The following is a 45,383-nucleotide window of genomic DNA, read 5'->3' on the forward strand; positions in this document are numbered from 1 at the left end:
GGCGAAGGTGACATTGGTACACAACCATTCGAGAGCTTCTTAGAAATGGTTAAACAACAAAAATTAGAAAAAGTTCTATCTTAATTTTAAAAATCCTCTATTTTTATAATAGAGGATTTTTTTATTTGACCGATATAATTAACGACGATTGTTTTCCAGTAGAACTGATTGTCTTTATTTTCTGGGAAATATGACGAAATTTGCCAAAAACACACTTCATAAATTTTTTTTTATATAGGATTAATCTCGAAAATATAGAACTTATATGAAGGATGTCTTTTCAGTTATTTAGTCTTAATAAAATACATAGTTATGATAAGAGGTGATGCAGTTGGATAATCAGAATCAAGATCTTCAAAAAAAGGTAGAAAAGCTTGAAGAAGAAGTCAGAGAAATGAAGAAACAAATTGAATTTCTCTTAATCAAGAAAGAAACTTCGAACGAGATTAAACAAAAAACTCAAACAAAAGAAAATAATCCTAAACCCCAAAAAACAGTTAGTAGACAGGTTAAAGTAACAGTTGAAAATGAAAAGGTTGACTATGAAGCACTTATTTTCGAAAAGTGGTTACCTAGATTTTTTATATTTATTTTTATTCTTGGCGTAATGTGGGGATTTAAAGCGGCATCAGATTATGGGGTATTAAATAAGTATGCAAAAGTAGGAATTGGATTTGTTATAGCCATTGCTTTATTCTGGTACGGTAATCGTCAAATGAAAGCTATACGATCAACGCTTGGCCAATCCTTAATTGGTGGCGTGTTACCCGTATTATTTTTAACTACGTTTGCTATGCATCATTTATATCACATGGTTGGATCAACGATTGCATTTTCGCTTTTAATTATTTGGGTATGTTTTGGTTTTTATTCTATGAATAGATACAAATCAGAAGTAATTGGATTAATAAGTATAATAGGAGCCGTTTTTGTACCATACCTAGTTAAAAGTAATTCGCCAAACTATTTATTTTTCTCTATCTATGAAACAGTAATTTACTTATGCTTTATGTTTTATGCAGCATTTAAGAAATATAAATTCATCTACCTTTCGTCTGCAATATTATTGCATTTATCTTATTTAATTGTTGCCTTAGTTAATTTTAATACGAATGGAATTAAATATTTCGCACTAAGTATTATCGTTCAACATATTAGTTTGCTAGCTATATTGATCAAATCTAAGCTTGCTATTAAAAAGCAAGTACTAATTCTTCACACTAGTTTTATTTTAACAATTGGTTGGATCTTCAGTGCATTTGAAGATCAGTTTAGAACAATGATTTTAATCTTTTTATGTGTAGGATATTTATTACTGACCTTTTATTATAAAAAGAAATCGGATTTTTTCTTTGGATTTTCGTCTAATTTTATATTAGCCATTTCATTCCTGTTTTTGGACAGTGTTTCAGAAAACTTACTTTGTACTGTATTAATAATTCAAGCAGTATCAACTTATTTATTTTATTTAAGATATCGAGATCTACTGAAATTAATTATAGCTACTCTTACATTTATTCCTGTAGGGATATCCATTTTATCAGTTGGAATAGATTCTTTTTGGTCTTTTGAAACGATGAATTGGCTTATGTTAACTGTAGCTTTAATTACGATAGCAATTTTGGCTTATAAAAATGAAGATGAAAAACAATTTATCTTATTAAGCAGTTCTTTATTAATTACGGTTATATTGATTGCTTTTATAACACAAATTGTTCAAATAATTGCGGTAGATCAGTCTGATAATATGATTCGATTATTAATTAATATAAGTTGGATCTTGCTCTCAATTTTAGCTATGATATTTGGTAACATTAAGAAGTTTAAAGTCTGGACATATACTGGGGTAGGTTTATTATTATTGACGCTAGGAAAACTTGTATTAATAGATTTACCAAATATTACATTGATGGTTAGAGCCGGTTTATTTATACTGCTTGGCTTGATTGGATTAGTAATTTCTAGAATATTTTTTAAGGGAAGCAGTAGTCAAAAAAACTATAAAATTTAGTATACAGGAGTCAGTTAATGCTAATCACTGAAACTAAAAACTTACTATTAATGACTTTTACAGCAGAAGCGATGGTTTCTGTTTTAAGTGGAAATAAAGAGTTAGAATTTGAAAATCAAATTTATAGATTCGCTCAAGGATGGCCAATTCTCGTATATAAAAATCTTTTCCCTTATAAGATTTCTCGTTTTCAAACGCATCCTACTGAGGAAAAATATGAAGGGATTATTATTCATAAAAAAGATCGAGTAATTATTGGGGACATGGGATTTAAAGGTGGTCCTGATGAAGCTGGGAGTATGGAAATAGGTTATAGTATTGCACCTTGTTATCAAGGTAAAGGATATGCAACTGAAATGGGTAGTGCTTTTTGTGAGTGGGGATTAAAGCAAAATCATGTTACAAGAATATCTGCTATTTGTTCCATTTATAATCATGCCTCTATTAGAGTTTTAGAGAAAATTGGCATGATAAAAGTAAAAGAAGAAATTGAAAAATATTATTGGATGTTAGATAAAAAAATAAATTTGTGATTTTCATTGATTAGAACGATTAATTTTCTAGAAGAAGGTGGGCTTATTCTTACAACAAGAAATGCATCTATCATCTTTATGGTCATAACTAAACGTGAATTTGGTCGATTCTTTTTGTACGATCTTATGATAAGTAGTTTAGTATATGGCACTCTAAAAAAATACTACTCAAGTGACCTAATCGCAATTTTTGGCAGCTTTACAATACCGACAGTTTTAAAAAGAGTGGCTGTATTATTAGAACAGAAATAAAAAAAGATGCTCCTATTTGAGCATCTTTTCATGCAACCTTGTATATTATTTACCAAATTTTCGTAAAAGNNCCGCTTATCCCATAGGAGTCGATCATCCTTCCGTTCCAATCAACTTATTCATCAAAATATGGTTGCACTAAAAATCTAATTAAATATCCTTTTCTTAGAGTAATATAGCAGATTATTAATAAGTTTGTAGGTCAATTAAGATCGAACTTCAACTTTTAAACAAATCAGATCAATTTATTTTTCTAAAAATTAGCTCATAATTATTTTCAACTTCCAAAATAAGCAATTACTAGAATTTGTTGAGATTATAAAACTGTCCAAACTTAAAATCATTAAAAGTTCATCAGAAACTGAATTATCTCATCAATAATGTTCACTAAATATATGTTTTCGCTATTGACCGTTTTATATAACTACACACAAAAAGGATGCTCTTAATTGAGCACCCTTTTTAAATGTTAGCCTTGTTGTACAGGGCTTTTAGGTTCAGTATCTAAATTCATTGCTGGTCCGAAGAATTCGAAATGAATTTGTGTATCCTTAATTCCTAATTCTTTTAAGCTTGTAATAATGGCCTTTAAAAATGGTACTGGTCCACATACGTAATAATCTGCATTGTCTGATTTAACATTGTTATTTAACCATTCTGCATCAATATAACCTTGCTTTTTAAAGTTATTATTTTTAAGATCTTCCTCAGATGGATTTTCATAAACAAATGATAAATTGTAATTTGTTAATTGCTCTTTTAATTGGTTAAGTTCATTTTCAAATGCTTGTAATTTACCATTTCTTGAAGCGCTTATGAAGTTGACTTGACGGTTTGGTTGATTACTTGCAATTGACTTAGCCATACTAATTAATGGAGTAATTCCAACACCACCACTTAAGAAAACAACATCTGAATTAATTTCAGTATTTAAAGTAAATTCACCTGCTGGAGCAGTAATTTCCAGTGTATCACCAACATTTACTTGATTGTGTAGGTAGTTTGAGAATTTACCAAGTGGTTGGTTTTCTTCAGCTTCTCTTTTTACTGAAATTCTAAAGTAATTTTTACCTGGTGCATCAGATAAACTATATTGTCTGTTTGATAAATATTCTTCACCAGGAATTTGTGAACGAACAGTAATATATTGACCAGATAAGAAAGTAGGAACTGAAGAACCATCTTTAGGAACTAAGTAGAATGAAGTAATTACATCGCTTTCTTTCACTTTTTCGATGACTTTAAACTCTTTAAATTCAGACCATCCGCCTTCTTGAGAAGATGCTTCCTCATACATTTCTTTTTCGATATCGATAAATACTTGTGCAATAATTCCATATGCTTCCGCCCAAGCACCTAGTATTTCATCAGTTGCAGCATCACCAAGGACTTCTTTTATTGCCCCTAGTAAATGTTGCCCTACGATTGGATAGTGCTCAGCTTTAACTTGAAGACTGCGGTGCTTTTGCGCAATTTGTTTTACAACAGGAATAATTGTTGCTAGTTTATCAATGTTCTGTGCAGCAGCTAAAACAGTATTTGCAAGTGCAGTTTGTTGTCTACCTTGTTGTTGATTTGTATGATTAAATACATTTAATAGTTCAGGATGATTAGTAAATAAATTTTTATAGAATACTTTAGTTATATCTGTACCCTTTACTTCTAAAACTGGAACTGTTGACTTAATAATATCAATTGTTTTTTGAGATAGCATGAAAAATCCCCCTAATCACGTTTTAAAGTAGTATTGTAAATACATCTTTATCTTAGACCTAGAATATATTTAAAACAATATGTAAAATACATCTTTTGTGAATTTTTTCGCAAAAATACATAAAAGTTTAAAAAAAGTTCACAATTATGCTATGATTAATCTTAAATAAAACAGTGAGGACAAGTTATGCGTTTAACAACTTATTCGGATTACTCTCTTCGTGTACTAATATTTCTAAGCTCTGAGCCAGGTGAAAAATTAGTTAATATTAAGGACATCGCTGAAGCTTATGATATTTCTAAAAACCACTTAATGAAAATAATTTATAATTTAGGAAAGATGGGCTATATCGAAACGATCCGTGGTAGAAACGGTGGAATCCGTTTAGCTAAATTACCATCAGAAATAAATATCGGTGAAATTATTCGTAAAACCGAAGAAGACTTTAATATTGTAGAATGTTTTGAGCACGGCAATACTTGTGTTATTACACCTGTTTGTTCTTTAAAACATATATTTAATAATGCATTAGAACAATTTTTAAAAGTTTTAGATCAATATACATTAGATGATATTGTAAAGAACAATGCGATGCTTAAAGATTATTTTTCAAGTAATACAAAAGAATAGTTTTTTTGAAATAGAAGAGCTCCCCCAATTTAAAAACAAAAAAACCAACAAAGTACAAATAACTTGATTTTCAGACTGATTGCAAGCGCTTGTCTTTCGAGGCGCGAAGCCTGGTGAGGAGCGGAGTTACCCTAGACGGTAATGAGCACCGCAGATAGGCGAAGCAACGAAGAAAGCGAGCGTTTGTCAACAGTCTGAAACCAACAAAGTAAGCCTTTGTTGGTTTTTTTCATTTAATGTGGTCTATTGACCTTTATAGTTTAATATATTTTACGTTTTCCATCGGTTCTTGGAATAAGGATGAAGCTATTTTACTAAAAATGGTTGGATCCCCAGTTGTAAAAAATTCATGTGAAGTGATTTCAGAGTTAGATAAAATATTTTGTTGATCCAGAATTGCACTTACTTCTAAAGCTGTTTCATCACCAGAGCTGATCAGTTGGATTGATGGTCCCATCACTTTTTGGATGATTGGACTTAATAATGGGTAATGCGTGCAACCTAGTATTAGTGTATCAATATTTGAATCAATAAGCGGTGCAAGAGTGTGTTTAACAATCTCAAATATTTCAGGTTTATTGTAGTCCCCATTTTCAACAATTCCAGCAAACTCTGGGCATGCCAAACCTTCAATTATAACTTTGTCATTAATTCGTTTTAGTGCAGAATGATATGCTTTACTATTAATAGTAGCATTCGTTCCTATGACACCGATTTGGTCATTTTGTGTTAATTTTATTGCTGCTCTAGCACCTGGACGGACAACTCCAATGACTGGGATTTGAAGTTTTTCTCGCATTTCATTTAAGACTACTGAAGTTGCTGTATTACAGGCGATGACTAACATTTTAATATCTTTCTCCAATAGAAAATTAGTCATTTCCCAAGTGAATTCTCTAATCTCCGTATATGGTCGTGATCCGTATGGACATCTTGCTGTGTCGCCTAAATATAAAATGTCCTCTTTAGGTAATTGTCTTATAATTTGTTTGGCAACTGTTAAGCCCCCAACACCTGAGTCAATGACTCCGATTGGTTTATTCAAAAAATCCCCTCGTTTTACTTAATAATTTGTTGATGTAGTATATTCTTTATTCATTTAAGATTTTACTATAAGAAATGATATTTTTGTTTATCATTCTCTTTTTAAAAATGTTAAAATTTCATAGATTTATTGCGCTTATTAACAGAGTATTAAAACATTTAAACACAAGTTAAAAATAATTCGTAAATTCAATCATTATCTGTTATATTAATGAGGAAAGTTTATATATGAGAAAAATGTGGAGGAGCCAGTGTTGCTGGCTGAGATAGCATCCTTAAGGTGTTGACTCTTAGAACCTGATCTGGGTGATGCCAGCGTAGGGAACAGTATCTCTTTTTAGATATGTTTTTTACAGCGCATTTACGTCCGGGTTAGTATCCGGACGTTTTCTTTTTGTATAAACAAAAAACAAAAAGGAGATATAGATAATGAAAAAACTAGTAGTATTTTTAGTAGCTATTTGTTTAATGTTAACCGGGTGTGGTCAAAACAAAACTGCTACTACTAAAAAGACAAAGAAATTAAAAAAGGTGACAGTCGTACTAGACTGGACGCCAAATACAAATCATACTGGGCTATTTGTTGCTAAGGAAAAAGGTTATTTTAAGGAACAAGGACTTGATGTAGATATAATCAGCCCAGGAGAAACAGGTGCAGACCAATTGGTGGCATCAGGTAAAGCAGATTTTGGAGTTTCTTATCAAGAGTCAATTACACAAGCAAGAGTTCAAAATGTACCGATTGTATCAATTGCAGCAATTATTCAACATAATACTTCTGGGTTTGCTTCACCAGTGAAAAAAGAAATTAAGTCTCCAAAAGATTTCGTTGGAAAAACATATGGTGGATGGGGTTCACCGGTTGAAAATGCTATTTTAAAATCACTTATGTCAGAAGAAAATGCTAATGTTAATAAGTTAAATATCGTTAATATGGGTGATGCTGATTTCTTTACAGCGGTAAAAAGAGATATCGATTTTGCGTGGATTTATCAAGGATGGACAGGGATTGAAGCAGAGCTACGTGGAGAAAAATTAAACATGATTTATTTAACTGATTATAGTAAAAAGCTAGATTACTATACTCCAGTTTTAGCTACAAACGAAAAAATGATTAGTAAAAACCCTAAAATAGTAAAAGCATTTGTGGCTGCAGCATCAAAAGGATATAATTTTGCGATTGATAACCCAAAAGAAGCTGCATCGATTTTAATAAAGGATAATCCAGATTTAGATAAAAAATTAGTGGAAAAAAGCCAAGAATGGTTAGCATCTAAATATAAAGATGATGCAGACCGTTGGGGTGAGCAAAAGTTATCAGTTTGGAAAAACTATGCTGATTTCTTAGCTGAAAATAAATTATTAGAAGGAAACTTTAAGCCAAAAGAAGCATTTACGAATGATTTCTTACCAGCGAAATAAGGAGGAGAAAAAATGCAATCTACTTTAATGAGTGTCCAAATTATACCGAAAACAAATAATATTGAGGATGTTATTCCAGCAGTTGATGAAGCAATTAAAATTATTGATGAATCAGGTGTGAAATATCAAGTTCAACCATTGGAAACAACTATGGAAGGCGACTTGAATCAATTATTAATGGTTGTTCAAAAAATGAATGAAAGAATGATTGAAATAGGTTGCCACAATGTTATAACTCAAATGAAAATACTATATCAACCACAAGGTATTACGATGGATGTGTTAACGGAGAAGTACCGTTAATGAAATCTAAAAATATTAAAGGATGGCAACCAATCGTTGTCATCCTGCTTTTTTTATTCTGTTGGCAGCTAAGTATTAAAATTTGGAAAATCGAATCTTGGTTATTGCCAGGACCGATCGCAATCTTTAAAGAAGGAATGAAATCATCTGATTCACTACTTCCTCATATTTCTTCTACAATTCAATTAACGATTATTGGATTGTTAATTGGTAGTTTATTAGGATTTTTAATCGCATTTCTATTGCATTTAATTCCAGGTGTTAGGGAAGCTTTTTACCCATTATTAATTCTTTCGCAAAATGTACCAATTATCGTATTGGCACCGCTTTTAATTATTTGGTTTGGATTTGGTGTATTACCTAAATTAATTATTATTTCTCTTGTTTGTTTTTTCCCAGTTACAGTTTCAGCGTTAGATGGTTTCCGACAAACACCAAGTGAACTAATAAATTATATGAAAATGGCGGGAGCATCCAAATCACAAATTTTTTGGAAAGTTGAATTGCCTTTTTCTCTACCTTCCATTTTTTCAGGCTTAAAGATTTCTGCAACTTATAGTGTTATGGGGGCAGTTATATCTGAATGGCTCGGAGCGAAATCTGGAATTGGGGTGTATATGACTTTAGCTTCATCTTCATTTAGAACAGATCGAGTATTTGTTTCAATTTTTATCATTATGTTTTTAAGTATGCTTTTCTTCTTCCTAATAGTCGTAATTGAACGTTTTACTGTTAAATGGAAAGTTAAAGGGGAGAAACGAAAATGACATTACAAGTGGAACAATTATCAAAGAGTTATAGTGGTCATCAAGTGTTAGATAATATATCCCTTTATGTAAACGAGGGGGAATTTGTATCAATTTTAGGTCCATCTGGAAGTGGGAAAAGTACGTTGTTTCATCTTATAGGTGGTTTACTAAAACCTGATTCTGGAGAAGTAAAGTTAAATGGGTCGATAATAAATGGAGAACTTGGTCATGTTAGTTTTATGCCTCAGGATCATTCATTACTACCTTGGAGAACAGTATTAAAAAATATTGTTTTGTCACAAGAATTAAAACATAAACCTGATGAAAAATTGGCAAGAGACTGGCTTAAAAGAACTGGTTTAGAAAACTATGAGAATGCTTACCCTCATGAATTATCTGGTGGTATGAAACAAAGAGTTTCATTTTTAAGGTCTCTACTAGCACCACAGTCGTTCATGTGTATGGATGAGCCTTTTTCAGCTTTAGATGAGTTCACTAGACTTGAAATGCAACAATGGCTCTTATCAATTTGGGAGGAGCAACGACGATCAATTTTATTAGTAACGCATAATATTGATGAAGCGTTGTTAATGTCTGATCGAATATATATATTTTCTAACAAACCCGCAAAAATCAAAGAAGAAATCATTGTGCCATTTCCAAGACCACGTAAAAAAGAATTATTATTGAGTGATGAATTTACGGAATATAAAAGAAAAATCTATTTGGCTTTAGAGAAGGAGTAATACGATGAAAATGATAGATGCTCATATTCATTTAGATTCTTATGATATTAGTCAAAGAGAAGAAATATTAGCTAATTTAGAAAGACACGAAATCGAGGCGCTCATTTCGGTATCGATGGATTTAAAATCTAGTAAGAAAAATTTAGAGTTGAAAAATCAAAATAATAGTGTATATCCAGCATTCGGATTTCATCCTGAACAACAAATCCCATCTGATGAAGAGGTTGATCAATTAATTGAATGGATTAAGATCCATCAGGATGAAATGGTCGCAATCGGGGAAGTTGGTTTACCATATTATAAGAATTTAGAAGAACAGATTGATTACGTACCTTATATTCAATTACTAGAAAAATTTATCTCACTTGCAAAAGAGTTAAATAAACCGATTATATTACATGCAGTGTATGAGGACGCCGAAACCGTCTGTAATCTATTAGAAAAATATTTTATTAAAAAAGCCCATTTTCATTGGTTTAAAGGGGACGAACTTACAATTAAACGGATGATGCAAAATGAGTATTTTATCTCAATTACACCAGATGTATTATATGAAAATGAGATTCAAGACTTAGTAAAAAAGTATCCTTTAGAATTAATGATGATAGAAACAGATGGTCCTTGGCCATTTGAAGGGCTTTTTGAGAATGAGTGGACACAACCAAAATTTATGCATCAATCGGTTGCAAAGATAGCTGAGTTAAAAGAGATAGATCTATCAAATGCATATAAAACTTTATATGAAAATACTAAGAAATTTTATAGTATATAAAATAAGAAAATCGTTATCCAACAGGAAACGATTTTTTTATTAATTAGTTTAGTTTTAGATAGGTAAAAAGAGCTGAAATAAAATCCCCCCATAGCAGAGCATCTATCCTAATTTACGGATAGCCTTTTTTATCTACTATAAGTAGTATATAAAGTTAAACTTTCAATTTAGATAATCAGATTCTTTACAAGCAAGAAAATAGTGAAATGTAAAACTTAAGTTTCAATGTAAATACCAAAACCGGCATTTCGATTAGAATGCCGGCAGTATGTTGGTTTGTAGAAGTGTTTCTACAAAATAACTACAGTTCAAGCTCTCCCATACGAAGAAGCTCAATAACTGCTTGTGATCGCCCCTTAACCCCAAGCTTCTGCATTGCATTTGAAATATGATTTCTCACAGTTTTTTCACTTATAAAAAGTTCTTCAGCAATTTCTCTTGTAGTCTTATCTTGAACAAGAAGCTCGAATACTTCTTTTTCACGCTTTGTGAGTGTGTGCTTTGTTTGATAGTCTCTATCTTTCAACTGTGCTAACCCTCCTTGCTTGACCGAGCTGTTCTTCGGATGGGTATTCATTTAGTCTTTTTATCATATGAACGATAAGTCTTTTAGGTGAATATTTCCAGTAAATTTAGAGCTAGATTTAAATAATTTATTTTTTTCTATTTAGCTTGTTCTAAAAAATGTACAGGCTCGTATAATTAGTAAAAAAGCGTGGGGGGAGTATGGTGATGAAAAAAAGATTGTTAGTAACAGCGGCAGCGGTATGTGGAATTGCAACAATGAGTGGATGTAGTTTACTTCCAACGAAATCTTCAACTGACATTGATCCACCTAAAACTGTAGTATATAAAAGTGATCAACCTTCAAAAGAAGTAGCAAAGAAAGAGGAAACTGTAAAAAGAGAATTATATTTAATTGATCGTAACGGGTATGTTGTACCGCAAACATTCCAATTACCTAAGTCTACTAGCTTGGCTAAACAAGCGTTAGAGTACTTAGTAAAAGATGGTCCTGTTACAGATGAATTACCGAATGGTTTCCAAGCAGTTTTACCTCCGAATACTGAAGTTTTAGGTGTTCAAACTCAAAAGGATGGTACGATTATTGCTGATTTTTCACCAGAATTTAAGCAATACCGTGCTGAAGATGAATTAAAAGTGTTTCAAGCTGTTACTTGGACGTTAACTCAATTTGATAATGTGACAAAGGTGAAAATTCGAGTAAACGGAAAAGAGCTTGCATCGATGCCAGTAAATAAAGCTCAGATTGGTGATGGGTTAACAAGAGATGATGGAATTAACTTTGATAAAGGTGATATTGTAGATATTATGAACTCCAGACCAGTTACGTTATATTATGTTTCTCAAGGGGAAATGGGAGACACTTATTATGTACCTGTAACGACTAGGATTTCAAATGTTGAAACAGATTCATATTCAGCAATCGTAAATGAACTTGTAAAAGGTCCATCTGAATATTCGAATTTAGTTTCCGATTTTGGAACTGATACGAAACTAGTTAGTCAACCTGTTTTCAAAGGCGGTAAACTAGTACTTAATTTTAACGATGGTATCTATGGAAATATTGCAAAAAATATGATCAATAATGATGTACTACAGCCACTTGTACTTTCTTTAACTGAGCAAAAAGGAGTTAAATCTATTGAAATTCAAATCAATGGTAAATTAACTGCGCTAGACCAACAAGGCAAGCCTTTAAGCCAACCTGTTTCTAGACCTAAGGATGTAAATACGAAAAAATTGTAAGCCAGTGGTTACGGAAAGATAATAATTACCTTTAAAAAAATGTTTTAAATTTAAACCTTGTACAAAAATTGTGATGATTTTTGTACAAGGTTTTTAATTTTAACTATAAATTACACTGAATAAGTAGAAATGAAATCACTTTTTTGTCTATACTAGTATTTGGAAGATTTTGTAGGAGGAACTATTATGACAAGAACAGATGGAAGATTAAATAATGAACTTAGACCGATAGAGATTATTACTCACTATACAAAGCATGCAGAAGGTTCTGTGCTGATCAGTATTGGTGATACGAAGGTAATTTGTAATGCAACAGTTGAGGACCGTGTACCGCCATTTTTGAGAAATAGTGGAAAAGGTTGGATTTCAGCTGAATATTCAATGTTACCTAGGGCTACTCAAGAGCGTACAATACGTGAATCATCTAAAGGTAAAGTTACTGGTCGAACAATGGAAATTCAACGTTTAATAGGAAGAGCGTTAAGAGCAGTAGTTGATTTAGAAGCACTTGGTGAAAAGACAATTTGGATCGATTGTGATGTAATTCAAGCAGATGGAGGAACACGAACTACTTCAATTACTGGTGCATTTGTTGCAATGATGCTTGCTTTTGATAAATTAATTAAAATGGATAAATTGAAATCGTATCCTGTAAAAGATTATTTAGCAGCAACTTCGGTTGGTATTTTAGATGACCTTGGACCAGTACTAGATTTATATTATGTAGAAGATTCGGCTGCAAGTGTTGATATGAATATTATTATGACTGGAAAAGGACAGTTTGTTGAACTTCAAGGAACTGGTGAAGAAGCAACATTTTCAAGAGAAGAATTAAATGAGTTACTATCTTTAGGTGAATTAGGAATTAAATCTCTAATTGAAAAACAAAAAGAAGTGTTATTACAAGAAGGTATTAAATTTCAATAATCATTTCGAGGTGAGACTTTAAGGATGGAAACAATCATTATTGCGACAAATAATCAAGGCAAAGTGAAGGATTTTGAAGCACTTTTTAACCCGATGGGATTTCAAATTAAGTCTTTAAAAGACTTTCCTGAAATTCAAGAAGTTGAAGAAACAGGAACAACATTTGAAGAAAATGCGATTTTAAAAGCTGAATATTTAGCGAGTGAGTTAAATGCGCCAGTCATTGCAGATGACTCTGGTTTAATAGTGGATGCACTTGAAGGTAGACCAGGCGTTTATTCTGCTCGATATGCTGGAGTACATAAAAGTGACGAAGATAATTTACAAAAAGTATTAAGTGAACTAGAAGGCGTTTTTCCTGGAAAAAGAACTGCGCGATTTTATTGTGCTTTAGCTTTAGCGGTTCCAGGAAAAGAAACAATTACTGTTTATGGTACAGTTGAAGGGTATATTGCCAATGAAAAAAGAGGAACAAATGGTTTTGGCTACGATCCAATATTCTTTTTGCCAGAATTAGATAAAACGATGGCTGAAATAACGACAGATGAAAAAGGTGGCTTAAGTCATCGCGCTAATGCAATTAAATCATTAATGAGTGTAATAAATAAAGAAGATAAAGACTTTTTATTAAGAGGATCAAATTAATGAAAGTACTAATTGTAAGTGATAGCCATGGATTGACAAAACCATTGCAAGAAATCGCCGACCGATATCGTGACAGTGTAGATTTAATGATACACTGTGGAGATTCAGAATTAGAAGTGAATGCTAAGGAACTAGAGGATTATAATGTTGTAAGAGGAAATTGTGATTTCAGAGGAGAATTCCCTGAAGAATTTATTCACCGTGGGAATGAATATACAATGTATGCAACACATGGTCATTTACATGGAATAAAACAGTCATTACAAAAGCTGTATTATCGTTGTAAAGAAGTTGGAGCAACAATTGCTTGTTTCGGTCACTCTCATGTATTAGGAGCCGAAGTAATTGATGGTGTGCTTTTTATTAACCCTGGCAGCATTTTATTACCGAGAATGCGAAAAGAAAAGACTTATGCTATTCTTGAAACAATTGATAAGAAAGCTAATGTTACTTTTTATAATACAAATGGAACAGTGCTTACTACTACTTCATTTAAATTATAATGAATTAATGGGGGTTAGTAGCTTATACGCTACTAACTCTTATCTAAAACAAAAAAATTCGGAGTACTAAAAGCCGGAAAACCTTAATAAACTAAGGTAATTATACAACTTTAAAATTTTCTTCTTTATTTTGGAAAAAAATTTTTAAAAAAGTGTTGACTTTAATTTCCATAACGACTATACTAAATTATGTCGACAGGGTGATGTCACAAAGAAACGAAAAAGAAATAACAAATATGCGGGTGTAGTTTAATGGTAAAATAGAAGCCTTCCAAGCTTCGGTCGTGGGTTCGATTCCCATCACCCGCTCCATATGTCCTGGTAGCTCAGCAGGATAGAGCAACGGCCTTCTAAGCCGTCGGTCGGGGGTTCGAATCCCTCTCAGGACGTCCAAAAGACACTTGTTTTACGAAATGTAAAATAAGTGTTTTTTTTGTCTACATACCAAATGAATCGCTATATATCAACCTTCTAGGACGCCAAATGAAACGGTCAGTGCATCGGTCAAAACCGAAAATGACTCAAAATTAGGCGTAAGCTAGGAGGTTATTTTTGTTATGACTAAAAAGAAAAGTATTTTATCGATTTCAGAGGATTTAAGAGGTTTATTCTCGGAAAATCCTACCCCATGTACAACGGTCGATTTAGACCGAATGACTATCAAACAGGCTCTCACAACGATTACTCGCCAAATGGAGATCAGCGGAAACCGACCAAGGACGATAAGCGACTATTCTATTCATGCTGATCATTTTGCGAAAACTACTGGTTTAACTTATTTAGACGAACTGACTGCCGAATCAATTTATGAATGGTTGTCACGCATGGATGTAAGCAACCAAACGAAGCTAACCCGTTTAAAGTGTTTAAAGGCGTTTTTGTCACGCTGTTTTAGTAATGGCTGGTTAGAAAAGCAGTTTTGGAAACCGATCACAATTCGAGTCGATAGTAATGTGAAGGAGGGGGCTACAGAGCGTGAAATTCGAACGTTGCTGTCGTTGTTAGACTTAGGTGACTTTGTACAATTAAGGGACGCTACAGCCGCTCTACTAATGTTTAAAACGGGGATACGAATAAATACAATCGTTCACTTGGAGAATAAGCATATAGACTTCACAGATAAATTACTTCGACTTGACGGTGCCATCATGAAAAATCACGATCAGTTACTGTTGCCATTTGATGATACGCTGCACCGTTTGCTAAGCGTGCTAGTGCGTCAGAATGAAGCTATTAGACATGCGTATGGAGTTCAAAATAAGTACGTGTTTATTACGAAGCAAGGCGGAGTCATTTCGAATAGTCCGACGCATAACAACATACAAAAACGTTTACACAAGTATTCTAAAGAATATGGATTACGTAATATTAATCCTCATGCATTAAGACGTGGATTCGCAAAATCTCTTCTGAATAAAGGTGCTAATATTGCTGAAATCTCCAAAGCGCTAGGTCATAGTAACCTTGCTGTTACAACCCAATACTTACACCTTGATAAAGAAGAAGTGGCAGAGAACTTAAGGAAATATTTATAATAATCATTACGTCACTTTATGAGTGGCGTTTTTATTTTGCTAATGGAAGATTGTAATTTCTACTATTGAGTTATTGTGCGCAAGCAAAATCTAGATTTCTACCTTTTCAATGTTACAACCTTTGAATAACGCTTTTTCTATTCCTATAACGTCATTTTGTATCCATTATTTGAATATGTTTAATAAAAAAGAACCCTTTATTTTACAGTATCAAGATATAGGAGGCGTAATAAATGGAAAATAACAATAAAATAAATGTAGAAAAGTGGTCTCCGATTTTATTTAGTGTATTTTTTTATCTTCTTCCATTTTATCAGTTAGCAGATAGAAAAATAGGAACTTGGTCGTTAATATTGTTTGGTGGAGCGGCAGTAATATTTGCAATCATAGATATGCTACATTTCTTAACTACAATAGATAATAGCAGACGAATAAATAAAAGCATTGAGGATTATGTAAAGTTTTTTGATGAATATGTTGAGGAAAAGAAATGGGATGAGAAAAAAGGAATGGTATATAACACAAAAATAATCATGAGTAAAGAAGTGGCCGATCATATGGCTAACGACCAATTAGCAGCCCCCGTGGACTTTAATAAACTTTACAGTAAACAAAAAGATATCGTAAAAGATAACGATAAACGGTTGAAAAAGATAGATCAAATCAATCTGGTTTTACTTGTTATCGCTCTTTTGTTGGTGTTTATAGCGAGCCTAATTAATAATGATATTGAAATACATGATGTAAATACTGCTGATGTATTTGCGGTTTTAAGTTTGTGGTTAACTATGCTATTATACCTTATTAAATCTATAAAAATTTTAAAATTATAATTATAAGAACTGTCATCAACCAGTGATTCTCTATGTCTATAATCTTCAAACAGAGTTTGTTCAAACCAGTTTTTGGATAATACAATTCATATGGGTGACCCAAATTCCTTTTTTATTTGTACTGAACGTACATTCTTGTGTTGGGCATTTAAGTCACTTCTATTATTAATAATTTGGTACTATATAGGGTATTACAAATTTATATTTATTATAGGGAGGACTTTCATTGAATTACGCAATTATCACTGAAAATGATGAATCCAAATGGGATGATGAAACTGGAGTACTATATCATTTTCCTGCAAGATATAAAAACATTCTAACAGAAGGTACCAGTGTTATTTATTATAAGGGGCAAATGAAAGATAAGAAGTATTTAAATAAGCGTTTATCCGCGAAACCACATTACTTTGGGATTGCTAAAATAGGTGAAGTATATCCAGATTCAAAAAATAAAAATGAATACTTTGCAAAAATTGAAGAATATATACCATTTGTACAACCTCTAGATTTTAAGGATAAAAATAATGAGTATATTGAGATAGTAACTAAAAGTAATTATTGGAGAGATGGAGTAAGAAAAATAACAGTTGATACATATAAAAAAATAATTAAATTGGCTAATTTCGAAATTGATTATAAAAACGAAAACAACCTTGAGGCAGTACTTAGTGATGAATCTTTACCAAATTTAGATGATGTAAGCCCAGTTCCCTCCAATAGTTTATTCACAGGTAAAACTAATAAACATAGTAAAGAAAACAATGGATCTAATAATAACAGAAAACAAACAAAAGGTGATGGATTTTCAAGAAATGCTAAGAAAATAGGGGATCGAGCAGAACAAGTTGTTTTAAAGTTTCTGAAAAATCATAATTATAAAAACATTAGGTGGGTTGCTAATGAAGGAGAAAAGCCTGGCTATGATATTTCCTGCGTAGATCACACGGGATTAGAAATATATATTGAAGTAAAAGGCACTTCAACTAGTAAATTTAACGATTTTATAATAACAAATAATGAATTGTCAACGGCAGAAAAATTGGGAGATAGTTTTTATATTTATTTCGTAACTAATTGTTTAAGTAAAACACCAAAAGTTCAGTCTTTTCAGAACCCATATAAGAAAATAGCTTCAAGTAAATGGGAATTAACACCTTTATCATATAAAGTTTTTACTTCTTAAAATCTAATAAAAATAACATTTAGTAGTTAATAGTTTGACGCAGCCATTTATAGGTTGCGTTTTTTTATTTAGAAAATTTTTTTGTAGCGATACGGAAGTACCCTAGGGGTCGGATTTCTATAGTGTAAGGGTAAGTAACTAGAAGGGAGGTTCTAGCCATGGCAACAGGAACAACAATTAGGGTTGTACGAGCCTATCAGGGGATTTCGCAAGGTGAACTTGCAGAACTGATGGTAGTAAGCATCAGCCTAATATCAGCAGTTGAAAAGGGAACAAAACGTATTACTCCTGAGTTTGTAAAGCGATTTAAACGAGCAGTAGGAATTATTGATTCAACTCTAATAGACATCCAATATTTGCAAAGTATATTAACGGAATTGTGAACAGCAGCATTAATTTTTTTTAGATTCATAGTAGAAAAATTCCACTTAAATTTTAGGAGGGAATAAGAGATGAACAAACTTGATAGTTTACAAAAACGAATTAACGATTTACAAGTCGCTCTGAAGATAACCAAAAATGATGAAAAGGTAATCGATACTGCATTTGAAAATTGGATAATCAATAGGATAAACAAAAAATTAATAGAAAAAGGATGGTTAGAAAATGAAAAATAATTTTAGGCACAATGAAGATGGGACTACAAACATCTATATCGAAAGCCTCGACCGAATACTCGAGATGCGGATTAACACTGAAGATTTTCAGTTTCTAGAAAGCAAAGGCTATAACATTTGTGCAACTTGGAATAAGGCTAGTCGTACTTGGTATGCTGTCCGTCGTGGAAAGAAAGTTCATCGTTTGCTTAAAGGTGATCCAGAGGGGATGCATGTTCATCATATAGACAGGAACGGATTAAACAACACTCGAGAAAATTTGGAGGTTCTATCACCAAGCGAGCATTTACGAAAAAAGCTTCCTAAAGAACCGATTATCGGAGATCCAAGCAAAGGTATTCAAGTCCGTATTCTTAGCAAGGCAGAGGCGAGCAAGAAACAAGTAGACAGACGTTTTTGGTTTCGCTTGGAAGTTAATGGATTACATTACGGAACGTTTGAAAATGACATCAATTTAAATTTACATGCCAATATTGCCGATATGGTAGTAAATCGTAGGTTTTCCAATGAACAGATTTATGCTCCGTTTTTACGGGTTGGACACAATGAAGAGCATGTTGCAGCAGTTATCAAAGAGGTACGCAGATTCTTCAGTACGCCTGATCCGTCTAAAGTTAAAAAGGTACAAAGTAACCAAAAAATTTAATAATGGATGTCGTTACAAAGTTATCACAGTTGCGGTTATCTGTTCATGCAGAACCGCTTTTTTTAGTTAATAAATATTAGAATAGTAGGTTAATAAATGGAAAACAACAATAGACAACTAGTCGATACTTCAACGGGAGAAATATATGATATGGATGAATATTATTTACGAGCCAAATCATCCGATGAAACATATAAACAATTTATTACTCAAGACAATCGACATTTCTCGTTTGCAGATATGGACACTATAAAATACAATATTTCCAATGTCTCCACTGTTCATTGTGGTTACCTTATGATTCTTCAATGTTACATGGAATATGGTTCAGGTAAAATAAAACTTAATAGAAACGAAATGCCAAAAGCAGTTGGTACATCCAAAACGACCTTTAATAGGTTTTGGAAAGTAATGATTAACTACGGAATTATCATCGAGAAACATGGGGTATTTTACGTAAATCCTTATTTTCATTTTCGTCAACAACCGCAGAATAATAGAGTCATCAAATTATTTACTACAACGATAAAGCAATTAACACATGAGTTATCTGCATCCGAATTAGGGTTTCTGTATAAGCTATTGCCTTTTGTACATTACGATACGAATATGATATGTGCTGATCCGTTTACCGAGCCTGAGAATATTCAGTTCCTGAATAAAACCCAAATAGCGTTATTGGTCGGAATGGATGAAAAGAAAACGTCCAAGCAATTAGATAAGTTGCGTAAAAAAGGCGTTGTTGCTGAAACAATACGCCAAGATGATAAAAGAGATCGTATTTTCACTTTAAATCCATATGTATTCTATCGAAAGAAAGGTAGACCTGACGATACTTTACGTGGATTGTTCGCTTCAACACATTATGGTAAATGAGTAATAGGTGTCTTTTTTGACATTAAAATAGCGAAATAGGTGTCTTTTTTGACACACTTAAAAAGTGCCGTTAGCCCTTGATACGTATAGGTTCGAGGCACTTTGATGACGAAATTACTTCTTTATCTTTGACATTACGTAGATATGATTCTAGCAAACAGTATTGTAGTAATTGTTATTAACGTAATTAACGAAATACCTTCGCCTTATGGCTCGGTGCTGTACCCCAAGCTTATCAGCTTGTAGTACAACTATTAAAAACAATCTTATGGTATGTTCTAGAAGACTACCTAAGCAGGATTCAACTGAGCGTTAGCGAAGTTTGCTAGTCTTATCGTATCAAACATATAAAGCTATTTATACTTAAAACAACAGGTTTAAAGGAATATTTCAGACTATTGTCGAAGTTAATAAAAAATTTAAATGATATATTAGAAAAGGAGAAGTGTATATGAATGGGAAGGCAAAATACCACCATTTAATCCCAAGAACGTATTTGCAAAGTTGGTGTTTTTCTAACGATAGTCTTCACGCCTATTCGAAAAGTGATTTAACAAAAAAAAAGCAATTAAACATAAATAATCATTTTGGTATACAGAACTATCATACTATTAAGGTTGGTATGCCAATTTGTACAGATGAAGACCTAAAAAAAATATTTCAATCGCTAAATGGATATAAAGTTGAATATGAGGGCAAGTTGCTTCAGTCCTTAAAAGAATATAATCAGTACTTCTATGACTTTGATGAATGGAAGATTTACTATGCTAAGACTGAATCAATCGTACCCAAAAAGAAAAAAAATACAATTAAAAGTGAAATAAATCAATGTAGGATAGTTGATATTGAAGAAGCTTGGAGTAGACAGTATGAAAATGGATGGAACTCACTAAAACAGATAATTGAACAAAAGCTTTTAACTACTAATGCCCTAGAAATAGATGCATTTAATAAAGAAGAATTAATGAAATTTATAGTCTCTCTAGATTGGCGAAGCGAAAAAGGAAATGAGGAACTTGAGAAAATTCTTGAGTTTATTAATAAACTTCTACCATTAAAAGAAATCGATCTGTCTAAAGATGATAGAAGTATTGCATTTGAAACAAATGCTTATGAATGGAGTAAACGGAATTATTTACTAAAAGAATTTAATGAGTTTTTGCAAGGAAAAGGGATAATTAACGACCAAGTAAACTCATATATTAGAGACTGTACTTTAGAGTTTTTTATCGCTAATGGAAATGTAGGATTTTTGACTAGTGATAATCCAAGCTTTATCTATCATTTTAATGATGGTTTAAGTCATGTAATGCCATTAACTCCAAAGATTCTTGTACGTGTTTTAAAAGGTTCAACAGATAAATATTTTATTAAGCTTTTAAACGACGAATTGGTTCAATGGTTCAACGGCATAATAATAGAAAATTCAAACGAATTAGCCCTGAGTAATAAGCCATCAATACAATATGGTGTAGAAGTTTTACAAAAGAGTAAATAACCGTTTGAAATATTTTTACAATATAAAAGAGCCGTCATAAAAAGGCGGCTTTAATATTTGTTTCATTAAATGGTAGATTAGTAAAAGATATAGAAACGTTTAATAAGGTGGCGGAAACTGTCACTTTTCGGAAAACTTCAGGGGTATTATTTAACGTAATATTTCGATAAAAAGTTGAAAACTTTGACTTTCATAAGGGGAATTTTGCCTTTCTACACTAAAGAGTATGACATTGATTAGACGAAAATAAACGCCCACGTTTCATTAATACGTAGGCGATATTTATGTGTTTATTATGAAGATTTAAATGCATTGACTAAAAGAACAATATTTGTAGCTGCCAGGTTAATAGCATATTCGACAAAATAAGGTTCAATTGTAACAAGGGCTGATCCTTGACCATGGCCAGCTTTTTTATTTCGAACCGTTGGTAAGCCAGATTCCAATGTAGTCCTTAACCCAGTAAAATGATTACGTAAGTATTCGGGAATCAAGTTATTTTCTAATAGAATTGATATTAATTTAGATGATGTATCTTTGTCTTTTTGATAGGCGTACCCTTTTTTATCACAGATAGTTTTCATAGTACTTTCAAAAGCTTTTAACGCTTCTACTAAAGCCTCTTTATGGTTCCCCTTTCTATAGTGTTCATGTGCCTTTAAAAATTCATCTGCTGCACCTTGGAAGTCTTCTTCGTACAATAATTTTATAGCAGGTTTAACTGCTTCTTTATGAATGAATTGTCTATCAATACGAACAAGTTCTCCTTTAATAAATTCATATCCCACATTATTATCTTTAAACCTATAGTTTAACTCCTCAATTGCTTCATCAGGACTTTGTTTTATAATAAAGATCGCTCGAGAAGTAAAATAATCAGTGCGTAAGGCTTCACTATCTATAACAAAAAAAGCTAGTTCAATAAAATCAATAGCCTCCTCATCACTACATATCATCAAAAAATCTAGACAATGGTCTACATCTTTATGGTACATATTATCTGTTAGGCTAAATAATCCTAACTCTTTTGCCATTGTACTATGTATATAATTCCAGGCAGAGTTATTGTTGATTCCAATAGTGTCACTAAGTATGTGCGCTGCTTGAACCCGTAATTTTTCCGGGATTTCAGTATAAATATATACATCCTGAATTTTTCCTTCAACTTTTTTCATTCTTTTTGAATAAGTCTCAAAAATAGCCATTTTCGCCGCTCCATTTTTAATAGTTTTATTTTAAGTATACAGAATTTTATAATGTTTTTACAGTTGTCCCAAAAAGTATACAATTACGTACACACCGTTTATTGTTTTGTTCGTAAAGGTATTAGTAATTATTTAAGAATATTCGTTTAGTCCATATACTTTCTTGAATACCGTAAAAAGACTCAATACAAAAAAAGCCTAACCAAACGGTAAGGCGTTGTTATTGTTATTTGGGAATATATGTGGAAACCTTTATATTAGTTGGAACAAAGGGGATAGAAAATCCTTCCTTCACATTATTGGGTTGCTTTTAACTTGTTTTTCGCACGAATTAGCGTACTCTTCGATATGCCAGTCATCGCTTCAACTTCTTTGTAAGAATTCGTCTCTAGTAACAGTAAAGCGTGTTTTATCTGCTTTCTTTCGAATTTAGGAGGTCGACCTTCACGGAAGTCTTCACGCTGCTTAGCAATTGCTTTGCCTTCTTGTGTACGTTCTACAATCATATCACGTTCAAACTCTGCAAAACCGCTCATAATCGTTAGAATAAGTCTCCCTGTTGGTGTATCTTCCACTAGTCCCATATTAAGGACATGTACCTTCACGCCTTTCTCGAATAGTGCTTTTACTGTATTGATTGCATCAACTGTTGAACGTGCGAAGCGGTCTAATTTTGTAACAACCAGCATGTCGCCTGTTTTCAGCTTCGAAAGAACTTCCTTAAATTTGGGGCGATCTGCTTTCGTGCCTGTGAACTTTTCAGAATAAATAACTTCGCAACCTTCGTTTTTTAGCGCTTGGAGTTGTGCCTCCAGGTCTTGATGTATAGTACTTACCCTTGCATAGCCATATTTCATCGTTTTCCCACCTTGATTTTTGAATATAAGTTATGACACCTTTAGATACCTTGATAATACTGCCACTAGAAATCGGTGTCAATACTTTAAAGTTATGAAACTAATTAGTTGGTTTTAGCGATTAGTTATAGAACAAAGCGGTTTACAAATAGTTATAAATACTTCTATATACTTCTATATATCTTAAACACTAAAGATTCAATCGGAATTGATAATTTAACATAATATGAAAAATGGCCTATTTATGGGAGTATATTACTTTAGTATTTCTAACTTTTAACATAAAATGTTAGAGATTGGTTTTTTTTATATTAAAAGGGGGAGAAAGTATATGGGTTTAAAAAAAAATGAGTTTATAGAAAAGTTGAAGGAATTAGGATTAGTAGCATTAGTAAATTTGCCTGCTGTTTCGACTGGTGATCCTTTTTTTGGGATTATTGCTCCATTAGCGACTACTGTTATAAACAAAAATTTCTCAAAAAACATGAATGATGAAGAAATATCGAAACTCAAATTTGCTACAACCTATATCCTAGAGGAAATCGCCTATAGGCTTGAAAAAAATGATGAAATTAGAAGCGATGGCTTTTTTGAGGGAACTGACGTAAATCGGTCTTCGGCAGAGCAGATATTTCAGGGGACTTTAAATAAATGTAAGAACGAGTTTATCGATAAAAAGGTCAGAATTATTTCTAATATTTTTGTAAATGCTGTTTTTAATGATGAAGCCTCTTTAGTTGAATTGGAGAACATTCTGAATGTAGTTGAAAAATTAACCTATCAACAGATTTGCCTACTTTCAATTTTTGCAAGAAAAGAAGAATTCACTGAGTATGAAATGAGAAAAGGTGACATTAGTGATGGAAGTTGGCGTACAGCTGGCGCAGGTTTCCCCGAATCACCAATTATTCTACAACAAATTTCTGATTTAATTGGAATGGGCGCTCTTGCGATGATGGATGTTGAAGTCCCTGCGTTTTCTTCAATAAAATTATGGAACGAAATTATTCCTGATATGATAAAAGTTACTCCAAATGGCTATAAATATATTAAAATGTTAAATCTTTATACAATCGAGAAATCAGAATTAGAGGAGGTAATTAAGTACCTTATTTAATCAAAAGTCTTGAAAAATAGAGGGTTTAGCGAAAGGGATTCTATAAGTTGCTAAGAGGACCATATGCGAGCCGGTAACGGTTCGCTTTTTTGCTTGAATTCAGTTTGGATGCCACCCATAAGCAAGAGCGAACTCACCCTGTAAATGTAACTCGCCTGTTGGTACGCAAACATTGATGCGGTAACAACAAACCCATGCCACCCCTTTGCAAGAGCGAACCACCCCTTTATATAGCCATTCGCCTACTGTTGCGTACACATGAACGTCAAATCTCGAAACCTTGACGAGTTGGAAAGGTAAGATTTCCCCGTGTCCATAAAAACAGTCGGCACAAATAGCCAAGTAATACACTTTTTAACTAACTTTACAATCCTCTTTTTAAATGTTGAATATATTAGTATCCAGTTTAACCATGAGTTTATCGTGCAAAAAGCCTAATAGATTGATACAATATTTTACAGAAAATAATATTGCGAGTTAACGGGAGATGCAAACATGAAAGGGTATATTGGAGTTACTACTAGAGAATGGATTACATATTTAACTGATAAAAAAGATATTAAAGAAGTTAATTTTTGGCGTAAAAATACCGATAATTTTAATGTACTAACAAATGGAGAACCGTTCTTTTTCCTAGTGAAAAATGAAAAAGGTGTTAAAGGAGAAAGATCGGTATTAGGTATGGCAACCTTTGAAAGATTTGAAAAATTAACGGTAAACGAAGCATGGGATAAATACAATAATGCTAATGGTGTTGAAGATCGAGAAAGTTTCGTGACAAGAATGGATGCTATGTTTAATACTGATAAATATACGGGTGAAATAGGGTGTATAATTTTATCGAACTTTCAGGCGTTTAATAACCCAGTGTATTTAAGTGGTATTGGCGTGGAATTTAAAAATAGCGTTGTATCCGGTAAGGGTATAAAGGAAAACGAAGCCAATTTAATTTCAGAATACGGCTTTAGTACCGTAGATGATGTTATTCGTAAATTTCACGAAATTGATCGAATTGGTTTTACTGAAGATGACCATGGATTCCCCGAAGGGAAGGTTAAGTTAAAACAACATTTAGTAAGGGAACGTAACCCTGAAGTTATTAAACTAGCAAAGGAACTGTTTCTACAACAGCACGGCAAGTTATTTTGTGAAGTTTGCGGGTTTGATTTTAAAGAGAATTACGGTGATATCGGCGAAGGATATATAGAAGGACACCATACCAAACCTATTTCCGAAATGGGAGAAACTGAGCAAACCATGGTTGAAGATATAGCCCTTGTATGTTCAAATTGCCACCGTATGCTGCACCGAAGGAGACCTTGGTTATCTATAAATCAACTAAAAGGATTATATTTAAATAAGTGAAAAACGAAAGGCGAGCCGATAGATTGTTCGCTTTTTGACGTTTCATAGTACGGGGAGCCACCCCTTTGTAAGAGAGACCCACACATGGTATAGAGATACGCCTGGTGTAATCCACATATGGAAATAAAAACTCTTAATCCTTTCATATCACCCCGTATATAAATTTCTAATCAACACAAACAGCCCAAATCTTTTTTTGAAATTTTTTAGAAATCTTAGAGATTTTTATAAGAGGATATTTTTAGAAGTTAAAAGTAATTGGTTGAACTGACGGATGCAGATTAGTTATATAATAAATTTTGGTAACTGGAGTTCTCCATCTTTTCTAATGATGTTTACAGTTCCACACAACTTCTCCATGTTCGCCTTAATTGAATAGTATAATAGAATTATTCAAAAAAATGATGTAAACAAAATGACTACGGATGTGACTGATAATGGAACGGCAACCACAAGAAGGCAAAGTGTATAGAGAAATTAAGTTAGCTGACTCAGTACAGATTAATCGAAAAAGTGTTCAAAAGGGTTTGGATGGACTTTTAGATTCACTAGAAAAATCAAACGGGTATAAGGTTGTTGGAATTTATGAAGCTAACATGAAAAAATTAGAAATGGAATGTGATAAAGGTCATTCATTTAGTATGATTCCAAGTAATTTTAAACGTGGTTATAGATGTCCTGTATGTGCGGGTAACTGCCCAAAACAATCTATAGAAAATTTCCATAAACTTGCTAATCTAGAAGGTTATAAAATAGTAGGTAAATATGAAACTGCTAGAAAAAAGATAGAAATGGAATGTGATAAAGGTCATTCATTTAGTATGACACCAGATAATTATAAACGTGGTCATAGATGTCCGGCGTGTACAGGTCATTGTCCAGTACAAGCAAAAGAGGATTACTTTAAACTAGCTAAATTAGAGGGTTTTAAAGTTGTAGGTGATTATGAAGCTGCTTTAAAGCCGATAAAAATGGAATGTGATAAAGGTCATTCAATTAGTATTACCCCAAATAATTTTAAAAAAGGTAATAGATGTTGGCATTGTAATGGTACTTCACCAGAACAAGGCAGAGAAAATTTTTATGCTTTACTTGAATTAGCAAAATATAAAGCAATTGGTGAATATATTAAAGCATCAAAAAAGGTGAAAATTCAATGTGATAAAGGTCATTCATTTAGTATGACTCCTAATCACTTTAAACATGGTGAAAGGTGTCCAGTTTGTTCCGAATCAAATGGTGAAAAAATTGTTCGTGAATGGTTAGAATCAAAAAGTATCATTTATAAGACGCAATATATTTTTCCAATGGATACTAAGAAGTATGATTTCCTTTTACCTTTTGAAAATATCATAATAGAGGTAAATGGTAAGCAACATTATGAAGAAGTTGATTTTTCTGGAAAAGGTAAAGGCAGAACCCTTGCCCAAGAACAAGCCAATGATAAAGTAAAGCAGAAATTCGCTGAAAACTTAGGATACAAATACATTGTAGTAGACTATAGAGAGAGCAAGCCACAACTGGCATTAGAACGATTCATCCATGCATTCAATAAATTAAAAGCAGAAAAAACGGTTGACATTGATGGATGACCTTTTTTATACTTTTAAACTGGTAAGATCTGCTACAGCTACTTTACTGGCCTTTTAGTTTTATTATCGTTTGGTTCAACTATAAATTGTGCTTTTTACTTTTTTGATGTAGGGGGGGCCACTCACGTACAAGATTGACCCCACCTCTATTAAAGTCTAACGCCTTTTGATGGATAAACATTTACGTGAAACCTAGGGAATTCACAAAAGGAAATTAACAACATGCCTTCAAACTTTTTTAGATTGTTTTTTTATTAGACATTCTTTTTATATATTATTCCTGTGTATTGGCTACATTTTTTACCGTGTTTAATATCATAAGTATGAGAGAGAGAAATATCAAAACGTTTGGCAATAGCTGCTCCCGTCCACCCCTCTTTGAATAATCTTACGATTTCAAGCGCATCTTCTTCAGAGGTCTGCTTTCCTCGTCTTCTTCCATTGACTGTTCGATTAGGTGGTATAACCTTTTCCCTACCTGTTATTTCTTTCCATGTTTCTCCATTCAATAAGGCATGGATAGTTGTATTTCCTACATTTAAATGTTTAGCAATTTGGCGTTGAGTGTAACCCTTTTTGTACATTTGAACTGCAAGATTAGCATTTTCCTTCGATAAACCAATTTGTATTTCTCTTACAACTTTTACTCCACCTGTTATATGTTTCCATGTTCCACCAGCAAGTAAAGCATGAAGAGTACTAATTCCAATTTTGTATTTTTTGGCTAAAACAGACCGCTTCTCACCTTTTTTGTACTTTTTCACAATAGATTTAACTATTTCGTCAGTTAATTTGGCTGAAGAAGTATTCTCTCCAACTGGAAAAATAGTTTTCTTGTTAACTTTACCTCCAGTTATATGCTTCCAACTTTCTCCATTACGTATATCCCAAATAGTATCTCTTATTACATTGAATTGTTTTGCAATTTCAGGCATAGGCACACCCATTTCAAGTAGCATAACAATATCTTTTACATCTTCATCTGTTAGTTTTGCATGGGAATTGTCTGTGCCACGATTAAAATTAAATTCCTTTCCAATACGTTTGCCACCAGTTAAATATGACCAATTTACACCTCTACGAATTGAGTGTATTGTTCCAATATGCACTCCGTAAATTATTGCTAGTTCTGATGGACTATGCTCGTCATTTTCTATGTATTCACGAATGTCTAATACATCCTGTTCAGTTAGCACATTTGATACTTGCTCCCCCTTACGAATGACATCTTCATTCATTTTGAATGCTTGACCACCGTCAGTATGATTGTACCCATATTGCTTTTGGTTACATTGATATAACTTTATATATTCTTTTTCTTTTTGATTCAAAATATCATCAATATTACTAAGCGTTGGATCATAATGTTCAAGTACTATAAAAGTAAAATTTTCCTCGCCATATTTATTCCAAGCATTTTGTAAAGCGTTATTTTCGTGTACTCCATCCTTTAAAAACCTTTTATGTTTAGATATTCTGTCTTTCAAATTTCTAGATTGCCCTATATAAACTCGATTGTTTATTCTACATCTTATTTCATATATTCCTGCTTCTTTCTTGGTCAATTTTTTCAACACCTTACTACTAATTTTTTATTTAACCAACTTATTTTGCTTCTTACATATTATTCAGCGAGAACCTCTCTTGAAATTTCCTAGCGTAATCGGAAATAAGATAGTAACCCTGACTTTCAAATATGTCCCTTACAGTCTCAATTGATAAGCGATTTTCTTTAGATAACCTTTGATATGAACATGTTGGACATATTTTTTCATTTTTAAAAAAAATACAAGTTGGTGATGTTTGTCTATCGATCTTCCCTTATTAACATAAGGTGATAAAATGGACAGACCTATTCATAAAATAAGTTCTTTATTGTAAAATTAAATAGGAAATAAATTACATAGGTCTTGAAAATAAAATAATTGAACGAATGGATGGGTGAGAATGGCTACAAAAAACTTTTCGGATATCTCTACATGGACAGTTGAAGATTTAATGGATTCTATTGAGGAAAATCCACAGAAAAAGGAAAAAGTTATTATACCTAAGTATCAGAGGAATTTGGTATGGTCAGATAAGCAAAAAAAAAGTTTTATCGACTCCATAAAGTCAGGCTTTCCATTTGGTTCTCTTTTGCTCTTTAAAGAAGGAAGTGAAGGAGGAATTACGAATTATTCATTAATTGATGGTCTTCAACGAACTACAACAATAAAGAAATACATTGAGGAGCCTACCAAGTTTTTTGAGAATGAGAATATAGATGAAGAACTAATAAACAATGTTTTAAATATTTTAAAACTTGATATAAACCGTAGAGAAGAACTTCTTAGAGTTATAACTGATTGGGTTAGGCAACTTAAAGGGTTTAAGGAATCACATGGTTATTCATCATTTAACCTGGGGAACGAAATATGTTCCAAGTTTAATTTACCGACTCATAGGGACGATTTTAACAGGCTTATTAATGTTTTAGTCCCTTTTAAAGAGAGAATTGAAGCGGAAGCAGATATATCATTAGCGAAAATACCTGTAATAATATACTCTGGACAAGAATCAAATCTACCTTCTATTTTCGAAAGAATTAATTCTAGAGGGACCCAGCTTAATAAGTATCAGATATACGCAGCTACTTGGTCAAGATCAAAAATAAAAATAAACAATACTGAAATAATAGACCATATTAAAGCTAAGTACGATGCCTTAATTGAGGAGGGGTTACAGGTAGATAATTATGACCCAAATTCGAAAGAGTTTTATAAAAGTGATTTTACTGTATTTGAATATATTTTCGGTTTAGGTAAGCACTTGTCGAAACATTATCCATATTTATTTGGTCTGAGTGAACAGGAAGATACTACTGAATCAATTGGATTTAACCTTTGTACAATGTGTTTAAGGGATGATCTAAAAGAAATGCCATTAATTGTCGAAAGTATTGTTATCTTAGACCAAGAAAAATTCTTAAATGCATTAATTGATTCTGTAAAATTAATCCACTCCACCTTAAAACCGTTTATTACTTTAAAGGCGAATAGGAAAACAAAACAAAAAAGTGAAAAGCTTGTAATTTATCATACAGAGTACCAAATTGTATCAATGATTGCAAAAGTCTTTAAAAGTAAATATGATTCAAATTTGGAGATTAAAAGTAGCTGGAGTAGTAAAGAAAAACCCCTAATGAAGAATATACCGTATCATTACCTATATGATATTATCAGGGAATACTGGAGGGGTTCAGGAGATAGTAAAATAAAAGAACTTGTTCAGGAAGGATCGAGATACGAAAAAGAACTTTATCAAGAAAATTGGGCTAACATCTTAAACGAGTGGTTTTCGTATCAATTAGATAGAAAAGAAAAGAGCAGAGTAAATATACGTGATGTAGACATTTTATTTCTAAAGTACATATATGCCCATATAATGACTAGTTATGAAGATCTTTCTAATCTTGAATACGAAATAGAACACATTGTTCCTATTGCCAGGCTAAAAACCATCATCAATGGAGAAGGAATACCCATGAGTGCTATTTCTAACCTTTGTTTCATTGAAAAAGAGATTAACAGAGATAAAAAAGAATTAACTATATATGAGTTTTTTGAGAACCAGGTAAATGATGGGCAACTTACTGAAGAACAGGCCTCTGTTGAAATAAAGAAAATAGAGAAGTTTAGCTTTACCACAAAGGACGATTTAGAATTTGTAGAAAAAATCAATGTAGATGATTATTTAAATTTGTTAAAAGCACGCTTTGAAGTGTTGAAGGACAAGTTTTATGAGGTAAATAAAATTGAACCTTCTAATGAATAGAAAAATAACTTACGAACTAGGCTAATCCAATGTGATTAGCTTTTTTCTTTATAGGCTGCTCTTTGTCATTCTGACCTCCTCCCTATACGGAATGTTTCGACAAAGGACTTATATTACCTTTCGACAAAGTTGTGAACAAATTGATTAAATCATTTCTAAATAAAAAAAGAAGGCAATAGCCTCCTTACGTTTATTCTTAATTTTTTAATTCTTGTTTTGCGCTATCCAATAAATTGACTAAGCCATAATCCTGTTGAACGGAATGATTCAGGGTATCCTCGCTAATTCCAAGTCTTCTACTGAAATGATAGAATAGAATGATTTGCATTCTTATATTTGCAAAATAAAGCCCCCAATCTTTAAAATAATAATCTGGTTTTTCTCCAAAATGAGTGTAATAATCACGGGTTGTTCTTACATCGGTAGCAAAACCTTTAAGGTTTTTAATTTCTTTAAAAATAAGCCCAACCATTTGTTGGTTCATATCTTTGAAAGTATCTCTAATTCTTCTTTCAAATCCATGATGATGAGCATATTTTAATGTACTAATCAATTTATTTCTTATATCCGGTTCAATATCGGTTGGGAGCGCTTCAATCATATGATTTTTAACTTTTTCATATTCCTCGTCTGATAAAAATTGCCCTGCATCCCCAGCAGTATCACGATGGAAGCTTTCCATTGATTTTGCGTAATTTAAAAATTTTGTTTCCCAGTCAACCTTAGTACCATATATATTGCGAAGATATATTTTTCTAGATGAGTAGGAATCATCTTCAAACCAATTATTCAAAAGAGTCTCCAAGTTATCTTTAATCATTTTATAATGAATAAATAATTCGTCGGCCTTAATGCTCTTTTCATAAAAATCTTTCATTGGTATTAGATATATATAAATTTTCTCACGAGCATTTTTCACCTCGCCGAATAATTCTCCCTTTGCTGTTAACTTTTTTGGGTAAACTTCACGATTTAATAGAAAAGTTAAAAAATCTTGAAGTTCAATAGTAAAATCTAAAAACCAATCTAATTCTTTATATTCATTTGGAATAATATCAAGTGTTCCTGTATGTTGAAATACTTTTGACTTAAATAGTTCGCCTGATTTGTTGACATTATATCCGGCTTTTACTGTTGTATCTTTGCTGTTAACTTTAATTTCAAATACTGGTGGAAATGTATAAGTTACACCTAACTTAGAAACTATCCCATCAACTGCTTCAATTTCATCCTCAAAAGGATCGTATCCCATCCATTCTTCTAAGTATGAGTAGTTTATAGAAATAGAATGGAATTTCATTTCTTCTTTTGAATGAAAATGCTTCCCTACCAACATTCGGTTAAAGGTTAGTTTGGTTGTTACATAACCCGATATTTTAAATTTTGTTTGGAAGCCATCATACAGTGTTATATCTTCACCATCTTCTGTTGTACCAAGAACTAGTTGATATTTCTTTGCTTTATTTCCAAAAAACGATTGTTCCTCACCTAAATCACCAAATAACTCTAAATTGATACCCTCTAAATTATATGTTAAAATCCCTGCTACTTGTTTTTCGGGGGAATCAGGAACCCACCAATATCCTCTAAATTCAAACTCATCGTACATGGTCATATCTTTCGTCTTTTTCGCCAATTTCCTAGCCTCCTCATATTTTAAAATACAATTTTTGACTAATGTATACAAGGACAAAAAATACGTTAGCATCTTGTAATAAAGGCGTTGGCTTTCTCGACGGTTATCAGATCCTGAAAACCTATAGTTTCCATTAATTTTACATTCCGATTCTGATAAAATAGTAGACGAGGTACTAAATATGTATATTTAGCCAATGCTTTTACACAAATCGGATAAACCGTTTAATTCAGAAGATTACATTACGGAACTGAAGCTTGACGGCATCCGTTTAATATATTCAGTTGATGACTCAGGTAAGGTCCGTTTATATTCTCGACACAATAACGAAATCACATCAAAATTCCCCGAACCTCATAACCTAGACCTTTCACCAGGAACCCTTCTTGAAGGCGAGTTTATGTCATTGATAAACATGGCAAGCCTGACTTTGAAGCAATGATGAGTCGATTTATGAGTTCAAAGAATAGGTCATCGATTACCTTTGTCGCTTTTGACGTGATTCAGCACAAATGTGAACGAATCACAAACTTACCATTACTTGAACGTAAAGAAGTGCTTGAGAAATAGTGCCTGAGGATGATACGTTGATTTCTAAGATGCAGTTCATTGAGGGTCACGGTGAAGCTTATTTTGACGCAGTAAAGGCACGAGCGCTTGAAGGTATCGCTTTAAAACGTAAGGATTCACTTTATGCAGTCGGTAAACGTACGTATTCGTGGTTGAAGGTTATTAACTATCAATACTTAGATGTATATGTCGTTGGATATCGTAAGCAGCCAAAGGATTTCGGTCTGCTTTGGCATTCGAAGATGGTCGTTATGCTGGAGTAATGGAACTAGGTGTTCCATGGTTAACTCGAAAGCATGTTTATATGAAGCCTGTGATTCGGGAAGAGAATGATTTCACGTTTATTGAGCCGATTAAGTGGTGTTAAATATCGAAATTTAACGAAGGCAGGATTATTACGTCTTCCGAGTTTTGTTGAGTGGGCATAAATTCGTCTACTCTTTTTTTGAGATAAAATCGGTATACTACGGTTTCTTTCTATTATATACCGTGTTATAATGAAAACGGTCGAAAGTTCGGCAAATGACCGTATCAGTGCACGTTTCAAAAAGCGTTAATATAGCAGGTTTGTCCAAGGATAGAGCAACGGCCTTCTAAGCCGTCGGTCGGGGGTTCGAATCCCTCTCAGGACGTCCAAAAGACACTTGTTTTACGAAATGTAAAATAAGTGTCTTTTTTTGTGTTTTAACTACTTAGAAATAAAATGATGAATTACGTTTACTATATAAATTAGGATGGATTCCTATCATTTAATAGAAATCTTAGATCATCATCAAATTTATACTAGATATGTTATTCTAATATAAATAAAAGAGTGGAGTGATATAAATGAACGAAAAAGAATTTTGGAGCTTAATATCTAAAATGCATATTGTTGAAGAACCGTATGAATGGGTAATAAATCATTTAGCAAAACAATCAGAGGGAGAGATAGCTAGTTTTGAAATTCATTTTGAAACTTTTTTTTCCAAAGCGTATACCGTAAATCTTTTAGGAGCTGCATGGATCATTATGGATGGCTGTTCTGAGGATTCATTTGCACATTTTAGAGCTTGGTTAATCGGTCAAGGAGAACAAGTTTACAAGAAAACGTTAAATGACCCAGATTATTTAGCGGAATACATCTTTCCTATTTATGAAGAAGAAGGACTTACACCAGAATTGGAAGATATGTTAGATCTAGCTTTACAAGCGTATACAATCAAGCGTAAAGGCGATGATGATTGGGATGATCAGTTGTGGAATGAGTTCAATTCACTAATTGAAAGCAAAGGCTATGATTATCCTGAACAACAATTAACGATCGATTGGAAGTCAAAAGACGAATTAAAACCTAAATTTCCAAAGCTATGGAAAAGATTTGGCAATAAACCATTAGGGTGCTAGAGTTAAAAACTGTTTTATGCATACTTGTATCTTTAATATTTTAAATAATTTTAATTCATGATACACTTTTTCATAACTAGTTTGTGCAGGAAATAACAAATGTTAGGGGAGAGTAACATGGAAGACAATATAGTCTTTTTTCCTAAACTGAAGGATCGGATAATAAATTTAGGTAAAAAAGCATTAGAAGAAAAAAATTTTAGTAAAGCTTTAATGTTATGTGATCAATTAAAAGAAATGAATGAGCATAATTCACAAACAGAGCTTGCTGCAGTCGCGTGTCTTTTAGAAGGGAATCGGGCCAGGGAAGCTAAGGAAAGATGTGAGGATTTAGTTTTTGGGCCATTTGAGAGTGATGAAGCAATTGAAGTATACATAAGCATTTTATTTCAATTAAAAGAATATGAAGAATTACAAAAAAATATAAAAAGACTACTCACCCAAAAACGGATTGATGAAAATCAGATGGATAAGTTTCAGGCGATGCTATCATTATCAAAGAAAGTAATTTCAGATCGTGAAGGCATTAAGGGTGAAGTTGTTAATTTGCATACGATCGTTGAAAATTCTGAGCCGATTGATAAGCAACTTGAATTAATTAATGAATTAAGAGGTTTAGATTGTAATCTTGTTATCGATCAAATTAGCGAAATATTAAAAAGCACCAAAGCAAATCCGTTAATTCAAAGCTTTATTTTGTTTATTTTACAAGAACAATCAATCGATAAAGATTTTGAACTTAACAAAGTAAACCAAAGGATGATTTGGAATACATCGGTTTCAGTCGATGAACATAAAATCTTTGTAGATGCTATATTAAAAAAATTAAGTGACGTATTAGAAAGTGAAGACCCTTCTGCTTTTGAAATCGCAAAAACACACTTCCAACACTTTATAACAATTTACTTCCCGTTTATCCCAATACCAGCGGATATAAATACATGGGCAGCTTGTTTTTATTGCATCGTCCAACAATTTTTTGATCGTAGTGTAGATGAAGAGGAACTAAAAGACTTATTTAATGTAGAATATTTTCCTGTAAAAAGTGCAATTGCTTTAGTAAAACGTTTTGAAGATGAAGGATACTTTACCATAAAATGAAATGTCAGACTGCCCGCCAAACGCTTGCAATCAGTCTGACAATCAAGTTTGTAGAACTTTTCTATACACTAATTTTAATTTAAAATGAAATTGTTGGAAAAAACATAGATGTTCCATTTGGGCTTCTATGTTTTTTTATGTAAAAAAAGATATTTTAAATTGATGGAAACGGCGATAATACCGAGTTCTAATTGGAGAGAATGCGATGAGGGTCTTAGGTCACGCCTTACGGAAAGCGAGCAATAGGGAATGGAAGTCATCGTTCTACTTTTTATAGGAACTAAACTGTTTTAAAATTCAAAATTAAAAAACCCTAATATTTTCTCCTTATAAAAATAGGAAATATTGAAACAAAAAAGGAATGTGTTATAATAGAATGGTTGTAACGACTATTTACTTAATTATACATGCATTTTCTTTATTAAAAATGGACAGGCATGTATAGTACGAAAATACGTAAACACATATATTTTTTTAGATAATTTTGGAGGGAACTAACAATGACTGCTAAATGGGAAAAATTAGAAGCTAACGTTGGTCTATTAACTGTAGAAGTTGAAGCTTCTGAAGTAGATAAAGGTTTAGATGCAGCTTTCAAAAAAGTTGTTAAAACTATCAATGTACCGGGATTCCGTAAAGGTAAATTACCTCGCCCAATTTTCGAACAAAAATTTGGTATTGAAGCACTTTACAATGATGCTTTAGATGTACTTTTACCAGAAGCTTACAGCAAAGCTGTTGTAGAGGTTGGTATTGAGCCAGTTGATCGTCCAGAAGTTGACGTTGAGCAAATGGAAAAAGGTAAAACTTTAATCTTCAAAGCAAAAGTTACTGTAAAACCTGAAGTAAAATTAGGCGAATACAAAGGCTTAGAAGTTGAAGAAATGGATGCAACTGTAACTGACGAAGACGTACAAGCTGAATTAACTACATTACAAGAGCGTCAAGCTGAGTTAGTAGTTAAAGAAGATGGTACTGTTGAAAATGGTAATACAGCTGTAATCGATTTCGAAGGTTTCGTTGATGGCGTTGCTTTCGAAGGCGGAAAAGGTGAAAACTATCCACTAGAAATCGGTTCAGGTTCTTTCATCCCTGGATTTGAAGAAGCTTTAATCGGTACTAAATCTGGTGTAGAAACTGATGTTAATGTAACATTCCCAGAAGAATACCACAGTGCTGAATTAGCAGGAAAAGCTGCTACTTTCAAAGTAACTGTTCATGAAATTAAAGCTAAAGAACTTCCTGAGTTAAACGACGAGTTTGCTAAAGACGTAAATGACGAAGTAGAAACTTTAGAAGATCTTAAAGCTAAAATCAAAAATGACTTAGTTGAATCTAAAAAATCTCAAGCTGAAGGTAGCTTACGTGATGCTTTAGTTCAAAAAGCAGCTGAAAATGCTGAAATCGAAATCCCAGACGTAATGTTCGAAAGCCAAGTTGACCGTATGGTTAAAGACTTTGAACAACGTATTGCACAACAAGGATTAAACTTAGAACTTTACTACCAATTCACTGGTACTAAAGAAGAAGATCTTCGTGCTCAAATGCGTCAAGATGCTGAAGCTCGTGTAAGAATCGACTTAACAATCGATGCGATCATCGAAGCTGAAAAAATCGATGCAACTGAAGAAGAAATGAACGAAGAATTAACTCGTTTATCTGAAATGTACAACGTTCCTTCTGAGCAATTAGTAACTATGCTAGGTGGAACTGACGCTGTACGTGATGATATTCAAATCCGTAAAGCTGTTGAATTATTAGTAGATAGCAGAAAAAAATAAGCGTTAAATAAACATATATTGACTTAAACAAGGCGCGAGATTTTTCGTGCCTTGTTTTTAAATAATGAAATATTTGGTAAAGTGAACTGATTCCTTTAAAATACACATATACATATGTTAGAATCTGTTATACAGATTTTAAAAAATTATTGTGGCTATACTAAAAATAATTCTTCAAAAGAAGGATTATTAGCTTAAGATTAGAATATATATATTCTAAAAATTTAAACAATTTTAGAGTAGTAATTAATTGCTTTGTTTATTTTGTATGCTATTATATAGCTACAAGATACATATTTTTTTCGATTACATACATATTGAGTGTTTTTAGAAATTTTTAGAGGGAGTGAACATATGTTCAAATTTAACGAAGAAAAAGGACAGCTAAAATGTTCGTTCTGTGGGAAGTCACAGTCTCAGGTTAGAAAATTAGTCGCAGGACCTGGTGTATATATTTGTGACGAGTGTATTGAGCTTTGTACTGAAATTGTTCAAGAAGAGCTAGCAAAAGAAGAGGAAGTAGAGTTTAAAGACGTTCCGAAACCGAAAGAAATTTGCGAAATTCTTGATGAATACGTTATTGGTCAGGACAATGCGAAAAAAGCGTTATCTGTTGCTGTATATAATCACTACAAACGTATTAATTCAAATAGCAAAATTGATGAGGTTGAGTTATCAAAGAGTAATATTGCAATGATTGGGCCAACTGGTAGTGGTAAAACATTATTAGCTCAAACTTTAGCACGAATTTTAAATGTACCATTTGCGATTGCAGATGCAACTTCATTAACTGAAGCTGGATATGTTGGGGAAGATGTTGAAAACATTCTTTTAAAATTAATCCAAGCAGCTGATTATGATGTAGAACGCGCTGAAAAAGGTATTATTTATATCGATGAAATTGATAAAGTTGCACGTAAGTCTGAAAACCCTTCAATTACACGTGATGTGTCAGGTGAAGGTGTTCAGCAAGCACTTTTAAAAATTCTTGAAGGAACTGTTGCAAGCGTACCTCCTCAAGGTGGTCGTAAGCATCCACATCAAGAATTCATTCAAATTGATACAACAAATATTTTATTTATTTGTGGTGGAGCATTTGATGGCATCGAACAAATTATCAAACGCCGTTTAGGTAAAAAGGTAATTGGTTTCAGTGGTGATTCTGAAAAGAGTGATTTAAACTCAAAAGAAATCTTAAACCATGTATTACCAGAAGACTTATTACGCTTTGGTTTAATTCCGGAGTTCATCGGTCGTTTACCAGTTTTAGCTAATTTAGAGCAACTTGATGAAGCATCATTAGTTGAAATTTTAACTAAACCAAAAAATGCTTTAATTAAGCAATATCAAAAATTACTAGAGCTTGACCAAGTTGAACTTGAGTTTGAGGATAACGCATTAATTGAAATTGCTAAAAAAGCAATTGAGCGTAAAACTGGAGCTCGTGGACTACGTTCGATCATTGAAGGGATTATGTTAGATATTATGTTTGAATTACCTTCACGTGAGGATATTCAAAAATGTGTTATCTCAGCAGAAACTGTTAAAACTGGTGCAGCTCCTAAGCTTGTATTAGAAGATGGAACAGAATTAGAGTTAAAGAAAAAAGCAAATAAATTAGCTTAAGTAAGGAACCAAATGCATTTGCATTTGGTTTTTTATTTTGACTTTTTTTAGTGATTTTTTAAATCTTTCATAAATGCATAGGAACTTTACTCGGTAAACCTTGCCTTTAATTTTTAAAATTTGGTTTATCCTTCCATATAGAGGGCGATACTAAAATTAATTTCTACTTCAGTGGAGGGGTAAAGAATGAGTTTAACAACTATTATATTATTAGCTCAATTAGCATTAGGTACAATCGTTGCATTGTATTTTATTCATTTATTAAAGGGTCAACGAACAACTAAAGTCTCGATTGACAGGGAATCTAAAAAAGAAATGGAGCAGTTACGTAAATTAAAGTCAATCTCTTTAACTGTTCCGTTAGCAGAGAGAGTTAGACCAACCACTTTTGATGATATAGTTGGCCAAGAGGATGGAATAAAAGCGTTAAAAGCTTCACTGTGCAGTGCTAATCCTCAACATGTAATCATTTATGGACCGCCTGGTGTCGGAAAAACAGCAGCGGCTAGACTTGTATTAGAAGAAGCGAAAAAGAGCCCGAATACACCTTTTAAACAAGATGCTGTATTTATAGAATTAGACGCTACAACTGCTCGATTTGATGAAAGAGGAATTGCGGATCCTTTAATCGGTTCTGTTCATGATCCAATCTATCAAGGTGCAGGTGCGATGGGGCAAGCAGGTGTTCCTCAACCTAAAAAAGGAGCAGTAACTGACGCGCATGGAGGGATTTTATTTATTGATGAAATTGGCGAGCTTCATCCAATTCAAATGAATAAAATGCTTAAGGTACTTGAAGACCGAAAAGTTAAGTTTGAGAGTGCTTATTACCAAGAAGAAAATCCTTCTATACCAGCACATATTCATGAAATTTTTAAACACGGTTTACCAGCAGATTTCAGATTAGTTGGTGCAACAACACGATCACCAGAAGATATCCCACCGGCAATTCGTTCACGTTGTTTAGAAATATTTTTTAGAGAATTAGAACAGGATGAAATTCAAGCAGTAGCTAAACGTTCTGCTGAAAAAATTGAATTAAGCCTCTCAGAAAAAGCCTTAGAATTAGTAGGTACATACGCAAAAAATGGTCGTGAAGCGATTAATTTAATTCAGTTAGCTGGCGGTATGGTTTTAACTTCTGGACGAAAAGAATTAATAGAAGATGATATTGGGTGGGTTGTTTCTGTAAGTCGTTTATCACCAAGACTTGTTAACAAAATCCCAGAAGCTCCAACTGTAGGATTAGTAAACGGTTTAGCCGTTTATGGAGCAAATATTGGTGCGTTACTACCGATTGAGGTAATTGCAATGAAGGCAAAAGAAATCGGTAAGGGTTCAATTACAATTACAGGAATTGTTGAGGAAGAAAGCTTAGGTAATCAAGCTAAATCCATTCGTAGAAAAAGTATGGCAAAAGGCTCTTTAGAAAATGTTACGACAATCTTACGAAAAATTGGTGTACCAATCGATGACTTTACGATTCACATTAATTTTCCAAGTGGCGCATTAATTGACGGCCCATCTGCAGGGATTGCCATGGTAGTTGGTATTTTTTCAGCGGTTAATAATGTACCAGTATTAAATACAATCGCTTTGACTGGCGAAATGAGCATTCAAGGTGATGTAAAACCAGTTGGCGGTGTTCCAGAAAAAGTAAAGGCAGCCGTGAAAGCAGGGGCAACAAAAATTATTGTTCCGAAAGAGAACGATCAAGCTACATTACATCAATATAAAGATGTAGAAATATTAGCGGTAGATCGCATAGAAAAAGTTCTCCATGAAGTCTTTAAAGATAATTGGAAATTTGAACTACCAGCTGAAACAAAAACTGATTTCCAGCAATTAACATTGTTTGAAGAGAATCAATCGCAATCTATGTAGATAAAAATAAGTGTTCGAATCATTTCATTTTGAATAAATAAAGAATACAAACTATTTTTGCATTCTATTTTTCAATGAAGTGAGCGAACACTTTTTATTTTGTAGAAATACATTCTATATGATTTAATCTTATTACCAGTCTTACTTCGTATTTCTAGTCAAAAACAAGATAATCGCTAAAAACATATATTTATGTTATGTTCTAGGCAGTTGTTGATTGATTATGTCGCTTCTTTATTTCTTTTAAGGCATATCATTGTAAATGATATATATGTTAAGGTAAAATAACTAAATAGAATGAAAAACATGGAGGTGTAACGTAATGAATGTTACAAAAGAAAAAGTTGTACCCCTCCTACCTTTAAGAGGAATTAGTGTATTTCCTGCCACTATTGCACATCTAGATGTAGGAAGAACGAAATCGATAAAAGCTATACAAGAAGCTGATGAGTTAGATCATTTAATTTTTGTTGTTACTCAAATAGATGCAGATACTGAAAATCCAAAGATAGACGAAATGTACCAGTTTGGAACTTTAGCTAAATTAACACAAAAAATTACACTTCCAAATGGCACTGTTCGTATTACTGTCGAAGGATTACACAGAGGAAAAATCAAATCAATTATTGATCAAAATGATTTCTTAACTGCAAAGGTAGAAGAATATCCAGATGTAGAAGACGAATCTAAAGAGCTTCGTGCTTTAATGAGAACTTTATTGCAGCATTTTAAACAATACAGTAAATTATCTAAGCGAATTTTGCCAGAGACTATTGCTTCGATTGTTAAGCAAGACCGCCCGGGTAAACTTGCAGATGCAATGATCGATTCAATTCCATTAAGGGAAGAAGAAAAGCAAAAAATATTAGCAACAATTGATGTTACTGAACGAATACATATTATCTTAAATTTCCTTCAAGATGAAAAAGAATTATTAAAGCTTGAGGAAAAGATTGGCCTACAAGTTAAGAAAAATATTGATAAAACTCAAAAAGAATATTTCTTAAGAGAGCAATTAAAGGTTATTCAACGCGAACTAGGTGATCGTGAAGGTAAAACTGAAGAAGTTGATAAGTTTTTAACAAAAATCGAAGAGGCAAATATGCCTGAAGAAACAAAGGAAGTAGTACTGAAAGAGTTAGCTAGATATGAGAAGCTACCTCCTAATGCTGCAGAAGCAGGCGTAGTTCGTACATATTTAGATTGGATGGTAGCTCTACCATGGTCTAAGCAAACAGAGGACACTCTGGATATACATCGTTCCGAAAAGATACTGAATAATGAACATGAAGGTCTTGAAAAGGTAAAAGAGAGAATCTTAGAATATCTAGCTGTTCAACAACTTACAAATTCATTACGTGGTCCAATTTTATGTTTAGCTGGTCCTCCTGGAGTTGGTAAAACATCTTTAGCGAAATCAATCGCAAACGCATTGTCTAGAAACTTTGTACGCGTTTCTCTAGGTGGTGTAAGAGATGAATCAGAAATAAGAGGACATAGAAGAACATACATCGGAGCTATGCCAGGTCGAGTTATCCAAGGTATGAAGAAAGCAGGAACAAATAACCCTGTATTCTTACTTGATGAAATTGATAAAATGTCGAGCGACTTTAGAGGGGATCCAGCATCAGCAATGTTAGAAGTTTTGGATCCTGAACAAAATCATACATTTAGTGATCATTACATCGAAGAGCCATTTGATTTATCGCAAGTTTTATTTGTAGCAACTGCAAATGATTTATCAACTATTCCAGGTCCATTACGTGATCGAATGGAGATTATTACTTTATCTGGATATACTGAACTTGAAAAAGTTAATATAGCTAAAAAACATTTATTCCCTAAAAAATTAGCAGAGCATGGCTTAAATAAATCTACTGTACAAATTCGTGAAAGTGCATTGAGTGCAATTATTCGTCATTATACACGTGAAGCAGGAGTAAGATCATTAGAGCGAGTTCTAGCGACACTATGTAGAAAAGCTGCTAAGTTGATTGTTTCAAACGAAAGACAAAAAATAATATTTACCGATAAAAATATTGAAGAATTTTTAGGTAAGAAAACATTCTCTTATGGTCAAATGGAAAGTGAAGACCAAATTGGTGTAGCTACAGGTTTAGCGTATACTGCATTTGGTGGAGACACACTTTCTATTGAAGTATCACTATATCCTGGAAAGGGTAAGCTAACATTAACTGGTAAGCTAGGGGATGTCATGAAGGAGTCAGCACAGGCTGCATTTAGCTATATTCGCTCAAAAGCGGAAGAGCTGAATATTGACCAAAATTTCCATGAGAAATATGATATTCATATTCATGTTCCAGAAGGTGCGGTTCCAAAAGATGGCCCTTCAGCAGGTATAACGATGGCAACAGCATTGATTTCGGCATTAACAAATAAACCAATCCGTAAAGAGGTTGGAATGACTGGTGAAATCACATTACGTGGTCGCGTATTACCTATTGGTGGATTAAAAGAAAAAATGCTTAGTGCGCATCGTGCAGGTTTAACGACTGTTATTATACCTAAAGAAAACGAAAAAGATTTAGAAGATGTACCACCAATGGTGAAAGAAGGTTTAACTGTTATACCTGTTTCCCATTTAGATGAAGTGCTTGTGCATGCAATAGTAGGAGTGAAAAAATGAAAGTAACAACAGCGGATATTGTCATTAGTGCAGTCCGACCAAATCAATATCCAGATACACAATTTCCTGAAATCGCTTTGGCAGGTCGTTCAAATGTAGGAAAATCTTCATTTATAAATAAAATGTTAAATCGTAAGGCATTAGCCCGAACATCATCAAAACCTGGGAAAACGCAAACATTAAATTTCTTTCTAATTAATGAACAGCTTTTCTACGTTGACGTACCAGGTTATGGCTATGCTAAAGTTTCCAAAAAGGAACGAGAAGCATGGGGAAAAATGATCGAAACATATATTACAACTCGTGAGCAATTAAGAGCTGTTATTTTATTAGTTGATCTACGTCATTCACCAACAGAAGATGATGTAATGATGTATGATTTCTTAAAGCATTACCAAATCCCAGTCATTATAGTAGCAACAAAAGCAGATAAAATCCCTAAAGGAAAATGGGATAAACATGCAAAAGTAGTTCGTGAAAAGTTACAGATTGAAGAAGGGGATGAATTAATTTTATTCTCATCTGAAACTGGTATGGGTAAAGAAAAAGCATGGTCAGTAATTGATCGTATGTGTAAATAAAAAACGCTGGTGGCTAAATAAAATGTACCCTATAGAATAGACACTTAAAAAAGTCTACTCTATAGGGTACTTTTGTTTATAATTAGAAAAAACGGGATCGGGGAAATTTTAGATGAGTAATAAAATATTTACTGATAAAGAAATTAATCTACTTTCCAAAAATCAATATGTAAAGTCAGTTAGTTCAAAAGGAATCACATACACTGATGAGTTTAAGCGTATTTTTATTTCGGAAAATGTAAAAGGAAAATTAGCGAGAGAAATATTTGAAGAGTGCGGATTTGATATTGAAGTGATAGGAATGACTCGCGTTCAATCTGCTAGTAAAAGATGGCGTACTGCATTTAAAGAGAACGGTGAACTAGGTCTTCGTGACACGCGATCGATTAATTCAGGAAGAAATATAGAAAGAGAACTAACTTTGGAGGAAAAGAACGCTCGTTTAGAAGCAGAAATTAATCTACTTAAAGCTGAAAATGAACTATTAAAAAAGATTCGTTTCTTAGAGGGGAGGATGAAGTAGTCGTTATTTCTTCTAGCCAAAAATATACTCTAATACGTTCCATAATTGAAAAGTTTGAAATAAAACATATGGTAACTTACCTATGTAAGATAGCTGGCGTATCAAGAAGTGGTTATTATAATTACTTTTCTATTAAGTCACAAGAACGAAGAAATTAACAAGATGAAAAGGATGAAATTTTAAGGGTAAATATATTAAAGACTTATCGCTTTAAACGTTATAAAAAAGGGGCACGTCAAATCAAGAATACATTGGCGGGTCAATTTAAGATTGTCTACAATTTAAAACGTATACGAAGAATCATGAAAAAATACGGTATAGTTTGCCCAATTAGAAAGGCAAATCCCTACAGACGAATGATGAAGGCTACTAAAGAACATAGGGTTGTGCCAAACCGATTGAATCGTCAATTTAAACAAGAAGTACCTGGGAAAGTACTTCTAACAGATATAACCTATCTAAAATACGGTAAAGGTCAGAAAGCATA

General features: G+C 32.9%; 41 protein-coding genes, 2 tRNA genes, 1 pseudogene and 1 riboswitch. Of the genes and pseudogenes, 37 read left to right on the forward strand and 7 right to left on the reverse strand.

Annotated elements, in window-relative coordinates:
• Positions 1-331: 331 nt before the first annotated feature.
• The 3 genes from COI44_RS12530 to COI44_RS23895 are packed head-to-tail and all read left to right on the forward strand — an operon-like array spanning position 332 to position 2,796.
• A complete protein-coding gene (locus tag COI44_RS12530) occupies positions 332-2,011 on the forward strand; it encodes a DUF2339 domain-containing protein (protein WP_179887105.1) in 1,680 nt (559 codons plus the stop codon).
• A gap of 17 nt (positions 2,012-2,028) precedes the next feature.
• Positions 2,029-2,544, forward strand: coding sequence for a GNAT family N-acetyltransferase (locus COI44_RS12535; protein WP_098428272.1), 516 nt, complete (start codon positions 2,029-2,031; stop codon positions 2,542-2,544).
• A 6-nt stretch (positions 2,545-2,550) separates the two neighbouring features.
• Complete coding sequence (locus COI44_RS23895; protein ID WP_142329256.1) at positions 2,551-2,796, forward strand: hypothetical protein; 246 nt, start codon at positions 2,551-2,553, stop codon at positions 2,794-2,796.
• A gap of 469 nt (positions 2,797-3,265) precedes the next feature.
• Here COI44_RS23895 and hmpA read toward each other — a convergent pair whose 3' ends face one another.
• Positions 3,266-4,510 (reverse strand): NO-inducible flavohemoprotein, encoded by a 1,245-nt coding sequence (gene hmpA / locus COI44_RS12540; protein WP_098428273.1) that lies wholly within the window; start codon positions 4,508-4,510, stop codon positions 3,266-3,268.
• 186 nt (positions 4,511-4,696) lie between these two features.
• Between hmpA and COI44_RS12545 the strand changes: the two genes are divergently transcribed.
• Positions 4,697-5,140, forward strand: a complete 444-nt coding sequence (locus COI44_RS12545; RefSeq protein WP_098428274.1) for an RrF2 family transcriptional regulator — start codon at positions 4,697-4,699, stop codon at positions 5,138-5,140.
• Positions 5,141-5,393: 253 nt separating this feature from the next.
• Here COI44_RS12545 and racE read toward each other — a convergent pair whose 3' ends face one another.
• Positions 5,394-6,185, reverse strand: a complete 792-nt coding sequence (gene racE, locus COI44_RS12550; protein WP_098428275.1) for a glutamate racemase — start codon at positions 6,183-6,185, stop codon at positions 5,394-5,396.
• 230 nt (positions 6,186-6,415) lie between these two features.
• Positions 6,416-6,525, forward strand: a riboswitch (TPP riboswitch).
• An 88-nt stretch (positions 6,526-6,613) separates the two neighbouring features.
• On the opposite strand from racE, the gene COI44_RS12555 reads away from it, so the two are divergent.
• The 5 genes from COI44_RS12555 to COI44_RS12575 are packed head-to-tail and all read left to right on the forward strand — an operon-like array spanning position 6,614 to position 10,176.
• Positions 6,614-7,606: an ABC transporter substrate-binding protein gene (locus COI44_RS12555; RefSeq protein WP_098428276.1), complete on the forward strand. Its 993-nt coding sequence runs from the start codon at positions 6,614-6,616 to the stop codon at positions 7,604-7,606.
• A 12-nt stretch (positions 7,607-7,618) separates the two neighbouring features.
• Positions 7,619-7,909: a thiamine-binding protein gene (locus COI44_RS12560; protein ID WP_098428277.1), complete on the forward strand. Its 291-nt coding sequence runs from the start codon at positions 7,619-7,621 to the stop codon at positions 7,907-7,909.
• Entirely contained in the window at positions 7,909-8,676 is a 768-nt protein-coding gene (locus COI44_RS12565) for an ABC transporter permease (protein WP_098428278.1), read from the forward strand. Before COI44_RS12560 ends, COI44_RS12565 begins: the two co-directional genes overlap by 1 nt.
• Entirely contained in the window at positions 8,673-9,404 is a 732-nt protein-coding gene (locus COI44_RS12570) for an ABC transporter ATP-binding protein (protein WP_098428279.1), read from the forward strand. The genes COI44_RS12565 and COI44_RS12570 overlap by 4 nt, the downstream gene beginning before the upstream one ends.
• Before the next feature lie 4 nt (positions 9,405-9,408).
• Positions 9,409-10,176, forward strand: a complete 768-nt coding sequence (locus COI44_RS12575) for a TatD family hydrolase (RefSeq protein ID WP_286163902.1) — start codon at positions 9,409-9,411, stop codon at positions 10,174-10,176.
• A 301-nt stretch (positions 10,177-10,477) separates the two neighbouring features.
• Here the strand turns inward: COI44_RS12575 and COI44_RS12580 are convergent, their stop codons facing one another.
• A complete protein-coding gene (locus COI44_RS12580) occupies positions 10,478-10,702 on the reverse strand; it encodes a helix-turn-helix domain-containing protein (protein WP_056472461.1) in 225 nt (74 codons plus the stop codon).
• A gap of 200 nt (positions 10,703-10,902) precedes the next feature.
• Between COI44_RS12580 and COI44_RS12585 the strand changes: the two genes are divergently transcribed.
• From COI44_RS12585 to COI44_RS12645, 14 genes are all read left to right on the forward strand, one after another.
• Positions 10,903-11,946 (forward strand): GerMN domain-containing protein, encoded by a 1,044-nt coding sequence (locus COI44_RS12585; protein ID WP_098428280.1) that lies wholly within the window; start codon positions 10,903-10,905, stop codon positions 11,944-11,946.
• Between the two features lie 186 nt (positions 11,947-12,132).
• Complete coding sequence (gene rph, locus COI44_RS12590; protein WP_098231844.1) at positions 12,133-12,873, forward strand: ribonuclease PH; 741 nt, start codon at positions 12,133-12,135, stop codon at positions 12,871-12,873.
• A 24-nt stretch (positions 12,874-12,897) separates the two neighbouring features.
• Entirely contained in the window at positions 12,898-13,518 is a 621-nt protein-coding gene (locus tag COI44_RS12595) for an XTP/dITP diphosphatase (protein ID WP_098428281.1), read from the forward strand.
• Complete coding sequence (locus COI44_RS12600) at positions 13,518-14,021, forward strand: YfcE family phosphodiesterase (protein ID WP_098428282.1); 504 nt, start codon at positions 13,518-13,520, stop codon at positions 14,019-14,021. The genes COI44_RS12595 and COI44_RS12600 overlap by 1 nt, the downstream gene beginning before the upstream one ends.
• A gap of 238 nt (positions 14,022-14,259) precedes the next feature.
• Positions 14,260-14,333, forward strand: a tRNA-Gly gene (locus COI44_RS12605).
• A gap of 3 nt (positions 14,334-14,336) precedes the next feature.
• Positions 14,337-14,410 (forward strand) — tRNA-Arg (locus COI44_RS12610).
• Positions 14,411-14,578: 168 nt separating this feature from the next.
• Positions 14,579-15,556: a tyrosine-type recombinase/integrase gene (locus COI44_RS12615; protein ID WP_098428283.1), complete on the forward strand. Its 978-nt coding sequence runs from the start codon at positions 14,579-14,581 to the stop codon at positions 15,554-15,556.
• Between the two features lie 233 nt (positions 15,557-15,789).
• The gene (locus COI44_RS12620) at positions 15,790-16,389 is read left to right on the forward strand and encodes a hypothetical protein (RefSeq protein WP_098428284.1); all 600 of its coding nucleotides are present in this window, start codon (positions 15,790-15,792) and stop codon (positions 16,387-16,389) included.
• A 226-nt stretch (positions 16,390-16,615) separates the two neighbouring features.
• The gene (locus tag COI44_RS12625; protein ID WP_098428285.1) at positions 16,616-17,575 is read left to right on the forward strand and encodes a protein NO VEIN domain-containing protein; all 960 of its coding nucleotides are present in this window, start codon (positions 16,616-16,618) and stop codon (positions 17,573-17,575) included.
• Between the two features lie 158 nt (positions 17,576-17,733).
• A complete protein-coding gene (locus tag COI44_RS12630; protein ID WP_098428286.1) occupies positions 17,734-17,958 on the forward strand; it encodes a helix-turn-helix domain-containing protein in 225 nt (74 codons plus the stop codon).
• Between the two features lie 69 nt (positions 17,959-18,027).
• Positions 18,028-18,192 carry a hypothetical protein gene (locus COI44_RS24190; RefSeq protein ID WP_179887107.1) on the forward strand — a complete coding sequence of 55 codons (165 nt, stop codon included), beginning with the start codon at positions 18,028-18,030 and terminating at the stop codon, positions 18,190-18,192.
• Positions 18,182-18,838, forward strand: coding sequence for an HNH endonuclease (locus tag COI44_RS12635; protein WP_098428287.1), 657 nt, complete (start codon positions 18,182-18,184; stop codon positions 18,836-18,838). Before COI44_RS24190 ends, COI44_RS12635 begins: the two co-directional genes overlap by 11 nt.
• Positions 18,839-18,934: 96 nt before the next feature.
• Positions 18,935-19,714 carry a hypothetical protein gene (locus COI44_RS12640; RefSeq protein ID WP_098428288.1) on the forward strand — a complete coding sequence of 260 codons (780 nt, stop codon included), beginning with the start codon at positions 18,935-18,937 and terminating at the stop codon, positions 19,712-19,714.
• A 451-nt stretch (positions 19,715-20,165) separates the two neighbouring features.
• The gene (locus COI44_RS12645) at positions 20,166-21,212 is read left to right on the forward strand and encodes a DUF4238 domain-containing protein (RefSeq protein WP_098428289.1); all 1,047 of its coding nucleotides are present in this window, start codon (positions 20,166-20,168) and stop codon (positions 21,210-21,212) included.
• Between the two features lie 293 nt (positions 21,213-21,505).
• On the opposite strand, the gene COI44_RS12650 is transcribed toward COI44_RS12645, so the two are convergent.
• Entirely contained in the window at positions 21,506-22,417 is a 912-nt protein-coding gene (locus COI44_RS12650) for an STM4504/CBY_0614 family protein (RefSeq protein ID WP_098428290.1), read from the reverse strand.
• Between the two features lie 296 nt (positions 22,418-22,713).
• Positions 22,714-23,274 (reverse strand): recombinase family protein, encoded by a 561-nt coding sequence (locus COI44_RS12655; protein WP_098428291.1) that lies wholly within the window; start codon positions 23,272-23,274, stop codon positions 22,714-22,716.
• Positions 23,275-23,605: 331 nt separating this feature from the next.
• On the opposite strand from COI44_RS12655, the gene COI44_RS12660 reads away from it, so the two are divergent.
• The 3 genes from COI44_RS12660 to COI44_RS12670 all read left to right on the forward strand — a co-directional run bounded on the left by COI44_RS12660 (position 23,606) and on the right by COI44_RS12670 (position 27,348).
• Positions 23,606-24,391, forward strand: coding sequence for a hypothetical protein (locus tag COI44_RS12660; protein ID WP_098428292.1), 786 nt, complete (start codon positions 23,606-23,608; stop codon positions 24,389-24,391).
• A 495-nt stretch (positions 24,392-24,886) separates the two neighbouring features.
• Complete coding sequence (locus COI44_RS12665) at positions 24,887-25,756, forward strand: HNH endonuclease (protein ID WP_286163903.1); 870 nt, start codon at positions 24,887-24,889, stop codon at positions 25,754-25,756.
• A gap of 437 nt (positions 25,757-26,193) precedes the next feature.
• Positions 26,194-27,348 (forward strand): PDDEXK family nuclease, encoded by a 1,155-nt coding sequence (locus COI44_RS12670; RefSeq protein ID WP_098428293.1) that lies wholly within the window; start codon positions 26,194-26,196, stop codon positions 27,346-27,348.
• A gap of 254 nt (positions 27,349-27,602) precedes the next feature.
• On the opposite strand, the gene COI44_RS12675 is transcribed toward COI44_RS12670, so the two are convergent.
• Entirely contained in the window at positions 27,603-28,913 is a 1,311-nt protein-coding gene (locus COI44_RS12675) for a helix-turn-helix domain-containing protein (RefSeq protein WP_142329257.1), read from the reverse strand.
• Between the two features lie 382 nt (positions 28,914-29,295).
• Between COI44_RS12675 and COI44_RS12680 the strand changes: the two genes are divergently transcribed.
• On the forward strand, positions 29,296-31,161 hold the full coding sequence (locus COI44_RS12680; protein ID WP_098428295.1) for a DUF262 domain-containing protein: 1,866 nt from the start codon (positions 29,296-29,298) through the stop codon (positions 31,159-31,161).
• Positions 31,162-31,357: 196 nt separating this feature from the next.
• Here the strand turns inward: COI44_RS12680 and COI44_RS12685 are convergent, their stop codons facing one another.
• Positions 31,358-32,797 (reverse strand): ApeA N-terminal domain 1-containing protein, encoded by a 1,440-nt coding sequence (locus COI44_RS12685; RefSeq protein WP_098428296.1) that lies wholly within the window; start codon positions 32,795-32,797, stop codon positions 31,358-31,360.
• 196 nt (positions 32,798-32,993) lie between these two features.
• Here COI44_RS12685 and COI44_RS24625 point away from each other — a divergent pair, with 196 nt between their 5' ends.
• The 10 genes and pseudogenes from COI44_RS24625 to COI44_RS24635 all read left to right on the forward strand — a co-directional run.
• The gene (locus COI44_RS24625; protein WP_286163904.1) at positions 32,994-33,239 is read left to right on the forward strand and encodes an ATP-dependent DNA ligase; all 246 of its coding nucleotides are present in this window, start codon (positions 32,994-32,996) and stop codon (positions 33,237-33,239) included.
• A gap of 145 nt (positions 33,240-33,384) precedes the next feature.
• Complete coding sequence (locus COI44_RS24630) at positions 33,385-33,630, forward strand: hypothetical protein (RefSeq protein ID WP_286163905.1); 246 nt, start codon at positions 33,385-33,387, stop codon at positions 33,628-33,630.
• Positions 33,631-34,195: 565 nt separating this feature from the next.
• On the forward strand, positions 34,196-34,753 hold the full coding sequence (locus tag COI44_RS12695; RefSeq protein WP_098428297.1) for a DUF4240 domain-containing protein: 558 nt from the start codon (positions 34,196-34,198) through the stop codon (positions 34,751-34,753).
• A 117-nt stretch (positions 34,754-34,870) separates the two neighbouring features.
• Complete coding sequence (locus tag COI44_RS12700; RefSeq protein WP_098428298.1) at positions 34,871-35,854, forward strand: hypothetical protein; 984 nt, start codon at positions 34,871-34,873, stop codon at positions 35,852-35,854.
• 500 nt (positions 35,855-36,354) lie between these two features.
• Positions 36,355-37,635 carry a trigger factor gene (gene tig / locus COI44_RS12705; RefSeq protein ID WP_098428299.1) on the forward strand — a complete coding sequence of 427 codons (1,281 nt, stop codon included), beginning with the start codon at positions 36,355-36,357 and terminating at the stop codon, positions 37,633-37,635.
• 354 nt (positions 37,636-37,989) lie between these two features.
• Positions 37,990-39,261: an ATP-dependent protease ATP-binding subunit ClpX gene (gene clpX, locus COI44_RS12710; protein ID WP_098428300.1), complete on the forward strand. Its 1,272-nt coding sequence runs from the start codon at positions 37,990-37,992 to the stop codon at positions 39,259-39,261.
• Between the two features lie 186 nt (positions 39,262-39,447).
• The gene (lonB, locus tag COI44_RS12715; protein ID WP_098428301.1) at positions 39,448-41,145 is read left to right on the forward strand and encodes an ATP-dependent protease LonB; all 1,698 of its coding nucleotides are present in this window, start codon (positions 39,448-39,450) and stop codon (positions 41,143-41,145) included.
• Between the two features lie 322 nt (positions 41,146-41,467).
• Entirely contained in the window at positions 41,468-43,792 is a 2,325-nt protein-coding gene (gene lon / locus COI44_RS12720; protein WP_098428302.1) for an endopeptidase La, read from the forward strand.
• Positions 43,789-44,373: a ribosome biogenesis GTP-binding protein YihA/YsxC gene (gene yihA / locus COI44_RS12725; RefSeq protein WP_069035199.1), complete on the forward strand. Its 585-nt coding sequence runs from the start codon at positions 43,789-43,791 to the stop codon at positions 44,371-44,373. The genes lon and yihA overlap by 4 nt, the downstream gene beginning before the upstream one ends.
• Before the next feature lie 112 nt (positions 44,374-44,485).
• A pseudogene (locus COI44_RS24635) lies at positions 44,486-45,383 on the forward strand (HTH domain-containing protein); the annotation flags it as partial.

Source organism: Bacillus sp. AFS088145, from assembly GCF_002564465.1.
Lineage (GTDB): Bacteria > Bacillota > Bacilli > Bacillales > Bacillaceae_G > Gottfriedia.

Coding starts and splice junctions, on each gene's coding strand:
- COI44_RS12535 (WP_098428272.1), top strand. CDS start 2,029: ATGCTAATCACTGAAACTAAAAACTTACTATTAATGACTTTTACAGCA.
- COI44_RS12670 (WP_098428293.1), top strand. CDS start 26,194: ATGGAACGGCAACCACAAGAAGGCAAAGTGTATAGAGAAATTAAGTTA.
- lon (WP_098428302.1), top strand. CDS start 41,468: ATGAATGTTACAAAAGAAAAAGTTGTACCCCTCCTACCTTTAAGAGGA.
- COI44_RS12565 (WP_098428278.1), top strand. CDS start 7,909: ATGAAATCTAAAAATATTAAAGGATGGCAACCAATCGTTGTCATCCTG.
- COI44_RS12655 (WP_098428291.1), bottom strand. CDS start 23,274: ATGAAATATGGCTATGCAAGGGTAAGTACTATACATCAAGACCTGGAG.
- COI44_RS12660 (WP_098428292.1), top strand. CDS start 23,606: ATGGGTTTAAAAAAAAATGAGTTTATAGAAAAGTTGAAGGAATTAGGA.
- COI44_RS12630 (WP_098428286.1), top strand. CDS start 17,734: ATGGCAACAGGAACAACAATTAGGGTTGTACGAGCCTATCAGGGGATT.
- COI44_RS12595 (WP_098428281.1), top strand. CDS start 12,898: ATGGAAACAATCATTATTGCGACAAATAATCAAGGCAAAGTGAAGGAT.
- COI44_RS12560 (WP_098428277.1), top strand. CDS start 7,619: ATGCAATCTACTTTAATGAGTGTCCAAATTATACCGAAAACAAATAAT.
- tig (WP_098428299.1), top strand. CDS start 36,355: ATGACTGCTAAATGGGAAAAATTAGAAGCTAACGTTGGTCTATTAACT.
- clpX (WP_098428300.1), top strand. CDS start 37,990: ATGTTCAAATTTAACGAAGAAAAAGGACAGCTAAAATGTTCGTTCTGT.
- COI44_RS12570 (WP_098428279.1), top strand. CDS start 8,673: ATGACATTACAAGTGGAACAATTATCAAAGAGTTATAGTGGTCATCAA.
- COI44_RS12665 (WP_286163903.1), top strand. CDS start 24,887: ATGAAAGGGTATATTGGAGTTACTACTAGAGAATGGATTACATATTTA.
- COI44_RS12635 (WP_098428287.1), top strand. CDS start 18,182: ATGAAAAATAATTTTAGGCACAATGAAGATGGGACTACAAACATCTAT.
- COI44_RS12585 (WP_098428280.1), top strand. CDS start 10,903: ATGGTGATGAAAAAAAGATTGTTAGTAACAGCGGCAGCGGTATGTGGA.
- COI44_RS12615 (WP_098428283.1), top strand. CDS start 14,579: ATGACTAAAAAGAAAAGTATTTTATCGATTTCAGAGGATTTAAGAGGT.
- COI44_RS12620 (WP_098428284.1), top strand. CDS start 15,790: ATGGAAAATAACAATAAAATAAATGTAGAAAAGTGGTCTCCGATTTTA.
- COI44_RS12645 (WP_098428289.1), top strand. CDS start 20,166: ATGAATGGGAAGGCAAAATACCACCATTTAATCCCAAGAACGTATTTG.
- hmpA (WP_098428273.1), bottom strand. CDS start 4,510: ATGCTATCTCAAAAAACAATTGATATTATTAAGTCAACAGTTCCAGTT.
- COI44_RS12555 (WP_098428276.1), top strand. CDS start 6,614: ATGAAAAAACTAGTAGTATTTTTAGTAGCTATTTGTTTAATGTTAACC.
- COI44_RS12700 (WP_098428298.1), top strand. CDS start 34,871: ATGGAAGACAATATAGTCTTTTTTCCTAAACTGAAGGATCGGATAATA.
- yihA (WP_069035199.1), top strand. CDS start 43,789: ATGAAAGTAACAACAGCGGATATTGTCATTAGTGCAGTCCGACCAAAT.
- rph (WP_098231844.1), top strand. CDS start 12,133: ATGACAAGAACAGATGGAAGATTAAATAATGAACTTAGACCGATAGAG.
- COI44_RS12545 (WP_098428274.1), top strand. CDS start 4,697: ATGCGTTTAACAACTTATTCGGATTACTCTCTTCGTGTACTAATATTT.
- lonB (WP_098428301.1), top strand. CDS start 39,448: ATGAGTTTAACAACTATTATATTATTAGCTCAATTAGCATTAGGTACA.
- COI44_RS24190 (WP_179887107.1), top strand. CDS start 18,028: ATGAACAAACTTGATAGTTTACAAAAACGAATTAACGATTTACAAGTC.
- COI44_RS12695 (WP_098428297.1), top strand. CDS start 34,196: ATGAACGAAAAAGAATTTTGGAGCTTAATATCTAAAATGCATATTGTT.
- COI44_RS12680 (WP_098428295.1), top strand. CDS start 29,296: ATGGCTACAAAAAACTTTTCGGATATCTCTACATGGACAGTTGAAGAT.
- COI44_RS12600 (WP_098428282.1), top strand. CDS start 13,518: ATGAAAGTACTAATTGTAAGTGATAGCCATGGATTGACAAAACCATTG.
- COI44_RS12650 (WP_098428290.1), bottom strand. CDS start 22,417: ATGGCTATTTTTGAGACTTATTCAAAAAGAATGAAAAAAGTTGAAGGA.
- COI44_RS12575 (WP_286163902.1), top strand. CDS start 9,409: ATGAAAATGATAGATGCTCATATTCATTTAGATTCTTATGATATTAGT.
- COI44_RS12640 (WP_098428288.1), top strand. CDS start 18,935: ATGGAAAACAACAATAGACAACTAGTCGATACTTCAACGGGAGAAATA.
- COI44_RS24625 (WP_286163904.1), top strand. CDS start 32,994: ATGCTTTTACACAAATCGGATAAACCGTTTAATTCAGAAGATTACATT.